Origin of the sequence: Streptococcus cristatus (assembly GCF_003943815.1) — a bacterium.
GTDB classification, from domain to species: domain Bacteria; phylum Bacillota; class Bacilli; order Lactobacillales; family Streptococcaceae; genus Streptococcus; species Streptococcus cristatus_F.
The window spans coordinates 1-55,888 of the sequence record NZ_RJNA01000010.1; the positions used below are offsets into that span (position 1 = coordinate 1).

Genomic DNA, 55,888 nt, shown 5'->3' on the forward strand with positions numbered 1-55,888 from the left:
ATATATTGTAGCGCCCTGCACATTGGTTCGTCTTGTTCAGTTTTCAAAGGTCTTTATCGCTCTCTCAAGCGACAACTATATCAGTATATCACCTATCCACTCCCTTGTCAACACTTTTTTTGAATTTTTTTATCTTTTTTACAAATTTATTTCCCACCACCATCAAAATCACTGATAAATCAATAACTAATAGGGAAAGGTAACATCTCCCTCTTACCTCTCCCTTATTCTCTATATCACCGTGCTGCTNAAGTCTATTAATGCTCTAGCTACAATTAAATTCATTCAAATATACTCAAACTAGTATAATACACAGTCCAATCAATCACATAAAGAAATTTACTTCAGCTTTCTATCTAGAGGTTAAAAAGAAATTACTTTATCTCTCATTCATAAGCGGTAACAAGTAGCACTCTTCCCCTTCTTTTCGTTTCTCCAGACCTTTAACAGCTAATTGAAGGAGATCAGCTGCAAATGATTGAATAGAGTCTTGCTCCGCTTGTGTTAACTCGATTTGCGAATACTTTCTGCGTAGCCTTTTATAGTTACGCCCCTCTAATTTGAAGAAATCACAATCTTTAAGATAAGCGGTCACTTCCTCAAGATTAGCCAACAATCCCAAATGAAAAGCTGCTGGTGCAAAGGTCCTATTGAGAGGCTGAGCACAAGTGCTCCTAAATTCGATCGTTCCCCGCGCTGTCAAATCTTGGTATTGATAGCTTCTGTGATTACAAAAATCATCTGCATGGGGGATTACTAGACTTTCCTTGCCACTTAAATTGTATCCCTTGATTTGCTCCTGCTTTAGATACTCTCCGGCTACGATAGGAGGAAAATAATAAGTGTCACCCTCTCGCTCAACATTGAAAATGGCTGTATGATTTAAATAATTGAAAAAATCTTCCTCATCTTTGAAATCATGGGGATTAACACCGACATTTTCTACTAACAGGCCATGCATCGATTCTTCCCAAAAACGATCTCTAGATATTTTAGTAAAGAAATCCTCTGTCATCAACTCTGAATTGGCAAAAAGATAAGCTTTGGCAGCCTCGATTTGATTAAAGGCGTTAATTACCTGTATGAAATTTGCCCGTGAAACATCTAACTGTACCTGGCTCCCACAGATATAGCTACCATAATCAGGATGGCGATGGAAGAAATCTCCTCCAATTTTCTCACTCAAAGCTAGATATTGCATTAACATTTGATAGCGGGGATATTTAACAGGACCATTATCATTCTCCTTCCAGAATGGATGTAAACCATGTCCCTGAAGCTCATGATGACTTTTGCGCAAAATCTTTTGAATGGTGTCTAGGTAATGATTAAAGCGTCTTTCGACTTCCTGAATCGTTTTCGCTTTTTCAAATGCAAATTCTAAAATATTGTAAGACACTTCAAAAAGTATCCGATCTTCGCTATCTGAAGCTTTTAACTGGATAGGATGGCCCTCTGAATCCCTTCTTTCTACGATAAAGCCATAGTCTGAATTTAGCCTTACTAACAGCTCCTTTGTTACACGAGTATCTGTCGCTCCTCCCTGAAGATTCACAATCGGAAATTCTAATTCAATCCCAATGTATAAGTCTGGATTCTCTTTTATATTTGCCAAATAACGTTCTTTCAAAATAGCAATCGAATCTTGCATTTCTTCTCCTTCCCTCACTAAATCCTTTTCTTTTTCCACTTAAAACTCAAAAACGCCTGCTTACGAAATTGTTTTTCACTAAAAGCAATTTCGTAAACAAGCGTCTACCCTTTCATCATGATGATGAGTGTTCCCGCTAGGAAAAATCCTAGCGGTAGACCAGAGCTAGACTAAGAGTATAAAAACTCCATCATCATAACACTCAACAAAATTGATAAAAATTATACTAATTCAATAATTGCCATTGGCGCAGCATCCCCACGGCGTGGTTCAGTCTTAAGAATACGAGTGTATCCACCATTGCGCTCAGCATAGCGAGGTGCCAATTCAGAGAATAATTTTTGAAGAGCTGTAGTTGTAGTGTACTTGTTAGTCTCTTCATTGTAGTTTTCTGATGCAATTTCGTTACGTACAAAAGCTGCTGCTTGACGACGAGCATGCAAGTCACCACGTTTACCAAGAGTAATCATTTTTTCAACTGTTTTACGGATTTCTTTAGCACGAGCTTCAGTTGTTACGATTGATTCATTGATAATCAAGTCAGTAGTCAAATCACGAAGCATTGCTTTACGTTGTGAGCTAGTGCGTCCTAGTTTACGGTAAGCCATGTATTCCTCCTTTATTTATCATTTCTTAACCCAAGACCAAGGTCAGCAAGTTTAACTTTAACTTCTTCAAGACTCTTGCGGCCCAAGTTACGAACTTTCATCATTTCAGGCTCAGATTTTTCTGTCAAATCAAAGACAGTATTAATTCCTGCACGTTTCAGACAGTTATATGAACGAACTGATAGATCCAATTCTTCAATTGTACGTTCCAAAATGCGATCATCTGAAGATTTCTCTGCTTCCTTCATCACATCAGTTGAAATAGCAACTTCTGTTAAATCTGTAAAGAGGTTCAGATGCTCTGTCAGGATACGAGCTGATAGTCCCAAAGCGTCTTCGGGAATAATTGTTCCATTCGTTAAAATTTCAAGGGTAAGTTTATCAAAACCATCGTTGCTACCAACACGAGCTGGCTCAACCTGGTAATTTACTTTTGTCACAGGCGTATAGATAGAATCTACCGCAAGTGTGCCTACTGGTGCATCATCTTTTTTATTTTCGTCAGCTGGTACATATCCACGACCGCTATTCACAGCCATTTTCGCTTTGAAGCGAGCACCTTCACTGATTGTAAAGAGATAATGATCAGGGTTTACAATTTCGATATCACTGTCTGTCAAAATGTCTCCAGCAGTTACTTCTGCAGGACCTTCAACATCCAATTCAATCATCTTTTCGTCTTGGACGTAAGATTTTACAGCAATCCCCTTGATGTTCAGAATGATCTGCATAACATCTTCACGGACCCCAGAAATCGTATCAAATTCGTGCAATACTCCTTCAATGTTGATAGAAGTCACTGCTGCACCTGGAAGTGAGGCGAGAAGTACACGACGAAGCGAATTTCCAAGTGTTGTACCGTAACCGCGTTCTAGCGGCTCAACTACAAACTTGCCATAATTTTTATTTTCATCAATTTTTGTTATATTTGGTTTTTCAAACTCAATCATTTAGTTAACTCCCTCTTAAACGAAAAGCAGTGTAATTGTTTATGATTATACACGGCGACGTTTTGGAGGACGAGCACCATTGTGTGGCACAGGAGTCACATCACGAATAGCAGTTACTTCCAGACCAGCTGCAGCAAGTGCACGAATAGCTGACTCACGACCAGAACCTGGACCTTTAACTGTAACTTCAACTGATTTAAGACCGTGTTCTTGTGCAGACTTAGCAGCTGCTTCGGATGCCATTTGGGCAGCAAATGGTGTAGATTTACGAGAACCTTTGAAACCAAGAGCACCAGCAGATGACCAAGCAATCGCATTACCATGCACATCAGTAATCATAACAATAGTGTTATTAAATGTAGCGTGAATATGTGCAATACCAGATTCGATATTTTTCTTCACACGACGTTTACGTGTTGGTTTAGCCAAGACTTTTACCTCCTATATTATTTTTTCTTACCTGCAATCGCAACGGCTTTACCTTTACGAGTACGAGCATTGTTTTTAGTGTTTTGTCCACGGACAGGAAGTCCACGACGGTGACGGATACCACGGTATGAACCGATTTCCATCAAACGTTTGATGTTAAGGTTTACTTCACGACGAAGGTCACCTTCAACCTTGATTGCATCCACTTCGCGACGGATAGCGTCTTCTTGATCTGATGTCAAATCTTTGACACGGATATCTTCTGAGATTCCAGCCGCAGCCAAAATTTTCTTAGAAGTTGGAAGTCCGATACCATACACGTAAGTAAGTGAAACGACTACACGTTTGTCATTTGGAATGTCAACTCCAGCAATACGAGCCATGTTTTCTCCTTTCTATCTTATCCTTGACGTTGTTTGTGTTTTGGATTTGCTGGGCAAATTACCATAACACGGCCATTACGACGAATAACTTTACAGTATTCGCAAATTGGTTTGACCGATGGTCTTACTTTCATTTCTTATCCCTCCAAGTTTTTCGATTATTTAAAGCGGTAAGTGATCCGTCCACGTGTCAAATCATAAGGACTCATCTCGACAGTAACACGATCTCCCGCTAAAATACGAATATAGTTTTTACGAATTTTACCAGAAACTGTTGCTAAAATCTGATGTCCATTTTCAAGTTCAACCGTAAACATTGCGTTCGGCATCGTATCAACTACTTTGCCTTCGACTTCAATCACATCGTCTTTTGCCACGCAAAAGCACCTCCCTAAATTTCGATAGATTCCTCTGAGCACAGAGGTAACAATTATAAGTCAGACTAACTCATTGTATCACTACTTGTCAAATATTGCAAGCGGGAAAAACGCTTTTATTTTAAATTTGACAAGACTTTTTCGATATCTGAGAAGACTGCCTCAATCTCTTGATTGCCCTGAATGTCGTGAACGAGTCCTTTAGCGCGGTAATGATCAATAATTGGTTGGCCTTGAGCGATATTAACATCCAAACGACGTTTTACTGTTTCAGGTTTGTCGTCTTCACGTTGATAGTAATCTTCTTCTTTGTAATCCACTGGTGGGTTGAAAACTTTGTGGAAGGTTTCCCCTGTTTCGCGGTGAATAATCCGTCCGCTCAAACGTTCTAACAAACTATCTGGATTAACTTCGATATTGATAACTGCATCAAGTTGGATGCCCAGATCCGCAAGGATTTGATCCAAAGCATGGGCTTGATCAATTGTCCGTGGATAACCATCCAACAAGAAACCAGTTTCTTTAATATCATCCTGTGCCAAGCGCTCTTTCACGATTCCGTTCGTCACTTCATCTGGCACCAACTCGCCTTTAGAAATGTAGGATTTCGCTAAAACACCCATTTCTGTTTCATTGGCCATAGCAGCACGGAACATATCCCCAGTTGAAATATGTGCCACGTGGAATTGTTCCACAATTTTGGCTGCTTGTGTTCCCTTGCCTGCACCTGGCAAGCCCATAATCAAAAGATTCATGTTTTGTCTCCTTTTTTGTTTTTAAAGCAATCTATTAAAACACTTAATAAACTTTTTTAAAAACAAAATAGAAGGTTGACTAAGTCAACCTATTTCTATTCTGTTGTAGTATCCATAAATCCGACATACTTACGCTTCAGAAGGTAGCCTTCCAACTGTTTCATCCCTTCAATACCAGTCGAAATGATGATAAGAAGACTAGTTCCTCCAAGAGCAACTGCATCGGTCAGACCGAAAAGATCTTTGGCTAGGATCGGAATGATTGTGATAATTCCTAGGAATAGTGAGCCAACTGTCGCCAAACGGCGAAGCAATTTAGACATATATTCTTCCGTTCCCTTACCTGGACGAACACCTGGGATATAGGCTCCACTCTTTTGTAAATTCTCTGCCGTCTTTTCAGGATTAATTTGTACAAATGTATAAAAGAAAGTAAAGAGAATAATCAAGAGAGCATAGGTAAACATACCACTGATGGTTGTAGTCGCCAGAAGCGCCTGCGCCGTCCGAACCCATGATGCGTTATAGCCCATAGCACTTACAAATTGGAAGATAGCTGCTGGAGCAGCTGTAATCGAACTTGCAAAGATAACTGGGATAACACCAGCAGGATTTACTTTTAACGGTAGGTAGGAACTTGAAGGGGCACCTTGAGCAATCTTCGTATATTGAATTGGAATTTTGTACTCAGCTTGTTGCACAAAGGTTGTGAAATAGATAATCACCAAAACTGCAACAATTAAAATCCCAACGAAAATCAAAGACGAATTGAGTCGATCGCTCGGGATATTAACAAAGTAATCTTCATAGATTCCTTTGATCATACCAGGAATACCAGATACAATCCCTGCAAAGATAATCATGGATACACCATTACCATAACCCTTATCTGTGATTTGCTCTCCTAACCAGGTCACAATAACTGAACCTGTCGTGAGGAGGGCACCAATCAAAAGATAGGTTTGCCAATTTGGATTCGCTACTAGTTTAGTTCTTGACAAAGTCGCAAATCCAGCTGTAATCCCGATGGATTGGACAAAGGCCAATACCAGGGAAATATAGCGAGTTGCTTGATTAAGCTTTCTCCGTCCTACTTCCCCTTGCTTGCCCCACTCTACAAATTTTGGAAGCAAATCCATTTGCAAGAGCTGAACCACGATTGAAGCCGTGATATAGGGACTAACTCCAAGGGCAAAAACAGAGAAGTTACGCATGGCATTCCCAGAAACCAAACTAAGCATGTTTAAGAAAGGTAAATCGCTTAAACTGTTCAATGCTTTCGCATTAATTCCTGGAACGGTTATAGTTGTACCAATACGGAAAACTAAGATGATGAACAGTGTGAACAAAATCTTAGACCGTACTTGTTTTATTTTAAGTGCGTCTTTTAATAGCTTGAAAAACATAGGTCACCTCTCTTAGATGACTTCGACTGAACCACCTTTAGCAGTGATAGCTTCTTCAGCTGATTTAGAGAATTTAGCTGCTTTAACAGTCAACTTCTTAGTCAATTCTCCGTTACCAAGAATCTTAACACCAGATTTTTCAGCTTTTACAATACCTGCTTCGATGAGAACAACTGGAGTTACTTCCGCACCATCTTCAAAGACATTTAATTGGTCAAGGTTAACAATCGCGTATTCTTTACGGTTTACATTCAAGAAACCACGTTTTGGTACACGACGGAACAATGGAGTTTGTCCACCTTCAAAACCAAGACGAACACCGCCACCGCTACGTGCTTTTTGACCTTTTTGACCGCGACCAGAAGTTTTTCCGTTACCTGATGAAGTACCGCGACCAACACGGTTGCGAACTTTACGTGAACCTGCAGCAGGTTGTAATTCATGAAGTTTCATTAATTTTTTCTCCTCTTTTGTAAAATGCTAGCGCTCGTACCAGAGAAAAGGTGTCTCTGATACAAACTCGCCTATACATATATTTAGTTTTAGGGGCTGAGAAAATTCTCAAATCCCCTAATGTATCTTAATAAAAGTTTTTCAGCTAAGGCTTACTTAACTTCTTCAACAGTTACCAAGTGAGATACAGCAGTGATCATACCGCGTACCGCTGGATTGTCTTCTTTGATAACTGAGCTGTTCAATTTGCCAAGTCCAAGTGCTACAACAGTTTTACGTTGTGACGGGATGCGTCCGATTGGAGACTTAGTCAAAGTAATTTTAATTTGAGCCATGAGTTCCCCTTTCTTAAGCCAAGTCAGAAACTGAAATACCACGAAGGGCAGCAACTTCTTCAGCGCGTTTCAATTGTTTCAAGCCTTCAACAGTTGCGCGAACGATGTTGATTGGAGTGTTTGAACCAAGTGATTTAGATGTAACATCTGCCACACCTGCCAATTCGATGACGGCACGAACAGCACCACCAGCAGCAACTCCAGAACCTTCAACAGCTGGCTTAAGCAATACTTTCGCTCCACCAAATTCTGAAAGAACTTCGTGAGGAATAGTTGTACCAACCATTGGAACTTCGATCAAGTTTTTCTTCGCATCTTCAACTGCTTTACGGATAGCTTCTGGTACTTCTTGAGCTTTACCAGTACCGAAACCAACACGACCATTGCGGTCACCAACTACTACAAGAGCTGCAAAACGAAGACGACGTCCACCTTTAACAACTTTAGTAACACGGTTGACTGCAACTAAGCGTTCTTCAAGTTCAACTGCATTGTCTTTAAATGCCATTTTCTAGTGTCCTCCCTATTAGAATTTCAATCCGTTTTCACGAGCTGCATCAGCCAAAGCTTTTACACGTCCGTGATAGAGATATCCACCGCGGTCAAACACCACTTCAGAAATACCTTTAGCAACTGCACGTTCTGCAACGAGTTTACCTACAACAACGGCTTGTTCAGTTTTAGTTCCTTTTGAAACTTCTTTGTCAAGAGTTGAAGCGCTTGCGAGCGTTACACCCGCTACGTCATCAATTACTTGAGCGTAGATGCCTGTATTAGAACGGAATACGTTCAAACGTGGGCGATCAGCAGTTCCAGAGAGTTTTCCGCGAACGCGACGGTGGCGTTTTTGGCGGATTTTATTTTTATCTGGTTTCGTAATCACAATTTTCACCTCTTATTTTTATTGACGTGCCTTAGCACAAAATCGGAAAATAAATTGGCTGGCTGAAAAGATCAGCCAATCAATATTATTTACCAGTTTTACCTTCTTTGCGGCGAACGAATTCACCAACGTAACGGATACCTTTACCTTTATATGGTTCTGGTGCACGAAGGCTACGTACATAAGCAGCTGTTTGTCCAACTGCTTCTTTTGAAATTCCGCTAACAACGATTGTTGTTGGGTTTGGAAGTTCAAAAGTAATTCCTTCTGGAGCTTCAACTTCGTCTGGGTGAGATTTACCAACAGCCAAGACAAGTTTTGAGCCTTGAAGTTGTGCACGGTAACCAACCCCACGCATTTCAAGTTCTTTCTTGAATCCTTCTGATACTCCAACAACCATGTTGTTCAAAAGGGCACGAGTAGTTCCGTGGATTGTTTTCATTTCTTTTGAATCGTTTGGACGGTGAAGAGTTACTTCAGTTCCTTCCACACGGATTTCAATATCTTTTGAGAACTCACGAGTCAGTTCTCCTTTAGGTCCTTTTACAGTTACAACGTTGTCATTGTTAGTGATTTCAACACCAGCAGGCAACACGATAACTTTATTACCAATACGTGACATGTTTATTTTCTCCTGTTAAATTGTCAGGCCGCAAGCGACCAGTTTTCACGGGGCTAAAGATACTTATTGTGTTCAATAGCTAAATTGAACACGCTCTAAGAACTGTGCAAAATAGATAAGTTGTCTGGTTTGTAAACAAACTGCTCCAACTTCCTAATTTTGCTTTGTTCTTTACGAGCTTTGTATCTTGATTTTACCAAACGTAAGCGATAACTTCTCCACCAACGTTCTTTTGGCGTGCTTCTTTATCAGTCAGCAAACCTTCAGATGTTGAAAGGATAGCAATTCCAAGTCCGTTCAAGACTTTTGGAAGATCTTCGCGTTTCTTGTAAACACGTAGACCTGGTTTTGAAACACGTTTCAAACCAGTGATAACTTTTTCACCATTTTGTCCGTATTTAAGGAAGACACGGATGATGCCTTGTTTGTCATCTTCGATGATTTCAACGTTTTTTACAAAACCTTCACGCTTCAGGATTTCAGCAATCCCTTTTTTGATGTTTGATGCAGGTACTTCAAGTACTTCGTGGTTCGCTTGATTAGCGTTACGGATACGAGTCAAAAAGTCTGCAATTGGGTCAGTCATAACCATTTTATATTTCTCCTCTTACTAGTAGTTTGCAAGCTGCACTTGCTAGTTAATGATTGAGCTAGGCTCAGAATAAGTTTCTAGGCTTCAAGTCCTTAGTGAGTCTAGGCATCGGCTTGTAGGCATAACTTAAGTTATGCAAAAGCCGATAACGAAGAATCGTGACGGAATTGGAAGCTAGAATTACCAAGATGCTTTGGTAACGCCAGGGATTTGTCCTTTGTATGCTAATTCACGGAAGCAAACACGGCAAAGTTTAAACTTGCGGTAAACTGAATGTGGACGGCCACATTTTTCACAACGAGTATAAGCTTGCGTAGAGAACTTCGCTGGGCGTTTGTTCTTAGCAATCATTGATTTTTTAGCCATTTGTTTTACCTCCTATATTATTTTGCAAAAGGCATTCCAAGGCCTGTAAGCAATGCACGTGACTCTTCGTCAGTGTTAGCAGTTGTTACGATAACGATATCAAGACCGCGAGTCTTATCAACGTCATCAAAGTTGATTTCTGGGAAGATCAATTGTTCTTTCACACCAAGTGTGTAGTTGCCGCGTCCATCAAATGATTTTGTTGGAACACCATGGAAGTCACGCACACGTGGAAGTGATACAGTAACCAATTTATCCAAGAACTCATACATACGTTCGCCACGAAGGGTTACTTTAGCACCGATCGCTACACCTTCACGAAGACGGAAGCCGGCGATTGATTTTTTAGCTTTAGTGATAAGTGGTTTTTGACCTGAGATAAGAGCCAATTCTTCAGCAGCTTTTTCAAGGTTTTTAGCGTTTGATACAGCGTCACCGACACCCATGTTCAAAACGATTTTATCCACTTTTGGCACAGCCATAACAGATGAGTAGTTGAACTTTTCAGTCAAAGCAGGTACCACTTCATTAAGATATTTTTCTTTTAAACGATTTGCCATTATACTTCTCCTTTCCTTCGTGATTAGTCAAGCACTTCGCCTGATTTTTTGTTATAACGAACTTTTTTGCCGTCTACAAACTTGTAACCAACGCGTCCTGCAACACCATTTTTGTCAAGAACTTGAACGTTTGACGCATGGATTGGTGCTTCTTTTTCTACGATAGCACCTTGAGGGTTTTCGCTATTTGGTTTTTGGTGCTTCTTAACAAGGTTAACACCTTCAACAACTACTTTGTTTACTTTTGGAAGAGCTGCAACAACAAGTGCTTCAACACCCTTGTCCTTACCAGCAATTACGCGAACTTTGTCGCCTTTTTTTACAAACATTATTAGGTTTCTCCTTTAATTTCTTACGCCCATGAGGGCACCCTGGAAAACTTCCAGGGGACTTGTTTGATTTTTAGATTAAAGTACTTCTGGAGCCAATGATACGATCTTCATGAAGCCACCGTCACGCAATTCGCGAGCAACTGGGCCGAAGATACGAGTTCCGCGAGGAGTTTTGTCTTCACGGATGATGACTGCAGCGTTTTCGTCGAATTTGATGTATGAACCATCTTTACGACGAGCACCTGATTTAGTACGAACGATAACCGCTTTTACAACGTCACCTTTTTTAACCGCACCACCAGGAGTAGCTTGTTTTACAGATGCAACGATGACATCACCGATGTTGGCGAACTTACGTCCTGAACCACCAAGAACTTTGATTGTCAGGATTTCGCGAGCACCGCTGTTGTCAGCAACTTTCAAACGAGTTTCTGTTTGAATCATTTAAGTTTTCTCCTTTCTGGTTTGATTAGATGATAACCGCTTCTTCAACAACTTCTACAAGACGGAAGCGTTTTGTAGCTGAAAGCGGACGAGTTTCCATGATACGAACGATATCGCCTTCTTTGGCAACATTGTTTTCATCATGTGCTTTGTACTTCTTAGAGTAGTTAATACGCTTACCATAGACTGGGTGGTTACGTTTTGTTTCAACTACAACTGTGATTGTCTTATCCATCTTGTCAGAAACGACGCGTCCGACGAGGGTTTTACGTTGATTACGTTCCATTTTAGAATTTCTCCTTTCCCAAGTCTATTATTTAACTTCTGATTGAACAGTTTTGATACGTGCGATTTGTTTTTTCACTTCTTTCAAACGCGCTGTCTGCTCCAATTGACCAGTAGCGGCTTGGAAACGAAGGTCAAACAATTCTTTCTTCAATTCATTTTCACGCTTCGCGAGTTCTTCTTGAGAAAGACCACGAAGTTCTTTAACAAAATCTTGAATTTCTTTAAGTTTCATGCTTTCTCCTTATTCTGCTTCACGCTTTACGAATTTACATTTAACTGGCAATTTGTGGCTTGCAAGACGAAGAGCTTCACGAGCGATTTCTTCTGATACGCCAGCGATTTCAAACATCACTTTACCACGTTTAACTGGTGCTACCCAACCTTCTGGAGCCCCTTTACCAGATCCCATCCGTACACCGATTGCTTTTGCAGTGTATGATTTGTGTGGGAAGATTTTGATCCAAACTTTACCACCACGTTTCATGTAACGAGTCATAGCGATACGGGCAGCTTCGATTTGACGGTTAGTGATCCAGTGGCTAGTAGTTGCTTGAAGACCATATTCTCCAAAAGTTACTTCTTTACCACCTTTAGCTTCACCACGCATTTTTCCGCGGAATTCGCGACGGTGTTTAACACGTTTAGGTACTAACATTGGTTATTTACCTCCTTTAGTGTTTTTACGAGCTGGAAGAACTTCACCACGGTAGATCCATACTTTAACACCAAGTTTACCGTAAGTAGTATCAGCTTCTTCCCAAGCGTAATCAATATCCGCACGAAGGGTGTGAAGTGGAACAGTTCCTTCAGAGTATCCTTCGCTACGAGCGATATCTGCACCGTTCAAACGACCTGATACTTGAGTTTTGATTCCTTTAGCTCCTGCACGCATTGCACGTTGGATTGCTTGTTTTTGAGCACGACGGAAAGCAACACGTTGCTCCAATTGACGAGCAATTCCTTCACCAACAAGGTGAGCATCCAAATCTGGAGATTTGATCTCGATGATGTTGATGTGTACTTGTTTTCCAGTTAATTTGTTGAGTTTTGCACGAAGTGCATCAACGTTAGCTCCACCTTTACCGATAACCATACCTGGTTTAGCAGTGTGAAGTGAAACGTTAACTTTGTTTACTGCGCGCTCGATTTCAATAGTTGAAACAGCTGCGTCAGCCAATTCTTTTTGAACGAATTTACGGATTGCAAGATCTTCATGAAGGTAATCCGCGTATTCTTTTTCAGCATACCATTTGGCATCCCAATCACGGATGATGCCGACACGCATACCAATTGGATGTACTTTTTGACCCACGATGTTACCTCCTTATTTTTCTGCAACAACCACAGTGATGTGGCTTGTGCGTTTGTTGATTGGTGAAGCTGAACCTTTAGCGCGTGGACGGAAACGTTTCATAGTTGGTCCTTCGTTTGCGAAAGCTTCAGATACTACCAAGTTAGCTTTTTCCAAACCAAAGTTGTTTTCAGCATTAGCGATTGCAGAGATCAATACTTTTTCGATGATGCCAGCAGCTTTGTTTGGAGTGAATTTCAAGATTGCGATTGCGTCAGCGACGTTTTTACCACGGATATTGTCAAGAACTAGACGAGTTTTACGAGGTGAAACACGCACTGTACGAGCCATTGCTTTAGCTGAAGTAATTTCTGCCATTTATGTTCTCCTTATTTTCTACGTGTTTTCTTGTCGTCTGCAGCGTGACCTTTGTAAGTACGAGTTGGTGCAAATTCACCAAGTTTGTGACCTACCATGTCTTCTTGGATGTAAACAGGTACGTGTTTACGTCCGTCATAGACTGCGATTGTGTAACCGATGAAACTTGGGAAAATCGTTGAACGACGTGACCAAGTTTTGATAACTTTTTTCTTTTCGTCGTTAGCTTGAGCTTCAACTTTTTTCATCAAATGCTCATCGACGAAAGGTCCTTTTTTAAGACTGCGTCCCATTTTTATGTTTTCTCCTTTAAAATAAGTTACCACAGCGGCCTGCGCTGCTAGGCAGCGCTACCGAGCTGGCGGATAGATTGTTTTAGATTATTTCTCGTTGCGACGACGAACGATAAGTTTGTCAGATTTCGCTTTCTTATTACGAGTTTTAAGACCAAGAGCAGGTTTGCCCCATGGAGTAGATGGCGCTTTACGACCAACTGGTGCTTTACCTTCACCACCACCGTGTGGGTGATCGTTAGGGTTCATTACAGAACCGCGAACTGTTGGGCGGATACCTTTCCAACGGCTACGTCCTGCTTTACCAAGGTTTACAAGTCCATGTTGTTCGTTTCCGACAACACCAACTGTAGCGCGGCAAGTACCAAGAATCATACGAACTTCGCCTGATTGAAGACGAACAAGAGTGTATTTACCTTCTTGACCCAATACTTGAGCAGAAGCTCCAGCAGCACGGACCAATTCACCACCACGACCTGGTTTCAACTCAATGTTGTGAACCAAAGTACCAACTGGGATGTTAGCAAGTGGAAGTGCGTTACCGACTTTGATATCTGCTTCAGGACCTGAAACGATACGTTGACCTACTTCAAGACCTTTAGGAGCGATGATGTATGCCTTCACACCGTCAGTATAGTGAACCAAAGCGATGTTTGCTGAACGGTTTGGATCGTACTCGATAGTTTTAACTACTGCTTCAACAGCATCTTTGTTACGTTTGAAGTCAATCAAACGGTAGTGACGTTTGTGACCGCCACCTTGGTGACGAACAGTGATGCGTCCGTTGTTGTTACGACCAGCTTTGCTCTTAAGAGAAACGAGCAAAGATTTTTCTGGAGTGCTAGTAGTGATTTCAGCGAAATCCAAAGAAGTCATATTACGGCGACCGTTTGTTGTTGGTTTATAAACACGAATTCCCACGATATTTCCTCCTTAGATTATTCTGCTTCAGCAGCTCCGAACAACTCGATTGCTTTAGAATCTGCTGTCAGAGTGATGATAGCTTTTTTAGTTTTGTTAGTAAAACCAGTGTAACGTCCAACGCGTTTTGCTTTAGGTTTTACGTTGATAGTGTTGACATTAGCAACTTTAACTCCTTCAAAAGCAGCTTCAACAGCTTGCTTGATCAAAAGTTTGTGAGCGCGAGTGTCTACTTCAAATACGTATTTGCCTGCTTCAAGCTGAGCCATTGAGCTTTCAGTGATGACAGGCTTTTTGATAACGTCATACAAATTCATTATGCAAGAACCTCCTCAATTTTAGAGATAGCTGCTTGAGTAACAAGAAGTTTGTCGCTGTTTGCGATGTCAAGAACACTTGCTGTTGTTGCTGTTGCAACTTTAACATTTGGAAGGTTACGTGCTGAAAGTGCAGCAAATTCATTTCCTTCTTCAAGAATAACAAGTACTTTTGTGTCAATGCTCAATGCTGCAAGCACTTTTGCAAACTCAGCAGTTTTTGGAGCTGTAAATGAAAGGCTGTCTACAGCTACGAATTTGTTTTCAGCAACTTTTTCAGAGTAAACTGATTTCAATGCCAATCTACGAACTTTTTGTGGAAGTTTGTAGGCATATGAACGAGGAGTTGGACCGAAGACGATACCACCACCACGCCATTGTGGAGAGCGGATAGAACCTTGACGAGCACGTCCAGTTCCTTTTTGACGCCATGGTTTACGTCCGCCGCCTGATACTGCAGAACGGTTTTTAACAGCGTGAGTTCCTTGACGGAGGCTAGCGCGTTGGCTGATGATCACGTCGAAGACAACTGATTCATTTGGTTCGATACCAAAGATTGCGTCGTTAAGAACCACTTCACCAGCTTCTTTACCAGTTTGGTCAAATAATTTTACGTTTGCCATTGTGACTGATTTCCCCTTTCTTTATTATTTACCAGCTTTAACTGCTGATTTGATAGTGATAAGAGATTTCTTAGCACCAGGTACGTTTCCTTTGATCAAGATAACGTTTTTCTCTGGAACAACTTGAACGATTTCAAGGTTTTGAATCGTTACACGGTTGCCACCCATACGTCCAGCCAAGTGTTTGTTTTTGAAAACACGGTTTGGCGCAACTGGTCCCATTGAACCAGGACGACGGTGGTAACGTGAACCGTGAGCCATTGGACCGCGAGATTGGCCGTGGCGTTTGATTACACCTTGGAAACCTTTACCTTTTGAAGTTCCTGTTACATCAACAACATCACCAGCTTCGAATGTATCAACTGTGATTTCCGCACCAACTTCCAAGTCTTCAATGTTTTTGAATTCACGAATGAAGCGCTTAGGAGCCGTGTTAGCTTTCGCTACATGTCCTTTAGCAGGTTTGTTGCTCAATACATCACGAAGGTCATCAAAACCAACTTGAACTGCGTTGTAACCGTCTGTTTCAACTGTTTTCACTTGAAGAACAACGTTTGGAGTTGCTTCAACAACAGTTACAGGGATTAATTCGCCAGCTTCAGTGAAGATTTGAGTCATTCCCACTTTTTTCCCTAAGATTCCTTTTGTCATGAGAAAATGTTTCCTTTTCTATAATTTTTTTCAAAAAGTTTTTAACGAGCGTTTTTCATGCTCAAGATACCAAGCTTTAAATTAAAGTTTGATTTCTACGTTCACACCACTTGGAAGGTCCAACTTCATCAAAGCGTCAACTGTTTTTTGAGTTGGGTTGATGATGTCGATCAAGCGTTTGTGAGTACGCATTTCAAATTGTTCGCGAGAATCTTTGTATTTGTGAGTCGCACGAATGATTGTGTAGAGGCTACGTTCAGTTGGAAGTGGGATTGGACCCGCAACTTCAGCACCTGTACGTGCAGCAGTTTCTACGATTTTTGCAGCCGCTGTGTCAAGTGTACGATGTTCGTAAGCTTTCAAACGGATGCGGATTTTTTTGTTTGCCATCTTTTTCTCCTTTTTTCGTCTATTTAAGATAATAGGCTAGCTCCACAAGAAAACCGACAGGTGATTGCGTGGCAATGCAACCGAGCGTGTCGCAACCTCTTGCATCAAAGCTACACGCTGTTTTTTACAGCACCATAGTATCTTAACACAAAGAACCAAGCATTGCAAGGGATTTGAGTAAGTTTTTTAGAGATTTTTAGGATAATTTTTTATGAAAGTGTTTTCTAAGTGACTTATAAATCTTGTAATCATCTATATAGAAGAAAATTTAGATTATTCTACCTATTCGTTTGAGTTTTTGCTCAAAAAATAAAAATGCTCACTGACGCATGTCAGTGAGATTAAAAATGAAAAATTTGCTTTTAGCTACTTTGTTTTATAACAAAGGGCTGTCCCTTTCAATACGAAAGTCGTTTCCTGACTGGCATATGACAAGGTCGGCAGCTGCTAGATAAGGCTGATAAAAGTGCTGATATTGCTCTCGCCGTGCTAAATGCGTCTGCTCTATCCACTCTGGCCTGCGTTCTCGTACAGCCACATCTCTTGCCAAGCGGCGTTCTAACTCGGTCTGATCGTCCGTGTAAAAGCAAATCGACAAATCAAACAAACTTTCAGGCAAAAAGGCAGCCGACATACCTTCTACTATTAAAATCGGCTTTCGGGCTGATAAGCGCAAGCTAGGCGACCAAGCTGTGCCAATGGTCAGAATATCCAGACCAGACTGCAAGGCGCAAATATCTCGCTCCAGGCTCCCAAGTTCATGAACGGCTGGGATACAAGCCGTTACTTTTTGATGAGGAAAATCCTTAGAACTGAGCAAATCTCGATACTCCCCAGTAATTACATAAGGATCTGTTTCCAGAAGATTGGTTGGTTCCTCACCCAAGGTTAGCTGAAGTTTTCGAGCAAAAGTTGACTTACCTGAAGCTCCGTGACCAAAAATCCTCAGAGTGTGCTTTTGACCATCCGAAAGATAGTCTACCAAGCTTTCCAACAATTTTCCTTCATCAGACATACTTCTTCCTTTCTAATGAGGACTCTTAGAAATTTCTCTTGGAGCGGTTGTAGCCGTAGCGCTCAACAAAGTCTTCTCGGAATTCCAACAGATTATCATCCATAATAGCTTGGCGGACCTTCTTCATGAGATTTACCAAGAAGTAGAGGTTGTGATAGCTGGTCAAGCGGAGACCAAAGGTTTCATCAGCCTTGAGCAGGTGGCGGATATAAGCCCGCGTGTAGTTTGTACAAGTGTAGCAATCACAGTCGTGATCCAGTGGCGTGAAATCTTCCTCAAACTGGGCATTTTTAACAACCAGACGTCCCTCGCTGGTCATGCAGGTGCCGTTTCGGGCAATCCGAGTCGGCAGGACGCAGTCAAACATATCGACCCCACGGATAACACCGTCAATCAAGCTATCTGGCGCCCCAACTCCCATAAGATAGCGGGGCTTATTTTCAGGCAGTAGAGGCGTTGTGAAGTCCAGCACCGCATTCATCTCCTCATGAGACTCACCAACAGCCAGTCCTCCGATAGAGTAGCCTGGGAAATCCATGCTGACCAAATCTTGAGCAGACTGGCGGCGCAAATCTTCAAATCCAGCACCCTGTACAATCCCAAAGAGACCTTGGTCGTGTGGCCGAGTGTGGGCCTTGAGTCCACGCTCCGCCCAACGGCTGGTCCGCTCAATGGACTTCTTGACATAGTCATAAGGCTGGTAGAACTGCGGGCACTCATCAAAGGACATCATGATGTCGCTACCTAAGTTGTTCTGGATAGAGATAGCCTTTTCTGGCGAAAGGAACATCTTGGAACCATTAAGGTGGTTCTTAAAAGTCACTCCTTCTTCTGTGATGTTGCGACTATCCGCTAGAGAATAAACCTGAAAGCCACCACTATCGGTCAGAATAGGCTGGTCCCAGTTCATGAACTTGTGTAGGCCACCTGCACGGGCAATCAGCTCATCACCCGGCCGCAACCAGAGGTGATACGTATTGGACAAGATGATACCAGAACCCATTTGCTTGAGCTCTTCTGGTGACTGGGTCTTGACCGTCGCCTGAGTGCCGACCGGCATAAACATAGGCGTTGGAAAGGTGCCATGCGGGGTGATGATTTCTCCTAGACGAGCACCTGTGTGCTTTTCTTTTTTGATCAAACGATACTGAATCGGTGAATCTGACATGTTTCCTCCTGCTGGGAAAGACAGTCCCAGCTATTTTCTTCTATAAAACAAGCGCCAAGCGCTCATAAGATACCGTATGATTTTACCAAAAAAAGTCTTGTCTGTCACGATATGTGGTATAATAAAAATCATGAAATGGAGGTCTGTATGAATTTAAGCGAAATCCGTGCACAAGCACGAACCATTCGAAATCAAACCAACGGCATTTTCTCGCTCTTTGCCATTCCAACTCTGGTAACCATTTTATCTACCTATCTGTCTCCCAACCGTCATCTGGAGGAGATTGTTCCCCAGTTGGAGATCAATCAGGCCTTTGTTTTGATTTTTGGCCGTCAAATTTTTCCACAAATCGTAGAATTTATCATCGCCCTGCTCTTTTTATCTGCTAGCTTCAGCATGATAGAAGTCGTTCGGAAAAAACGCGATACGGTTGGCTTTGCAGATATTGGCCGAATCTTTTCTGCCGAGCTTTTCTCACCGATTTTTATCACACAACTGACTAAAAGTATTCTCCTCTTGTTGTGGAATTCTATCAGCCTTGTCGGTTCATTTTTCCTTATTTTCAGCAGTTACAAGGTGCTAGCTATTTATGGAAAGATATCCGATTGGTCCCAATTGACAGCTGCTAGTCCGGAGGTGGAGCAAATCGTCAGCTATGCGCCCATGATGTTTCTCGGCACTCTCATTGTCTTGGCTGGTACGGCAGTCTTCCTGATGGCCAACTATGCTTACTCTCAGACCGACTTCATCCTTTATGATCAGCTGAGCACTGGCACCTACCAAGGTCCTTGGCAAGTTCTTGTGCAAAGTAGACGCATGATGAAAGGCTATAAATGGAAACGTTTCTTGCTGGATCTGAGCTTTATCGGCTGGTATATCCTGATTGGTATCACACTGGGAATCGCTGGAGTTGTGGCCTATCCTTACATCACAACAGCTCGGGTGCTCTTTTATGAAAATTTAAAATCACTAGGTAAGTAAAATGAGAGTAGGACAGAAATCTGAAATTCGTTAGAATTCGATTTCGTCGTCCCACCTCCGCACAGTTGAGTAGGGCTGTAAAAGCTGATGAAATCAGCGTAGTAGAGCCCACTCAACCACTGCGTCTTGCTTGACAATCCAAAGACAATTGAGAGGCTAGGACTTTTGTCCCAGCCTCATTTTTTCGTCTAGATTTAACGCAGTTGGACTTTCACTACCAAGGGTAAGTCGGCTGCTACACTCGGCATGAAGAGACGCAAACCTTGAGGTGTTTGCTCCCATTCAAGCGCTTCATCATAGCCTAGTAAGGACACCTCCTCTATGATGCCATGAAAGCGGGAAGCGGGATTTTCTCTTTCGTCAGCCAAGGCCTGAATCGTCAGCCACTGATTTACTGCAGGCTCCATCAGAAAGGCATACACTGCTCCACCCTTAGCCGTGAAACGGAAATCCTTACTCGTGTAAATCAAGGCGCTTCCATCTGAAAACGGCCCGCTAGCTGGCTGCGTTGGTCCTTCTCCAAATTGCCTCCACGCGCGTGAATCATAGATCGCTTGGCCATTCACTTGGAGCCAAGCCCCGATCTCTCTTAAGATTTCTTGATCTTTTTCCGGAATCGTCCCGTCTCCTTTTGGCCCAATATTCAGCAGCAAATTCCCATTTTTGGACACGACATCAATCAAGGTCTGGATGATTTCTTTAGCTGACTTATAGTCAAGGTTCTCTGTGTAGCCCCAAGAGTTTCGCGCGATAGCCGTATCCGTCTGCCAAGTGAAAGGCTGGATCTCTGCGAAACCACCGCGTTCCACTTCCACAATCCCCGAACCAAAAGCCAGCGCATCATGCTTGTAGCAAATGCTAGTCGGCTTCCCAGAAGCTGCTCCTAAATTATAATAATAGGCCACAAAAAGCTTTATATACTCTTTAAAAGCTGCATGCTGAATCCACCAGTCAAAATACAAAATCTCAGGCTGGTGATCTCGAACCAGCTCACAGGTACGTAGGAGCCAATCATCTAGAAACTCCTGACTCGGATAAGGCTGACCAAACAAGTCATGGTGGTCTGGCTCTGGCATAGCTGGCCAGTAGAGTTCCTCGCGACTGACTTCGCTGGCAATGTCACTAGCAAACTCCTTCCCATGTGAAAAGAAAAAATGATGCTCCGCCCGATGGGAGGAAGTACAAAAATGAACTTGCTCTCTTTGAGCTGCCTGACTTAATTCCCCCAAGATATCACGTTTTGGTCCCATTTCCGCACTATTAAAAGGAGAGAGCTGGCTGGCATAAAGTTGAAAGCCGTCGTGATGCTCTGCCACTGGAAAAATGTACTGGGCTCCTGCTTCTTTAAAGATGCGCAGCCATTCGTCCGCATGAAAATTCTCGGCAGTAAAGAGAGGAATAAAGTCCTTGTAGCCAAAATCTTTGTGGGGCCCGTAAGTTTTGATATGGTGATCAAACACTTCCGTGCCTTGGATATACATATTTCGAGAATACCACTCGCTCCCAAAGGCAGGAAGGCTGTAGAGCCCCCAGTGAATAAAAATCCCAAACTTAGCCCTTTTGAACCAGTTGGGGACTTGATAGGTCGCAAGAGAGTCCCAGTCTGGATAGAAAGGACCTTGGTTGGCAACTCTTTGAATTTCTTCTAAAGATATTTTCATCGTTACTACCTCATCATTCAATTAAAACGCTTTCTTTTATTGTACCAATTTTTGGAGAAGAAAGAGGCATTTTACAAAAAAATAATCCAAAACAGCCCTGCTAGCAAATCTTCCCGATAAAGCAAAGAAAAAGGAACAGCAATTAATTCTGTTCCTTGTTTTTATATTGTCAGCATGACGAGTACCTTGGAAAGCCACTCGCACCACGATGTTCATCATTCAATACATCAATTCGCTACGCGATAGTAGGGATGTTGGCTTGCATAGGTAAAATCTTGCCCCACTAAAATGCGTTCTTTCGGATTCTCACTTCCAGTATCATAAAGACGAGCTCCTTTAGGAATGGCTGTGAAGGAGGCAACTTGATTCCCCGATTTATGAGTTAAAAACGCTCCAAACTTACCTTCATATACTTGACTATTTGTCAAAGTGTAGTCGCTTGATTCATTTCCTCTGTAAGTATGGGACACCAAACCATTTGCATCAAAGACTAATTGATTGCCCAAATCGTCTTGCCAAATACCTGCAATGCTGGAGAAATCACCATTTGTTAGAGCATTGACATCTATACCGGAAGTTGTTGGAGTGTTTGAATCTGCTGAAGTCTTGTTGTCCACAGGCTTCTCAACTTGACTGGAAACACTCTGGTCGCTAGAAAGCTTAGTAGTAGAGGATGCTTTTGCTTCGTTGGAAGCAGAACTTTGCTTGGCTGATGGTTTGGTGGAGGACTCGCCTAAGCTACTAGTCTTAGATGTCTGAGAAGTGGAACTGCTGTTCACCTCCGTGGAAGGTTTAGAGCTACAGGCGGCGAGCAAGAAAGCAGAGCACAAGGCAGTGGCTGTCAATAAAATAAGTTTACTACGTTTCATAATGGAATCTCCTTGTCAGTTTATCATTAATTTGCTACATGATAGTAGGGATGTTGGCTTGCATAGGGGACATCTTACCCCACCAAAATATATTCTTTAAAGCTTTTACTTTGTAACAAAAGAAATATTTTGTAATCCAATTGTAATCTTATGAAATAATTTTGTCAACTTTTTGTGTGATGTTTTTCTCAAAATTTATTTAAAATTTCTGAAAATGCCTTTTTGATGCAAAAACGAGGCTGGGACAAAAGTCCTAACCTCTCAATTGTCTTTGTATTGTCGAGCAAGACGCAGTGGTTGAGTGGGCTCTACTACGCTGATTTCATCAGCTTTTACAGCCCTACTCAACTGTGCGGAGGTGGGACGACGAAATCGAATTCTAACGAATTACCGATTTCTGTCCCACTCTCGCTTCGTTTCAAATTTCCTCTAAATCCTGAACGATCCGCTCAAAGGCTGCCTCTAAAGAATCTTCATTCCTAAAGAGCGATTCTTCTTGCCAGCCTAAGAAATCTCGATCTTTCCACCAGCGTCTCATATCGGATGGAGTGAATTCCTCCTGCTTGGCTCTGGTCTGATGACGGCGAACGGTTTCTTCAAAAGTCAAATCATAGTAATAGGCTAGAGTCTGAGAAGCAAACAAAGTCCGCAACCGCTCCAGCATGTGGCCATAAATATCTGTCTCGTAGAAGCCTTCTACCAGAACCAGCAAGTCATGCTCGTAACCGAAGCGTGCTAGGCTTTCCGTCAAATCAATAGATAGGTTGCCCGGCTCTACTTTTTCCTTGAGCATGTCCCGTCTAACTGTATCCTGCGCAATCAAAAGAGTCCCTCGGCCATAGTGTGCCTGCAGTTTCTTAGCCAGACTCGATTTGCCAGAGCCGGAATTTCCACGAATGATAACTAACTTGGCCATCTTATTCGCCTAGAATCAAGCGAGTATGCTCGCGTTTGATACAGCGATCCATGACGATATCTTCGCGACCGGCTGCCCGCAAAATTTGCTCAGCTTCTTCATTTTCCAAGCCCAACTGAGCCCAAAAGATCTTGGCATCTGATTCCAGAAAATCACGCGCCACATCCGGCAAAAACTCACTGCGGCGGTAAACATCGACAATATCCACTGGGAACGGAATATCTTTGAGACTGGCATAAACTGTTTCACCAAAAATCTGACTGCCCGCCGCCCGCGGATTTACTGGAATAATGCGATAGCCCCGCTCCTGCATCTCCTTGGACACACGGTTACTGGTCGTTTCCTCACGGTCTGATAGACCGACAACAGCAATCACCTTGCTGGTTTCTAGATAGCGCTTAACAACGCCGTCACTGGGATTTTGAAAATGATAAGTCATAATGCTCCTCCTGTTTTATAAATAATTTTTAACTTTTCTAACAATGATATCTTAGCTGAATACGGTACAAAAAACGTGATTTCCCTCGCATTCCTTGAATGCTGTGTCAGCTTTCTATTTTCACTTTTTGTTTTACGCCCTTGATATCTTACTTCGCCTCGTACCAAGTTTGGCCAGCGTTTTCATCAGCCACTAGTGGAACGGCTAGTTCAATCGCGGCTTCCATGGTTTCTTTGACTAACTGGCGGACGGCTATTAGCTCGTCATTTGGCACTTCCAGTACGATTTCATCGTGCACCTGCAAGAGCATGCGAGACTTGAAATTCTTCTCTGTCAGAGCTCGGTCCAGATTAATCATAGCGACTTTGAGAATGTCTGCGGCGGAGCCTTGGATCGGGCTGTTAATAGCTGTGCGCTCCGCAAAATTTCGGATGTTAAAGTTGCGGGAATTGATGTCCGGCAAAGAGCGACGGCGATGGTAGATGGTCTCTACATAGCCCTTATCACGCGCTTCGCGGACGATGGTTTCCATATAATTCTTAATCCCTGGGAAACGCTCAAAATAAGTCTGAATATAATCTTTGGCAGCCTTGCGAGAAATTCCCAAATTATTGGCCAGTCCAAAGTCGGAAATGCCATAGACTACTCCGAAGTTGACAGCCTTGGCATTACGGCGGTCATTAGGTGTCACATCCTCTGCCTTTTCAATACCAAAGACCCGCATGGCGGTAGCCGTGTGAATGTCTTCTCCATGCTGAAAGGCCGCAATCAGATGCTCATCCTGAGAAATGTGAGCCAGCACCCGCAACTCAATCTGGGAATAATCCGAGCTGAGTAGTACGCTGTCTGCCCACTCTGGCACAAAAGCCTTGCGAATAAGACGCCCTTGCTCCAAACGAACGGGGATGTTCTGCAGGTTCGGGTCAACTGAGGACAGGCGGCCCGTCTGAGTCAAATCCTGAACATAGCGAGTGTGAATCTTACCGTCAGCCGCTATCGCCTCCTGCAGTCCGATGATATAAGTGGACTGGAGTTTGCTGATTTGACGGTATTCCAGAATCTTAGACACAATCGGTGCAATGGGAGCTAGGCGCTCCAGCACATCCACCGCTGTCGAGTAGCCCGTCTTGGTCTTTTTAGTGTACTCCAGCGGCAACCCCATATCCTCAAAGAGAATGGTTCCCAGCTGTTTCGGCGAGTTGATATTAAACTCCTGACCAGCCAGATCATAAATCTCTTGGGTCAGACTTTCCAGCGTCTTTTCATTTTCTGCCTGCATGCCCTGCAGGGTTTCCCGCTCAACCTTGATCCCCGCAATCTCCATCTTGGCTAGGACAAAGGCCAGCGGCTGCTCCATTTCAAGCAACAAATCCAGCTGATCGTGGGAACGGAGCTGTTCTTGCATTGGCTCTTCTGTTTCCAGCAGTACTTGGACCTTACGAGCTAGATGCTCAAAGAGCTGCTCTTGGTCGGGCAGAGCGCGCTTGGCTCCCTTGCCATAAACCTCATCATCAGTCGGCAGGATTGTTTGGCCGTAAAGGCGAGCAATGGTCGCCAGCTCATTGTCCTCGACCGTCGAAAGCAGATACTTGGCTAGGCGCGCATCAAAGGCTGCTGCTGGCAGTTCAATGCCGTAATGACTGAGCAGTACCTTAGTCCGCTTGAGATCGTAGGTTTTCAGAGCTGTTTTTGTCAAAAACTCCTGAAAGAGAGGTTGCTGTAGTAAATCGCTGGAGCCGACATAAATCTGACGGCTATCGCCCCAGGCAAGACCGACAATCTCTTCCTTGTGGTAGTTGTCACCCAAGATTTCAAAATAGAAGAATTGCTCTGGTGCCAGCATATCCGCTGTCACTTCAGTCACTTTGGTAAATTCAATTGGTTTGACTTCTACCGGCTCCTGAGCCGTTCCTAACTGAGCCTTGAGCTGCTTGAAGCCCATCTCGTCATAGAACTTGCTCAGAGCCTCTACCTGCGGACCCTTATAAACCAAATCATCCAGTCCGATTTCAATCGGAGCCTGAGTATTAATGGTGGCTAGGGTTTTTGATAAGAAAGCCTTGTCCTTGTCATTGATCAGATTTTCCTTCATCTTGGAAGCCTTGAGCTGATCGATGTTTTCATAGAGATTTTCCAAAGAGCCATACTCCAAGAGGAGCTTGAGACCAGTCTTCTCACCAATCTTGGTCACGCCGGGGATATTATCTGACTGATCGCCCATCAGCGCCTTGAGGTCAATGAACTGCTCTGGCGTGATGCCCATCTTTTCCATGAGGTAGGCTGGGGTAAATTCCTCAAACTCAGCTACGCCTTTCTTGGAAATCTCCACCACGGTATTTTCATCCGTCAGCTGAATCAAATCTTTATCGCCGCTGACAATGGTCACATCGTAAGGCACAGCTGTCTTTTCAGCCATCTTGTCCAAGGTCCCAATAATGTCATCCGCCTCGTACTGAGCCAGATCATAGTAGCGGATACCTAAGTAGTCCAGCATTTCACGGATAAAAGGCAACTGCTCACGAAATTCATCCGGTGTCTTGGCCCGACCAGCCTTATAGTCGGCATACATCTCGGTCCGGAAGGTCGTCTTGCCAGCATCAAAAGCTACTAGAATATGAGTTGGCTGCACGCGCTCCAAAAGATGATTGAGCATGAGGTGAAAGCCATAAATGGCATTGGTATGCAGGCCCGATGGACTCTTGAAACGGTCAATTTGATTATAAAGCGCAAAAAAAGCGCGAAAAGCAACGGACGAGCCGTCAATTAATAACAACTTATTCTTTTTTTCCATAGGTTTATTATAACACGAAAGGCGGACAAAGACAGAAAAGGCGGCGTGGAAAATAGGTAGAAAGTGAATTGAGATTTAAATTTTGCTATAATCATCTTATGAACAACACCTACTATTTTATCCGTCATGCTCATTCTAGCTATACACCTGATGAAATCAACCGACCATTATCAGATAAAGGGCAAGCCTCCTTGGCGCAGCTTGACTTTTTAGCAGACAAACCCATTACCGCCATTTATTCTAGCCCCTACCGAAGAGCCATCCAAACGGTTGAGCCTTTGGCTCAGAGTCTGAAACTCGCTATTCAAACCGACAATCGATTAATAGAGCGAAAGCTAAGTAGTCAAGCGATTGCCGACCCAGATTTTGAAGAAGCCCTCATGAAACTTTGGTCACGGCCAACATTTTCACTCGTTGGTGGCGAGTCTAATCAACAAGCTAAACAGCGAACCTTAGCCTTTCTTCATGAGCTAGAAATCAAACATCAAAACGAAGAAATTATCATCAGTTCCCACGGCAATCTGATTTGCATCTTGCTGAGCGCATTTGACTCCAGCATTGATTATGACTTCTGGCGCAGCCTAAGCATGCCAGATGTGCTGGTTTTAGATAAAAACGAAAAAATCACTCACCTCCTATAAAAGATGGCATCGCCTAGCAAGAGCCAGCTATATCTTATCACTCTTCTATGGTATAATAATAAAAACTAGGAGGTAAAGCATGTTCCCAATAACCATTCCAACTCTTGTGACTGAGGAAGTCTATCAACGATTTGCATGGTCTGTTTTCATACGCGGGAAAAGATTCTTGCTAAATATGTTCATTTTGATAGGAATCCTGGTTCTCTATCTAACCTTCCTACCTGACAACCTGAAGCGAGTTTCTTTCTTCATCGTGCTATTTACATCTTTGATTATATTCCCAGTAATGTACTTTGGCACGGACTTTCAGATAAAGAAAGCCTATCAAAAAACTCCTTTCTGGAAGGATATGGAGCAAACTCTTATATTTGAGAAAGATAAATTTTCTGTGAAAAGCAAACGAGGAGAGTTTCTTTATAGCTATGATGACATCGTCAAAGTTTTCCATACTAAAGATGATTTTTATATCATGTTGGGTCCAAATGTCGGCTTCCCTATTGAAAAAAAGAACTGTACTCCCGAGGCTCTTGAGTTCTTGCTGGAACTACAGATTGAGCATATGTAAAAGAAAAAGCAGGCTAGACTGACAGTAGATCAGTTCTGGTCTGCTTTTTATTTTGTAAATAATTGCTGTATATCCAGCAACTTTTCTATCTTCTGATTGATTTCTGGTCGGTAGTCACAGAAGTTAATGCTCTGGATACCACTGTTGACAGCGACATCCACATCCAGCGTCCGGTCGCCGATATAGTAAGTTTCCTGCTTGTCCAGACCGTATTTCCCTAGCAGATAGTCGACACCTTCTGGATGGGGCTTGCGCTCAAAGCCGTTGGCTGTTGTGATGATTTCTGTAAAATAATCATGAATACCCAAGTCTTGCAAGATTTGATGGGCATTGAGTCCCTTGTGGGTATAGACAAACTGGACAATGCCCTGCTCTTCAGCCCAGGCCAGAATCTCTGCTGCTCCTGCCATCAGATGGACCTGAGCATTCTTCTCCTTTAGGCTTGCTCCACGAAAGGCATTCATCTCAGCAGCGTCCAAACCTTTCTCAGATGCTACTTCCTCCAAAAGTTTCTGGACAGAGTGCTTTAGGATATAGCTGTGAATACTCGCCCTGTCAAAGTCCAGACCATAGTGAGCGTAGGTCTCCTCAATTCCTGCCAAAATAGCATCGTAGGAGTCCAGCAAGGTGCCGTCCAAATCCCAAATAAACGCTGTTATCATGTGATTTCCCTCATTTTTCTGTCAAATAAAACCTTTAAAAATAACCAGCGGAAGCCATTGTCCAAGAGAGTCCCAGCCCAGACTCCCGGCAGACCCAAGCCAAAGGTCACACCTAGTAAATATCCTGAGACGATGCGAATCAGCCACATACCAATAGTCGTGGCATAAAAGGGCAGTCTGGCATTGCCCAGACCCTGCCAAACCGCTGTGTAAATCACGGTCCCAGCTGCCATGGGAGTGCCCAGCAGAGAAAAGAGGATGACCGAAAGACTAGCTGTGATCGCTCCGCTATTGTCCGTATAGAGTAAGGTCAGCGGCCGACCAAGGGCGTAAATCCCTAAAGCCACGGGCAGCATGCAAGCAAAAGACAGCCAGAAGGCCCGCTGACGAATCAGACCAACCGCTTGCATATCGCCCTCCCCAACCGCATGGGCTACCAACATGACTGTTGCCGTCGCTACCCCAAAAGCCGGCATGTAGTTAAACTGAGTCAGGACTTCCCCAATGGCATTCCCCGCTACTGCATCCGTCCCAAAGACGACCACAATGGCGATGATCACTACATCACCCGCCCGCATCATGAGCCGTTCTCCAGCAGCCGGCAAAGACAGGCGTAAGAGCTCGCCATCTAAACCCCAGCGCCAGCGGATCGTGGACAAATCCAGCTCCCGCCAGAGAATGAGCACACCGACCAAACGAGCCAGCACCGTCCCCAGCGCTACGCCGACAATACCAAGCCGAAAGACGTAAATCCCCAGACCAGAAAAGAGGGCATTGAGGACATTGGTCAGAAGACTAACATACATGGGGAATCTAGGATTGCGCGTGACCCGCACCAGAGCTCCAAAGGAAGTCATCAAGCCTAGTAGGACAATTGTTCCACCAACCAGAGCCAGATACAGACCGCCTGCTTCAGCCACCGCTTTTTCCGTCCCCAGCAGATCCAGCATCTGCCTACCAAAAAGCAGAGAAAGGAGACCTAGCAGAAGACTCAGAAGGAGCGTCAGCTTGATAGCCTCAGCTGTGTGATAGGCCAAACGCTCCTTGTCTCCCTGAGCCAGAGTCTTGGAGATGAGACTGGAAACAGCAGCCCCCAGCGCGATAAAAATTGCCTGATAAATGGTAATGATATTGCCGGCCACCGATACACCAGAGATCGCAATCAGCCCAAGACTGGCCACCAGATAGCTGTCGACCATGCCCATGAGCATCTGCAAAAAGTTCTCTGCCATAGCTGGCAAGGCGATATTCATGATTTTTTTATAAGTCGTCATAGAGAAAATTCTCCCTCTTAAGCATAAGCTACTTCTCTTTCTTTCATTGGGCATCCTAAGAAAAAATCAGCCAGATATCCAGCTGATTTTAGGCTTTCTAAGCCATTTTTACAATTCCAAGTAATCCTCGACTGCTACCTGCATTTGGTCTGCAGCAACCGTCGTTTTGTGACGAACAGGGGCAATTTCTAAGCCGTCCACAGCTGGTGGAAGGGCTACGCCAGAAAGTTCGTGCAGTTGGTCCAAAGCCTCAAAGTCACTAAGTCCTGTTTGACCAGTCACAGCCTCAACAGCCACAACTGGGAATTTATAGGGACTAGCGGTAGACGCGATAACAGTCTTGCGCTGATCACCTGTTTCTGCCAAGTATTTTTGATAGACAGCAGACGCGACAGCCGTATGAGGGTCTTCGATGTAGTTAGAGACTTGATAGACTCGCTTGATTTCAGCAGCTGTTTCTTCTTCTGTCGCATAGTCAGCCGCAAAGAGCTCTAAAATCTCAGCATCAAAGTCCGTCAGTTCATACTGTCCATGATCATTCAGAGCCGCCATCAAGGCAGCTGTTTTCTCAGCGCTGTTACCAGACAGATGGAAAATCAAACGCTCCAAGTTAGAGGAAACCAGAATATCCATGGACGGACTAGACGTCACCTTGAAGCTCCGCTTCTTGTCATAAACCTGAGTCTTGAAGAAGTCTGTCAGGACATTGTTCTCATTCGAAGCGCAGATTAGCTTGCCAACCGGCAGACCGATTTGCTTGGCATAGTAGGCCGCTAGGATATTACCAAAGTTCCCAGTCGGAACGGTAAAGTTGACCTTGTCTCCTGCTGTGATTTCTCCCGTCTTCACCAGCTGAGCATAAGCATAGACATAGTAGACAATCTGAGGCACTAAACGGCCGATATTCATGGAATTAGCTGATGAAAACTGGAGTTTGTGCTCCAAGAGACGAGCTCGTAGATCTGTGTCATTGAACATGTGCTTGACATTAGTCTGGGCATCGTCAAAGTTGCCATCAATGGCAACGACATGCGTATTGGCACCTGTCTGGGTCGTCATTTGCAGCTCTTGGACCTTGCTGACACCATCTTTGGGATAAAAGACGATGATTTCAGTCCCCGGAACATCCGCAAAGCCTGCCATAGCCGCCTTGCCCGTGTCACCAGAAGTCGCCGTCAAAATGACAATTTTGTTTTCCAAGCCGTGCTTTTTGGCTGCGGTTGTCATCAGATGAGGCAGGATAGACAAAGCCATATCCTTGAAGGCAATGGTCGCTCCGTGGAAAAGTTCTAGATTGTACTGACCATCCAGCTTGACCAAGGGAGCAATCGCCGCATCATCAAACTTGCTGTCGTAAGCATTGGTAATACAATGATCCAGCTCTGCTTCAGAAAAATCATCCAAAAAAGCAGACAACACCAGCTTGGCTACTTCCTGATAAGAAGCGTCTTTAAGCTTGGCAAAGTCCAAATCGACCTGCGGATAGGTAATGGGCGTAAAGAGCCCGCCGTCTGTTGCCAAACCTTGCAGAATCGCCTGGCTGGCTGTTACTCTATTCTTTTCGTCACGCGTTGATTGATAAACTAAAGTCATTCTCTCTCATCCTTTATCTGTAGTTCGTTTTATTATATCAAAATTTATCAGAAAATTCTCCATTTCATCAAAATTAAAGAGCAAAAAGAGTCGAAATCCTATGATTTCAACTCAATCAAATATCAAAACTCAGACAAGGCTTTTATTTGCTGTCCCTTTTCATCAAAATTATCTGGGCTCAGCCATTTCTCCAGACGATTCTTAACGGCAGGCCAATCGCTGTCAATCATGGAGAGCCAATCGGTATCTCGGTTGCGCCCCTTATAGACAACCGCCTGACGGAACCTACCTTCGTAGGTAAAACCAAGCCGCTCTGCTGCCCGTCTTGACGGCTGATTGAGTGCATCGCATTTCCATTCGTAACGGCGGTACTCCAGCTCTTCAAAGACATAGCGTGCCAATAAGTACTGGGCTTCTGTAGCCAGTCTGGTGCGCTTCAGCTGCGGTGAATAGGTCACAGCGCCTACTTCAATCACACGATTGCCTCGGTCAATTCTCATTAATGCGAAAGTTCCCAGCGCCTTGTTGCTCTCCTTGTCCACAATGGCATAGTGGAAACGATCCTGAGCCGCCAGCATCCGATCTAGCAAACTATCCCACTCCTCCTGACTCTGAGCAGCATTTTGAAAGAGATAAGTCCACATATCAGCATGTGAATCCGGACCATACACTTCATACAAATCCGCCCCATGCTTATCCTTGGATAGCCGCTCAATGACAACATACTGTCCTTCTATTCGCTCTAGCTTGGGCAGATCCCCCGACTCAAAATCTGGCAGAGCCTCTCCAATAGGCTGGCCTAGTTCATTGATTCGCATAAAAAACCTCACAATCTAGCTTTACTGATTTCCACAATAAGAATTAGAAGCTGTAATTGACACTGACTCCTATCTCCCTTGCTTCAGATCCAAACTTGAAACATTACTTGTGTAAATTATATCACTTTTTCCCTTATCCGTCACAAGCTTTAGAAAACAGCTCTTCAGAAAAGGCAGTCATATTATCTAGAAATATTGAGATTACAGTCTGCTCATACTTTAATGGAAAGCCAGATCTGACAATTATCGGTTTTGTAAACGCTTTATTTCCGCTAAACTATGTTATAATGAAAATACGTTTTTATTATTTTGACCAAAGAAAGTGACCCATCATGAGACACCAGCAAAATATCTTGGCCATCATCGAAAGCTGTTACGACACTATGACCGATGTCGAAAAGCGGATTGCCGACTATTTTTTAAATCCGACCGATATAGAAGGGGATCTGTCCTCCCTCGAAGTAGCGCAAACCTTGCACATCTCACAGGCGGCCTTGACCCGTTTTGCTAAAAAATGTGGCTTTAAGGGCTATCGGGAGTTCAACTTCCAATATCTCCAACAGCTGAAAATCAGCAAAACGGAGCATACAAATCTGAAAAATGATTCGTCCCGCCAAGTGCTACGCAACTATATTCAAATTCGGCAACAAACCGAGGACTTGATTGACGAAAAAAGATTGGAGCGCGTAGCTCAGCTGATTGAAAAAGCGGATCGTGTCTATTTTTTTGGCACGGGAAGCTCGGGGCTCGTCGCTCGCGATATGAAACTGCGCTTCATGCGCTTAGGGGTTATTTGTGAAGCTCTGACAGATGCGGATGGCTTTGCTTGGACAACGAGCATTTTAGACAAAAACTGCCTAGTTATCGGCTTTTCTCTTTCAGGTCAAACCCCATCCATTATTGACAGCCTGATTGATGCCAAGGGCATGGGAGCCAAGACCGTATTAATCACTGGCCAGCCTGATTTGATTAAAGAAGACTTTTCAGAAATCATCCCAGTTGCAATGCAAAGTAAACCTCAGTTCATCCAACGAATCTCAGCTCAGTTCCCAATGCTGCTGATGATCGATATACTTTATGCCTTTTTCCTAGAGATTGACCGAGAGAGAAAGGAAAAAATCTTCAATAGTTACTGGGAAAATCACAAACTTAACGGCTATTACCGTAGGCATCAATAAAAGGCTAGGACAAAAATCCTGGCCTTATTTTTAACTCCTTGATGGTTTACTGATTGCTCAACCTCGAGGGGCTGGTACTTCTTAAAAGGCTTGGGCAACCTTTTAAATCTACTCCTAAAGACAAGTGAGCAAAGTTAAATTTTTGGACATTTAGCTCTATCCACCGAATTTTTCCTGTTATTTCAATTCCTTCTAAAATATCGTCTAGCCATCTACAGAAGCCGTTTTCTAAAAGCAAGAAACCCGAGGTCACTCCCCAGGTTTACTTGGATTACTGATGTTTATTTTTAAAGTGGTAGTAGGCTCCGAACATGCCTGCCGTATTTTGGTGATAGGCAAAGGCTAGTTTGGTCTTCTCAGCTATACTCGGCACCAGAGCATCCTTGAGAGCCGCTTGGATCCGCGGTCGGAGAATGGCCTCTTGCCCCATGATACCACCGCCCAAGACGACGATTTCCGGATTGACGACATAGCAGATATTGGCAATGCCCTGCCCCAGATAGCCTACCATGCGGTCAATTCCTTTGATACAGATGGCATTGCCCTCTGTCGCTTCTTTGAAAATCCTTCGACCATTCCAGAGAGAGGGATCTTCTCCGTGCAAGTCAGCGACATATTGAACCAAGGCTGTGGTCGAAGCCACATCCTGAAAAGCCCCGTCCGGCAGGTGCAGATAGCCTACTTCGCAAGCTGAGTTGCTAAAGCCGTGAAAAACTTGCCCATCCGCTACCAGACAGCCGCCAATCCCTGTCCCAATCGTTAGACAGACAGCAATTTTTGCTCCCTTACCATGGCCAGACATGACCTCAGCCAGACCGGCACAATTGACGTCGTTCTCAATCTCGCAAGGAATGGAAAATTCCTCCTCCAAGACCTTCTTAAATTTCGTCCCAGCATAATTAGGAATCTGAGGGCCAGCGTAAAAGATTTCTCCCTTGTCTGGGTCGACCATACCAGCTGAGGAGATACAAATCCCCTCAATTGAACCAGCCTGCGCATAGTCCGCAACTATCTTTTGAACCTTACGCATAATTTCTGGACCACCCTTATGGGCTTCCGTAGGTATTTCATGGGCTTCTACTAGCGTTTCTTGGTCGTCTATCAGGCCGTATTTGATATTGGTACCGCCAATGTCAATCGTAACATAATTTCCCATAAGCATCCTTCTTTCTTGTTAGAGGAAGCGCTCCTTGGTCTCACAGATCAAGGCCGCTGCTGCTTCTACGACCGGACGGTCTGCTTCTACGACTGGTGTCAAAGGAGCACGGACAGAGCCGATAGTCAATCCTTCGTTGAGCTTGAGAACCTCTTTGATAACAGCATACATATTGCCGTAAGCACTGGTTAGCTTGCCGATAATGTCGTTAATGGCAAACTGCAGCTCTTTGGCTCTTTCTAGTTCCTTGTCTGCAATCAGTTGATTAAGCTTGAGGAAAAGTTCTGGCATAGCCCCGTATGTACCACCAATTCCAGCAGCTGCTCCCATGAGACGACCGCCCAAGAACTGCTCATCTGGACCGTTAAAGACCAAATGGTCACTGCCACCAAGTGCTGCAAAAGTCTGGATATCCTGAACTGGCATAGAGGAATTTTTCACCCCAATCACGCGCTCATTTTTCAGCATTTCCTTATAAAGACTCGGAGTCAGCGCTGCACCAGCCAATTGCGGAATATTATAAATCACAAAATCAGTATGTGGGGCAGCCGCACTGATATCATTCCAGTACTGAGCGACAGAGTATTCTGGCAGACGGAAATAAATCGGCGGAATCGCCGCAATGGCATCAACTCCTAGAGCCTCCGCATGTTTTGCCAACTCGATACTGTCCTTAGTATTATTGCAGGCTACGTGAGCAATGATAGTCAGTTTGCCCTTAGCAACTTTCATTACTTCTTCCAAAATTACTTTTCTGTCGGCCACGCTCTGGTAGATACATTCGCCTGATGAGCCGTTGACATAGAGACCTTGCACGCCCTTGTCGATGAAATACTCCACCAAAGCGCGAGTCCGCTCCGGGCTGATTTCACCCTCCTCGTCATAACAAGCATAAAAAGCTGGGATGACACCGTGATATTTCTTTAAATCTTTCATTTTCAAATTTTCTCCAAATGTACTAATTCTAGATTATAGACTGCTGTATTTAGCGAAGATTTTTTCCAAAATAGGAAGCTGCAAAAAAGCCAGACCTGCAAAGCCGATAAAGGCAAAGAGGGAAAACCCTAACAGCAACACAAAGCCTGAGCTGTAGATGATGACAAGGAGCGCAGCTATAACCGCCATCATAACAAAGAACCAAGGAAAATTCAGACTTACAATCACTAGACTGGTCTGTAAAAGGTCTCTAAAAGACATGAGAAACTTACCAGCCAAGGGATAGATGCAAAGAGAAAGCAGGATTGTAAAAATAATCATTCCAAAACAAACCGCCTTTAAAACTTGGAAAGGCAGGGCTTCCTGCGTCCGAAAAAGCAGGAGGTCAAAGAGACTAATGCCGACTAAAGCCAATTCCAGCAAGCCCAGTTTGAGTCCTTGCTTCCAATTTTCTCGAAAGATTCGAGTGTAAGTTCTGATCACTTTTACTCGACGGTTTCCCTTGATTTCAAAAAGTGTTTGATAGAGGCTGACCTTGGCAATCCCAATGGTCACCAAGGGCAGGCAAGACAAGAGAAAGAGAAGATTGACCGTCATCAAATCTAGGATTTTCTCACAGATTTGCATGAAAAAATTATCCGTATCAAATATAGCTCTGATGAGTCCTGTTCCCTTATCTGACATAAGTCTCTCCTTTCTCTGCTAGCCTGGCACACTCAAAAATCTCGCTAACCTAGGGCTAGTCTATTAAAACTTTAAAAAGATACTTTCTGACATTTTCTTCCAGACCCGCATAGCCATTCGGCTGATGAGCTTCTCCTGGAAAGAAAATCGCAAAATTATGGTAACCCAACAAGAGGGGATAACGATTTTGACAATGAACAAAGCCGATATCCGCCTCTTCATCAAAGGCCACTGCCTCATCGACCACATGGCTACCATAGGCGGAATACTCATGTCCTGCTACTAGCAGATGAAAATCTGCATATTTTTTATGATACTCAAATTGATCATTGACCTCTTGATTGAGGGTATTTTCCTGAACCAAGAGAAAGACCTTGTCTCCATCCACTTCATAGCGTCCCAAGTCAAAGCTGTCTTTGCGGTGCTCATAGAGATAATCAATCGCTTTATCCAGGTTCGGATGAAGGCTCTTGTAACGAGTCACATTTTTTAAATCATCAAAAATCATAGTTTTATTTCCTCTATTGAGTGCCTTATCCTTTGACAGCTCCCATAGTAATCCCTTGGGTAAAGGATTTTTGGAAGATGAGGAAGACTGCTACGATTGGCACTGCCGCCAAAGCAGCACCAGCCATAATTAGACCGTAGTTGGTTGCCATCTCAGCCTGCATGGTCGCAACCCCTAACGAAATCGTCAGATTGTTCCGCGAGGTCAACATTACGAGCTGCATGAAGTAGTCATTCCAAGTATTGATAAAGGTGAAGATAGCCAGAGCAGCAAAGCCTGGTTTGACGATAGGAAAGGCTACACTCCAGAAGGTCCGGATTTCACCACAACCGTCAATCTTAGCTGATTCCAGAAGCTCTGTCGGGATATTTTCACTAAACTGCTTCATGAGGAAGACCCCGAAAGGCCAGCCAACTAAAGGTAAAATTACTGCCCAAAGAGTATCGTGGATTCCCATGAAATTGACAATCCGCACTAGAGGTACTAGGACAACTTGCTTAGGCAAGGCCATAGCCGCGATAAAGATAGCAAAGAGAATCCGTTGCCCATAAAAGCGTTTCTTAGCCAAAACGTAACCAGCTAAAGAAGACGTCGCACAAACCAAGAACATGGTCGCCAGCGAAATGAAGACACTGTTCCACATCCATTGTAAAGCTGGATTTTGAACGGCCAATTGCTGGAAGTTCTCTGTTGTCGGGTTTTGTGGCCACCATTGAGGCGGAATCATAATTGTATCCGGCTGAGATTTAAATGCTCCAGTCAGAATCCAGTAGAATGGAAAGATAAAGAGCACGGTCAAAAGTGCTAAAATCACAGATGAGAACACTTTGAATGAACTAATTTTTTGAGGTTTCATATTCCTGCTCCTTTCTTTAATATTCCACATCATTACCGAGGATCTTGAACTGGGCGAAACTGATAATCGCAATCATAATCGCTAGAAAGACTCCCATGGTGTTTGCATAGCCATATTCAGATAGCTTGAAGGCTTTTTCATATAGATAGTACATAAGCGTACTAGTTGAGTAGTTTGGTCCACCTGATGTCAACAGCTGAATCAAGGCGAAACATTGGAATGAGTTAATAGTTGTGATAATAGCGATATAAAGTGTCGTTGGCAAAAGGCTCGGCCATTTGATCTTCCAAAAGACTTGCATCTCTGTTGCCCCATCCACACGCGCAGCCTCCACTAGAGAATTATCGATATTTCCCATAGCTGCAATGTAGAGAATGATCGGCTGACCGACAGATGTTGTCAGCAAAATAACAATAATAGCAGCCAAGGCCCACTGTTTGTCTCCCAACCAAGAAATGTTTTGGTTGATGATATGGCCAGATTTCAAAACAAAGTTCAAAATACCAGACAAGGGATCGTAGATCCACTTCCACACGACTGTCACGGCAACACTACCTGTAACAACCGGTAGGAAGAAGACAAAACGGTAGAAAGAGCGAGAAACAGCATTCATCTCATAGGTTTGTGAAGCTACAAACAAAGAGAAGAGCACAACTACTGGCACAGAGCCGATTACAATAATAACTGTATTAATGAGTGACTTAACAAAAACTGGATCATTGAACATCCGAATGTAGTTATCAAACCCAACGAATGTAAATGAGGTCATTGTATAATTAAAGAAACTAGTGATAAATCCCATTATCATAGGCGCCAAAACAAATACTGTAAAGAATATAAGAATTGGAGCTAAAAACGCATATGATATTAGGGTTTCTTTCATTCTGATTTTATTGACTTTCACAATGAGGTACCCCTCTTTCAAGATTTTCTAACAAAATACCCCTTTTTCCATTTTTAGAGACTGACAACAGAAAAAGGGGCGGATTTTAAACTTGCTTATTTTTTAGTAATCGTTTCGTTTGCTTTTTCAGTAAATGTCTTCAAAGCAGGTTCAACTTTTTCATCTCCATTAGATACAGATTGCAACATTGGGAACCAGAGTGTTCTCATTTCTGCAAATCCATCAATGGTGTTGTAGTATGGTGAGTAGTATTTAGTCCAGCCACTGATTGTTTCCATACGCTTGTCATCATAGAGTTTACCAAATGATGTACGAACTGGGAAAGCACCTGTACGAACAACGTTCTTAGGTCCCCATTCTTTGTCATCAGCGATGAATTTCACAAATTTCTTGGCTGCTTCTACTTTCTTGTCGTCTTTGTTGTTAAAGACTGCAAAACCATTTACAAGGTATTCAAGGGCAGGTTTACCTGAGTCTGATGGGAATGGTACTTCAACCACTTCTACTTTACTTGCTTCCAACAATTTAGCTTGGATACCATTTTGTGCTGGTGCCCAAAGTACAGTGTAAGAAGTTTGACCGTTAGCGAAGTTTTGGATGTCTGCTCCACCATCGTATTGAGAACCGTTCATCATAAGGCCATTGTTGATCCAGCTCACTGCTTTTTCAAGACCTTTGACAAATTTCGGATCATCAGTTGTATATTTAGTTACTTTTTCGTCTGTAACAGATCCACCATAGAGGTTAGCGATGAAGGCACGAGTTCCTTGGTCACCACCTTGACCATTACTGAAGAGAGATCCAGGTGTATAACCCTTGTCTTTAAGCGCTTTCAAAACTTTTTCAAAGTCATCTGTTGTCCAGCCTTCTTTAACTAGGTTGAGGACACCAGCATCTTCCAACATTTTCTTATTCATTGCCATGTAGAATGGAGCAGAGCTGATTGGATACATATAAGCTTTGTCTCCAGCCTTGCTGGCTTGGATAATGTTATCGTTGTTAACATCTTTGACGAAATCATCTGTGAAGAGGTCGTTCAAGTCTGCCAACTTACCATTTTTACCGTATTGAATAATCCGTCCTGGTGCATCGAAGAGCACGTCTGGCGCTGTTCCAGCTTCGATAGCTGTCGTAATTTTTTCTGGACCTGACTTGAAGTCGATTGTTTCCAAGTTGACATGAATGTCTGGATTTGCTTTTTCAAATGCTTCAATGATGGATTTTTCATAAGTTCCCACACCGTCATTAGCATTTTTTTGAGTAAAGACTGGGAATGCCCACCAAGTAATCTCTGTCTTACCAGATTTATCACCAGAGCTAGCTGCTTTATCTGAGCTACCGCCGCCGCTACAAGCTGCTAACGTAAGAACTGCAGCTCCTGCTACCAATGAACAAAGCAATTTCTTCATTTTCATTTGTTTTTCTCCTTTAAAATTAAGATACCAAGCTGACCTAAACAGCTTTTACCTGCCTATTGGAGAGTGGGACAGACCTCTTTCATTAGGCGCCCCAGCCTCGTTTTTCCTGTGTTATTCTCTGGACAAGCGTCCACCTATATTTGATTAAAATCCTAAACTTTTAAAAGTACAATCACTCCTTCTCTGTGACCTTTCTTTTATCCTAAAATAAAGTCAGTCAGTTCATTTTAGGTTGTTTTACAAAGTAATTCGTTTTTGAGTCTCACTATCAAACAGATGACTCTTAGGTAGTTTGAAGGTAAAGCGAAGCTTCGAACCTGGCTCCAGATAATTGGAAGCATCTACCTTGGCTGAAAACTCTTGGCTGCCCACCTTACAGTAGAGCACTGAGTCACTACCCAGCAACTCTGACACGACAACTTCCGCATCGACCACATCACCAGGGAAAGTATCTTCTACAATCAAGTCGGCTGAGATATCCTCTGGTCGGATACCCAAGATAACTTTCTTACCTTGGTAGCCCTTTTCTGTCAAAAGCTTCTCTTGACCACCTGTCAGGGTAAGATTGAGTTGATCACCATCAGTCAGTTGATGACCAGATACCATCACTTCAAAGAAGTTCATAGCTGGACTGCCGATAAAGCCCGCAACAAACTTATTCGCTGGTTCATTGTAAAGCTCTTGCGGAGTTCCGACTTGCTCGATACGACCGATAGTTCCCGTGCCCGCTTCATTTTTCGTCGCTGACATGATAACAATGCGGTCGGCCAAGGTCATTGCCTCGGTTTGGTCGTGGGTAACGTAGATGGTTGTTGCTCCGATACGGCGGTGGATTTTGGCAATCTCAGCACGCATGGACACCCGCAGTTTCGCATCCAAGTTTGACAAAGGTTCATCCATCAGGAAAACCTTGGCATCTCGGACGATGGCCCGTCCCATAGCTACCCGTTGACGTTGACCACCAGACAAGTCCGCTGGTTTGCGGTCTAGAAACTCTTTCAAACCAAGGATTTCAGCTGCTTCTTGCACCCGTTTGTCGATATCTTCCTTGCTGTACTTGCGCAGTTTCAATCCGAACGCCATGTTGTCATAGACTGTCATGTGTGGATAGAGGGCATAGTTCTGGAAAACCATGGCAATATCACGATCCTTGGGAGCAATATCATTGACTAATGTCTCATCAATGTAGAGCTCGCCCTCAGTGATGTCCTCCAGTCCCGCAATCATACGCAGCGTTGTGGATTTCCCACATCCAGAAGGGCCAACAAAGACGATAAATTCTTTGTCTTTGATTTGCAAGTCGAAATTTTCTACAGAGTAGAAATCACTATTAGGATATTTTTTGTAGAGCTTATTTAACTTTAAGGTCGTCATTGCTTTACCTCACTTTATTTTACTGCTGCAACGAAACGCTCGGTGATTTCCTTTGGTCGAGTAATAGCTCCGCCTACTACAATACCGCGGACACCCAAATCATGGATTTGCTTAGCCTGATCTGGATAATGAATCTTGCCCTCAGCAATCACATCTACCCCCGCATCACAGAGCTTCTTGACCAGTTCAAAATCTGGTCCGTCTACCTTAGGACTGTAGGAAGTGTAGCCTGATAAGGTCGTACCGACAAAGTCAACGCCAGCTGCTACAGCTGCCACGCCTTCCTCAAAGGTACTGATGTCAGCCATCAGCAGTTGCTGCGGATATTTCTCCTTGACTTGTCGGATAAAGTCCTCAATCTTTAAACCATCATAGCGTTCCCGCTGGGTGCAGTCCAGAGCGATAACCTCGATATCAAGGGCAGCCAGCTCATCCACTTCCCGCATGGTCGCAGTGATAAAAGGCTCCTGTGGTGGATAGTCCCGTTTGATAATCCCAATAATCGGGAGCTCGGTTACTTCCTTAATCTCCTTGATGTCTCGCACGCTGTTGGCTCGAATACCAACTGCCCCGCCCTCTTCAGCCGCCTTGACCAAGAGAGGAATGACACCGCCAGCCTCCGTATAGAGGGGCTCATGAGGCAGAGCTTGACAGGAAACGATAATGCCATCTTTGATTTTTGCAATTAATTGATCTTTGCTAATCTGTGACATAAATAATCTCTCCTTTTTCTATGTTTTCTCCGTTCTTTTTATAATGTCATTATATACAAAAAATAAAGCGCTTTCAATAAGTTTTGAGATTTAGATTTTAGTTTCTAAAAACCGACTTCCTTTCTTAAAAGCTGAAACTACTTTCAGGATTAGAAGTGTTTCTACAAAAAAGTTGTAATAGATTTTGAATAATTTACCATAAAAAGCCTGAAATTATGCTAATCTCAGGCTTAGTTTCTTTCTTACTACCATCTATTTTTACCAGTCTTTAAAAGCTTCCAGCAAAGAAGGATGGTCAATCTTTGAGCCACAAAGCCAGTTGAAGACCCTATCATTGACATAGACATTCATGGCTTCATGCTCGTACTCTGGCATGAGATGGTGCTCCTTAGTACACTCCAGCCGGTTGTAAATCGCAAACTGGGTAATCGGATAACAAACATCGTCAGCAAGTCCTGTTATCATCCGCACGCTCCCTTGAATGCGGTGAGCCATATTTTTCACATCGATATAGGACAAGGTCTGAATAATCTCATCCTCCGTTTCGTGGAAAGGATCGTGGAATTTAAAATAACGAAAGAGCTCATCATAGGCCTCACTGGTATTGCCAATCTCCAACACCCTCCGAAAGTCTGACAAGAAAGGATAGATAGCCACTGCCTGCTTAATGCGCGGATTGAGAGCCGCTGCCACCAAAGCCAAGGCTCCGCCCTGAGAAGCACCATAACTGGATAGATGCTCCTCGTCCACAAGGTCCAAACTCGCCACAATCTCAACCAAGCTGTAAATATCCAGATAGACATCCTTATAAAAGAGACACTCTGGTCCATCTACTGCCCCACGGATAATCTGACCCTTGACCGTATTGCCCCTTACAGGCGCCCCTCCATCCAAGGAATAGCCTGACTGGCCGCGTACATCCATAGATACAACACCATAGCCAGCAACCGTATAAGCTAGCATATCGGACCAATCCCAGCCACGCCCCATATAACCGTGGAAATGAAAGATAATCGGAACTTTTTTACTCGATTTAGGAAGGACCATACGGGCATAGGTTCGCCCCTGATTCGTCCCCTCAAAAACTAGCTCATAGCAGGTTACCCCAGCGATTTGAAAGTCTTTTTCAATCAGCTGATAGTCCGGCAAGCCACTCAAACTGCTAATCTGACGATCCCAAAAAGCATCAAAATCTGCTGGAACTTCATCTCTACCTCTATAATCTTTTGCTTCTGCTAATAAATCTGGATTGCGCATCTTATCCTCCAACACTATTGTTTTTGTAAACCCTTACAGAAATAATAGCACAGTGCCTTCCCTTTTTCAATCCTTTGCAATATTAAGAATTTAATTTCTGTTTTTGCTGTGATTCTTTTTCTTTTTGAAACTAGTTTCAAAAGAGCTTTCTAGCCTATCTTTTCCCTAGTTTTTAGAAAGTCGTCTATTTCATACATTTTAAAGAAAGAAAAATCCCTCATTTAGTGAGGGATTGATTCTACATTATTTACGACGTCCTGGACGTTCTCCGTAGCCATAGTAAGCATCTGCCATGATTTCTTCCATGTCAGCTACCATTGGTAAGCGTGGGTTTGCAGGTGAACATTGGTCTTCATAAGCAAGCAATGCAATTTCATGCAAGCTGTCTTTCCAAACTTTTTCATCTATTCCGAAGCCTTTGAAGTTCATTGTGATTCCAACTGCTTCACCAAGATCGTAAACTGCTTTGGCATAAGCTTCAACTGCTTCTTCTGGAGTTGAGTGAGGCAAGCCAAGCATTTTCGCGATGTCTTGAAATTTCTCATCAGCTTTCCAGTAGTTGTACTTAGGCCATGTAGTAGTCTTAGACGGGCGAGTACCGTTGTAACGGATGACGTATGGAAGCAAGATTGCGTTTGTACGTCCGTGAACAGTATGGTGAACACCACCGATCTTGTGGGCCATTGAGTGGCTCATACCAAGGAAGGCATTGGCAAAGGCCATACCAGCCATTGTAGACGCATTATGCATTTTTTCACGTGCTTCTGGGTCAGCTGTCTTAACAGATTTTTCCAACCATTCAAAGACAAGCTTGATCGTTTGAAGCGCAATACCGTCTGTGTAGTCGTTAGCGAAGTTTGAAGTATAGGCTTCAGTCGCGTGAGTCAAGACGTCCATACCTGTATCAGCTGCGATAAAGTCTGGAACGGATTCAACCAAAGCAGGGTCAACAATGGCAATAGTTGGTGTCAATGAGTAGTCAGCCAATGGGTATTTGCGGTTGTTTTTCTTATCAGAGATAACAGCAAATGGTGTTACTTCTGAACCTGTACCTGAAGTCGTTGGGATACCGATGTACTTCGCTTTCTTACCAAGTGATGGGAAGCGGAAGGCACGTTTACGGATATCCATGAATTTTTGAACCAAGTCACGGAAGTCGATTTCTGGTTGCTCGTAGAAGAGCCACATTACTTTCGCCGCATCCATTGGAGAACCACCACCAAGAGCGATGATTGTATCTGGTTCAAATGCTTTCATCACTTCCGCACCACGTTCTACAGTTGTGATGTCTGGATCTGGTTCAACATCTGAGAAGACTTGGATCGTTACACGGTTGCTACGGGCGTTCAATTGATCGATCACACGTTGAACAAAGCCAAGTTTTTCGATAGATTTGTCAGTAACGATCATAACGCGTTCAATATCTTCACATGTTTGAAGGTATTGGATAGAGTTGCGCTCGAAGTAAATTTTTGAAGGAACTTTAAACCATTGCATATTATTTCTACGTTTCCCTACTTTCTTGATGTTTAGAAGGTTAATAGCGCTCACGTTATCACCAACTGAGTTACGTCCGTATGAACCACATCCAAGTGTCAAGGATGGAATGAAGGCATTATATACGTCCCCGATACCACCGAAAGTAGATGGAGAGTTCCAGATAATCCGCATCGCTTTGATTTCAGTACCAAAGCGTTTAGCCAATTCTTCGTCTTTTGTATGGATAGCTGCTGAGTGACCAAGTCCGTTAAATTCAACCATTTGACGAGCTTTTTTAAGACCGTCTTCTCTATCTTCAGCTTTCAAGACAGCGATAACTGGTGACAATTTTTCACGAGTCAATGGCTCATTTGGACCTACTTCCGCACATTCTGCAGCCAAGATGTTTGTACCTTCTGGTACTTTAAAGCCTGCTTGTTCTGCAATCCATGCAGCTGGTTTACCAACGATGTTTGCATTCAGTTTAGCACCAGCACAGTTCTTGCTGTTTGCTTTAGCACCAAAGCAGAATTCTTCAAGAAGAGCTTTTTCTTTTTTGTTTACAAAATAAGTGTGGTATGACTTGAATTCTTCTACAAATTCGTCATAAACTTCCTTGTCAATAATCACCGCTTGCTCAGATGCGCAGACCATACCATTGTCAAATGATTTAGACATCACGATGTCATGAGCAGCTTGGCGAAGGTCAGCAGATTTTTCGATGTAAGCTGGTACGTTTCCGGCACCAACCCCAAGAGCTGGTTTCCCACAAGAGTATGCAGCTTTAACCATGGCATTACCACCAGTTGCAAGGATGGTTGCAATACCATCGTGGTTCATCAAAGCTGCTGTTGCTTCCATAGATGGCTGAGTAATCCATTGCACACAGTTTTCAGGTGCGCCAGCTGCAATTGCTGCGTCACGAACGATTTGCGCTGCGTGAGCAGATGATTCCTGAGCAGATGGGTGGAAGGCAAAAACGATTGGATTACGTGTCTTCAAGGCAATCAATGCTTTAAAAATTGCTGTTGATGTTGGGTTCGTTGTTGGAGTGATACCACAAATAACTCCGACAGGCTCAGCAATCTTTGTCAGTCCAGTAACAGGATCATCTTCGATAACACCAACAGTCTTCACACCACGCATGTTGTTGACAACGTGTTCACAGGCAAAGAGATTTTTCGTTGCCTTGTCTTCAAATACACCACGACCAGTTTCTTCAACCGCGTGTTGAGCAAGGATCCCGTGTGCATCAAGAGCTGCAACTGAAGCTTTTGCTACGATGTAATCTACTTGCTCTTGATTTAGTTTTCTCATTTCTTCAAGAGCTAGGAGACCTTTTTGCACAAGCTCATCAACATGTTTTTCTGCCGCTAGCACTTTATCTTCTTGTTCAACAGTTTTCTTCTTATCAGCCATTATAATCCTCCAATGGTTTCTGCCAAAAGGTTAGATGAAGATTTTAACCTTTGTTAATTTTTTCACAATATAATTATACTCTATTCCTACAAATTTGTAAACACTTTCAACAAAAGTTCACAAACTTTTTATGGATTATTTTTTAAACACTGATATTTCAGGCTTTTTTACTAAATTCTATATCTATTCTCAAAAATTTCACATACTTTTCTCTAAAAAATGTGTTAGCGCTTTCTTTTTTGTTATAAAACTAGCTCGGCTAAATAACCGAGCTAGTTTTATGGCTTAACACTGCCATTTGAAGCGGCAGCCAAAGCTTCTTTTATCATGTTAGAGTAGAGTTTACCTCCCTCTGCCATAGACTCTGAATCTGCCCCATAATGGACATAGTCTGTTCCAATCCAAATCTGCGGATTGTTAATCGCTACCTGATACCAGTCTGCTACATATACAAAATCGTATTTCTTAGCAAGTTCAAGTTCGTATTGTCGCATCTTAACAGGAATACTACTTGGATCATTGGCTGTCCGGCCATCATATGGCGTGACTAAAATCAAGCGATGGCCTTTTGGCAAGAGCTCGATATACTGATCCAACAATTCTTCATAATTATCAACTGGATTGGTTCCCAATGCCAAGACGACGTTTTGAAGCAGTGTTTGGTTAGCAATATCGTTCTTGAAAAATTCCAGACCAGACACTAAATTACGACTAACAACTGCATCGACTTGAGCGTCAGGTATAGCCTCTTGGATCCATTCAGCGGAGCGCAAGGTGACCGAATCACCGATAACAGTCGTTCCCTCTGCCACGTTATAATTTGTCGCAGTTTTCTGGTCTGCGTGCTTACGGGTTGTCTGCATTTTCGTATCGGATTGGTTCAAAGAATTGACAATCAGGCTTTCCTCAAAGGCACCCACAGACGGAGCTGTGATGGTGATAATAAGCAAGATAAAAGTCAGCGGAATGAAACTGTAGAAAATCGGCTTGGTGATGGATGTTACATTCATATCCTTGTCAAAAATCCGAGGCTTCCGTCCAGCTAAAGTCGGCTCTAAGATATAGAAGGAAAGAGCCGCGAAACCAAAACTCAAGATTGTAGTCAAAAGCACAGCCCATCCATTGCTCATCAACTGAGTAAAAATAATATAGAAAGGCCAATGGAAGAGGTAAACACCGTAGCTAGTATCTGCAATAAAGTTGAGAGGACTAGGCTCCTTAATATTTGGCAATTTATCGTGCAAGATGCGGGTTGCTGCTATCATGACACAGGCCAGAAGTGTTGAAATCAAGAAACCAAATAAATAAGTCCACAAGCTGTCAAATTTCAAAATAAAGCTGAGCAAAATAAGAAGAACAAAACTGCCAGCTAAAGCGATCAAGACTTGCTTGATTTCGACCTTTTCTTCCAGTCTCTTCATCTGAACGCCCACATTTCCGACTCCAGAAAAAGTCGCTAGCACTGTCCCAGCAAAGAAAGGAAAGACATGGGTCAAACTTGAGAAATAAATATTGGAGTAATTCTTGCTGAAAAAGGCTCCGATAAACATAGCCAAGAAACTGAACAGAAACAGAGCAATTGAAGTCAGAGAAATCAGCCCCCGATACTGAGCAACTGACTTGCTAATCTTACTGATTCCCCAAGCAGCCAAGCCCCAGAGGATATAGTAATGCACTTCCAGTGCCAAACTCCAAGTGTGAATCAGCAAATGCGGCACAAACTGGCTTTCATAACTGCCGCCCGACATCATTTCATAAAAATTAGTCACAAAGCCAAGCGCAGCTGCAATCTGCGTCCCAATACCTGCTACAAAATCCCGACGGATCAATAAAGTAAAAGGCATGATGACCAAAATCATAAAAACGAGCGGAGGAACGATACGATAAAAGCGCCGTTTCAGAAAGCCCATAATATCAATCGTCCGACTTCTTGTAAACTCATCAATCAATAATGAAGTAATCAAAAATCCTGAAAAAGTGAAAAAGATGTCCACTCCAATAAAACCTCCAGGAAAAGCTCCCTGAAAGTAATGATAGAGTAACACCAAGACCAGTCCAGTAATCCGAACCAGTGAAAACCATCTAATGCGCATTTTGATAAATTCCTTGCTTGAACGTTCCTTCATAGACGACATTACTTTCTGTCGTCAGTTTTCCTTTACCATCGGCCTGACCGTTGGCAAATTCACCTTCATATTTCCAACCAGCCTTCGATGTAAAAGTACCCTTACCGTCAAAAGTCCCATTTTTGAAATGACCTTTGTAGCTATCCCCATTTTTAAAAGTCAGGGTACCTTCGCCGTTCATCTTCCCGTGAACCAGACTGCCTTCATATTTTATCTTACCTTGATCCAGCGTTAGCGCACCCTTACTAGGGATATTGGAGGTAAACACTAAAATTGCTGACAAGGCAATCACAGTCACTGCTAGGATTTCTAGATTCTGACGGGTCAGATAGATTTTATATTTATCGTAAAATTCTTTTATTTTATCCATTTTTCACCCATTTAAGCGTTCTAGCCACTTGTGGCAGCCAGCCAAAATCAGCTCATAAGTCTCATCGAAATCACCCGTGTACCAAGGATCCGGCACACCCAGATCAGCAAACTGGTAGATTTTATCCTGAAAATCCGCTGGTGCCATTTTCTTCAAATCTCGAATATTGGCTTCATCCATGCCGATGATATAATCAAATTCTGCAAAATCTTGCGCTGAAATCTGCTGAGAAGTCTTTCCTTTGTCATAAGAAATCGCATGTTTCTTAAAAATAGCCTGAGTCCCCTGATGTATAGGGTTTCCATGCTCCCAGCTAGACGTTGCACGACTCTCAATATGTAGGTCATCGGTCAGACTTTTCATAACAAACTCTGCCATCGGACTACGGCAGATATTTCCTAAACAAACAAATACAATTTTCTTCATAGATCTATTATACCAGAATAAAAAGAAAACTGCGGAGCTTTCTTGATTATTCTGTGACAGCGGAAGCGGACTCTGAAAAACCGCTAATTATACCGACTTACATAAAAGTGCAGATCATTGAGGCAGTAACCCACTCAATCTAGCTTGCACCAGATTAAACTTTACTTTTCTTCAGAAAGATATTCAAAACTTAATTGTGGCCATTTAGCCTGCCAGTTTTTCTTGCGGATTCTTTGCCTATAAAGCTTCTTTCGATCCGCATCCGCCAAAAAATGTGGTGTTGGTCGAACCTGAAATGCTCGAATATCTACCAAGCCATAGGGCGCAAAAAGCTCTAGCTTATCATTTTCCAGCAATCGAAGACCGATAGCTGTGCAGCACTCAGGATACTTGCTCATGGCATCTTTCGAGCTAGTATAGGGCTGGGTGTTGGGACTATGAATGTGCATATAAACTTGATTTTTCAGCTCCCAAGAATAAGCGGGAAAAGCTTTTCTCAGCTCCATCTCCAGCTGCAAAGTTTTCTCATAAGACACAGTTGGATCAAAGAATATGACATCCACATCCGTTTCAGCATCAAAGCCCGACTTGCCAGACAAGATATTCCAGATAAAATTTCTGATACTGCCTGCAGCCAGCCAAGAATCTTTCAATTCTAGACTGCGGATCATCTCCAAAATTGCTCGGATATCCTGATCCTGACTCAGCCTCTCTAAAATCTCTTGATCGGTCATCATTCCTTCATATACTCATATCCTAGATGCTCATAGGCTTTGCGAGTCGCCACGCGCCCAGTCCGAGTCCGCATGACAAAGCCTTTCTGAATCAGGTAAGGCTCATACATGTCCTCCACTGTTTCACGTTCCTCGGCAATATTGACCGAGAGGGTGCCCAGCCCCACTGGACCACCACCATAAACTTCTATCATGGTTCGTAGGATTTTCTGATCTACATAGTCCAGCCCTTCCTGGTCCACATCCAGCATGGAGAGAGCCTGGTCGGTTATCTTATCATCAATCAAGCCATTGCCCATAATCTGGGCGTAGTCCCGCACCCGCTTGAGCAGACGATTGGCAATCCGCGGTGTACCTCGGCTACGCAGAGCCAGCTCCCGAGCAGCCTCGTGAGTAATATCCATTTCAAAAATCTCAGCCGTCCGCTCGACGATTTCGGTCAGATCGCTGGCTTCATAATACTCCATGTGACCAGTAATCCCAAAGCGAGCCCGCAGAGGATTGGACAGCATGCCCGCCCGAGTGGTCGCCCCAATTAACGTGAAAGGTGGCAATTCCAGATGGACGCTGCGACTGGTTTCGCCAGTCCCAATCATAATGTCAATGTAAAAGTCCTCCATGGCGCTGTACAGCACTTCCTCTACCGCCATAGGCAAACGATGAATTTCATCGATAAAGAGGACATCGCCCGGTTCCAAATCATTGAGAATGGCTACCAAATCACCAGCCTTTTCAATGACCGGACCAGAAGTCTGCTTAATATTCACACCGAGTTCGTTGGCGATGACAAAGGCCATAGTCGTCTTTCCCAGACCTGGAGGACCAAAAAGCAAAGTATGGTCCAACGCCTCATCCCGCAATTTAGCTGCTTCGATAAAAATCTTCAGCTGGTCCTTGACCTTATCCTGACCAATATATTCTCGTAAATACTGAGGACGGAGGGTACGTTCTACCAGCTCCTCATCCCCCATTAATTCATTATCTAAAATTCTACTCATAGGACTATTATAGCAAAAAATAGGGCAGAGGAAGCAATCCGACCCGATTCTGAGCACAAAAAAAGCCACCGAATTTGGTGGCTCTTATGGGAGATTATTATGAAAAAGTTTTAGGATTTCTATCAAATAAAGTTAGGAGGTCTTCATTTGATGGTATTAGTATAACTTCCTTATCTTAAAATTTGCTTAAAGAAAAAATATTTTTTAAAAATAAAATACTTTTAGATATCTTAGTAAGATGATACAAACTAATATGAATTGTTCAGTCTGATTAAAATAGCCGCTATTTCATTGACTGTCTCAAAAACTCATGATACAATGAAAAAAATCGAAAAGGAGATTTTAGATATGAACAACCTTAAAAAGAAAACTTATCGGAATACACCAGCCTTTATGTTTATGGCTTGGGGCTCATTCGCCTTCTTTGTAACTCTTGTTCTCGTCGGCCTCTATACTTTGAAAGAACCTTTGATGGTTAAAGGATACTATCTCATGGGTTCTGTCGGACTGATTTCTTCTTCATTTACTCTTGCTAAAGTCATCCGTGATAACCAAGAAGACGAAGAACGTTACAATCAAATTTTCCAACCACAAGACTTAGATAACCAATAAAATAAATAGTAAAAACGGCAGAGGGGGATTCTGCCGTTTTCTTGTATCTGAGGCTAATATCGCCAGGTGAGATACACTTCAAATGAAGCAAGTTTGCTGTTTATTTCACTCCTGCAAAATAAACAGTGGTGCTGGTGAATAGGCTTCCTGCCTTGAGAATGACCTGATCTTTCAAGTCACTATGAATCGCATCAGGCAAGGCTTGTGCTTCCAGCGCTATACCATTATGCTGAATCATTGGCTGTCCATTGATGATAACTGACTCATCAACAAAATTAGCCGAATAAGTCACGACACAAGGAGCATCCGTACGGAAAGTCAGATAGCGTCCTGAGGCCGCATCATAAAGACATCCTGCCTCTTCCTGCTCTTTATCTAAGGCAAAAGGATGATCCAGCCCTGATACGATCTGAATTTGCTCGTCTTGGTCAGCAAAAATTTCTTTCAGCACCAGACCTTTTTGTAGGCCTTTGACAAAGCCGCGATTCGCATCCACTTCTTTTGCTGGCACGCCGTCAGGAGCAATCGGATACACCCCTTTGGTATGCAGCTGGAGGACATGCTGATCAATCGGCTGACTAAAATTACCTGACAGATTGAAATAGCTGTGGTTGGTCGGATTAACCAGACTATCCTGATCTGTCTGGACTTGATAGGAAATCTCAATCTCCCCTTTTTCCGATAAGGAATAGGAAATCCAGATTTTCAAATTTCCAGGAAAACCGCCCGTCCCGTCTGGACGCTCTGTGTAAAATGTGACGCCCTCGTTTGTGACTTCCTCTGTCTGGAAAATCACACTGTCCCAGCCAGTAGAGCCACTGTGGTTGCAATTCTGGCCATTATTGACTTCCAGCTGGTAGGACTGCCCATTCAGCTCAAAGCTAGCCTTCGCAATCCGCCCCGCAACTGGTCCCACGCTGGCACCATGCTTGGGATTATTGCCAACATAATCCTCAAAACGCTCAAAGCCTAGAATAATATTGGCAAAATCACCATTTTTATCCGGCGTCCGATATTCCAAAATCGTTGCGCCATAGTTCATGACCTTGAAGCGATAGCCTAGCTTATTTTCAAAGGTGTAGGCTAAGACATCCTGTCCTTTAAAAGTACCAAAAATAGATTCTTGATAAGATTTCATATAATCTCCCTCTGTCTCGAGTCTAGGACAAAAGTCCTAGCCTCTCAATTGTCTTTGGATTGTCGAGCAAGACGCAGTGGTTAAGTGGGCTCTACTACGCTGATTTCATCAGCTTTTACAGCCCTACTCAACTGTGCGGAGGTGGGACGATGAAATCGAATTCTAACGAATTACCGATTTCTGTCCCACTCTCTTTCTTGACTTAGTCAGGGGACAAGGATGGAACACATCCTTTTCATCTGAAAGTCTTTTTAATAACTAGCTTTCCCATGACTAATGTTTGACTTTTCCATATTCAGCTTTCTACTGCTGGAAAGGGTGGATGATAACTCCCTGAACGACCCGATTGACCGTACCTGTCGGAGACGGTGTATCTGGTCGATTTTTCACTTTCAAAGAAGTCAAGAGAGAGAAGAGCTGAGCATAGACGATGTAAGGGAAGGCTCGATAGCTATCTTCCAAGATATCACTTTCAAGAACCACTTGCTCAACATTTTCCAAGTCTTCTCTGCGCTCTGTAAAGAAGACCACCTTGCGAGCAATCTGATCTCCTGCCACTTCACGCACCAAATCTAAGTCGTAACGTTTGGTGTACTCATCTCTTGAGCCAAATATCAGCACAAGCGTCTCTTCGTTAATCAGAGATTTTGGCCCATGGCGGAAGCCGACTGGGCTTTCATACATGGTCGCAACCTTCCCAGCGGTCAACTCCAAAATTTTCAGCTGTGCTTCGTGCGCCAGACCAAAGAATGGCCCTGCTCCTAGGTAAATGACACGGTTAAAGTCTAATTCTGTCAAAGCTTGAACGTCAGCTACATCTGCCAAAACCTTTTGACTCAAGGCAATCAACTCGGCTACTCTTGCTTCTTTTTGAACCAAATCTGCTGGGTCAAAAACTAAGAGAGCTGTCAACATCATAGAGGTGAAGCTGGAAGTCATAGCAAAGCCAGCATCATTTGATGGAGCTGGTTGCAATAAGAGGAGATTCCGCTCATCGCCATGCGCCTGCTGAGCTAGTTTCCCTTCTGCAGCACAGGTAATGGTCACTTGATAAAGCTCATCAACCAACTGCTTAGCTAAGTCCACTGTCGCAACACTTTCTGGCGAATTGCCACTGCGGGCAAAAGATACGAGAACCGTTGGAATATCCTTGTGCAGATGCACCTCAGGACCAGCCACAATATCAGTTGTCGCAACTGAATTAAAATTCCATTTGCGCTCATCATAAAGCTTTCTGAAATATGGCAATAGCGTATCGCCTACATAAGCCGAAGTTCCCGCACCTGTAAAGATGACTTTTATATAATCATGCTTTTCTTCGATACCTTTTAGAAAAGCAGCAACCTGGTCAGCTTGAGCCTTGTAATGATTAAAAGCTGTCTGCCAAACATCTGGCTGTTGGTAGATTTCACGCGTGGTGATTTCCGCGCCTAATTCAACCAGTTTCTCTTTTGAATAATCTAGCATGGTAGTCCTTTCAAAAATAAACATCGATATATTAGTTATTTGCTTTTAAAAGAGGGAATGGGAAAATTCCCCACTCCCCTTCATTTCTTTTTTCCTTACAAAACAGTCCTACTCATCCTCATCATCTGATAAGCCTGCTAAAATATCATTGACTTTAACGATATTTTCGACTGCATTTTTCGGATAGTCAACATCAGCTCCTGTCAGAGAAGCATTGAGAAACTCAATCACCATCGGCAGATTCATGCCGGCGTACAAGTCAATATCCTTACCTTCTAAAATAAGGCGGCTGACTACATTACATGGTGTGCCTCCCAAAAGATCTGCAAAGACAATATAGTCCTCAAAATCCTTGACTGTATCTAAAAACTTAGCTGTGAAATCATCTGGTCCCTCCTCCGGCAACAAGGCAACGGCATGAATATCCGCTTGAGGTCCCATAATCATCTCAGTGGTTGTTTTTAACTCTTCACAAAAGCGACCATGACTAATCAAAATTAATTGTTTGCTCATAATTTACACCATTATGCCATTCCAAAGAAGAAGTGACCAAACGCTGAGAACGCAATCGCTGCAAGAATGATGAGCAAGATAGCTTTTGTAGAGTTCATACCCTTACGTCCAAGCAACCAGAAGATTACACCTGTGATGATAGCTGGTACCAAACGTGGGAAGATGAGGTTAAGCATATCTTGAATTTCAATTGCTTTGTCCCCGATGTGTGGAGCCCAAGAAACTTCAACACCAATCATGCTGGCAATCAAGGCACCAACCATGAAGACACCAAGTACAGATGCAGCATCAATCAAAGCTGTCAAAGTACTTTGCATGTTGTTGATGAGGTTAACCCCTTCTTTATAGGCAAATTCCAATTGTTTCCAACGGAAAATGTCATAAGCAACTGCAACAGCGATCCATAGGAAGATACCAGCTGGGTTTCCTGCAACAGCCAAAGTTGCAGCAATTGACCCCATAATAGCTGGCACCAATGATCCAAAGATTGAGTCTCCAAGAGGAGCGAATGGCCCCATGAGACCTGTCTTGATACCATTGACCGCATCTTTTGATTTCACACCATCTTTTTCTTCCAAAGCAAGGTCAAAACCAGTGATAATAGTGTGGAAGAATGGTGAAGTATTGAAGAATTGCGTATGCAATTTCATCATTTCTTTCAGTTCAGGTGTACCGTCTCCATACATTTTGCGCAATTGTGGCAAAATCATGTAAAGGTAACCAGAAGCCTGCATACGCTCATAGTTCCAACCCAATTGGAAGGTAAACAAGCTACGTTTGTTAATCTGTTTAAAATCTTCTTTTGTTAGTTTGTAATTAGAATTCGTCATCTTCAATTTCCCCGCTTTCTGATTCAGTTACTGGAGCAGCTACGACTGTACGTTGGCTGTTTTTGAAGTGTTGTACTGCAAGGAAGACACCAATGATGGCGATACCAATCATAGATACACTCTTGAAGTTGTTAACAAAAGTAATAGCTTGTTCTTTTGGAAGTTTAGAGAACACTTCAGAACCAACAATGCTAGACACTGCAGCACCCAGGCTTTGAACATTACTGTAAAGCACTGTCAACATAGCTGTCAAGCCAAATCCAAGTGCCAAGTAGTGAAGGTTGCGTTTCACTGGAAGATAACGAAGCAAGATTGCAAATCCAAGACCTGGAAGCATTTGACCTGCAAGTTTCAAACCGTTTGCCAACCATTGTACATTACCGAGACCTGTAACAACAGTTTCTACAAAAGCTCCACCAAAGGCAAGGGCAAAGAAAACTGGGAGGGCACGAGAAAGAGCCCAAGGAATCGCACCAAGAAGATAGTTGCGTTCGATGCCTTTGTAGTCAAAGCGTTCAATCGCAGCATCCACACGGTGAGCGAAGTAAGTTGTCGTCATACGACCAAGAATGTCGAAGTATGTCAACAAAGTTGCTACTGGCACAGCGATTGTAGCAATAGCAAGCTCTGGATCAAGACCTTGAGCTACTGAGAAGGCAGTTGCAAGAACGGCACCAGAAGTAGCATCAATACGAGAAGCACCACCGAAGGTACCAACACCGAGTACCACCAATTGAAGGTTGGCACCAATCAATAAACCTGTAGGTAAATCTCCCATGATAAGACCTGTGATAAATCCAGCAAATACAGGTGAACCTGCTGAAGAAACGATCGTCAACTCATCACAGATTTGATAAGCTGAGTACAGAGTGAGTAGTAAAATTTGCCACCATTGTATCATGACAATGACCTCCTAAAAATTTTTCCTTATTTTAACAAATTCATAAAATCCGCAACCGGATCATTTGGAACCATCTGAGCTGTCAGCTTCACTCCTTTTTCATGCAGCTTGTGAAAAGCTTCCACATCCGCATCAACCACATTGATAGAGCGAGTGATGGGGCGAGTTTCGTCTGACTGAGACATATTTCCGACATTCAG

General features: G+C 43.3%; 68 protein-coding genes (1 of these 68 cut by a window edge). 5 read left to right on the forward strand and 63 right to left on the reverse strand.

Annotation, left to right across the window (positions count from 1 at the left end; genetic code table 11):
- Positions 1-379 precede the first annotated feature (379 nt).
- The 32 genes from D8872_RS07310 to tgt form a co-directional block, all read right to left on the reverse strand.
- The gene (locus tag D8872_RS07310; protein ID WP_125390480.1) at positions 380-1,651 is read right to left on the reverse strand and encodes a glutamate-cysteine ligase family protein; all 1,272 of its coding nucleotides are present in this window, start codon (positions 1,649-1,651) and stop codon (positions 380-382) included.
- Positions 1,652-1,872: 221 nt separating this feature from the next.
- A complete protein-coding gene (gene rplQ, locus D8872_RS07315; RefSeq protein ID WP_005591286.1) occupies positions 1,873-2,259 on the reverse strand; it encodes a 50S ribosomal protein L17 in 387 nt (128 codons plus the stop codon).
- Positions 2,260-2,270: 11 nt separating this feature from the next.
- Entirely contained in the window at positions 2,271-3,209 is a 939-nt protein-coding gene (locus tag D8872_RS07320; protein ID WP_005591287.1) for a DNA-directed RNA polymerase subunit alpha, read from the reverse strand.
- A gap of 45 nt (positions 3,210-3,254) precedes the next feature.
- Positions 3,255-3,638 carry a 30S ribosomal protein S11 gene (gene rpsK, locus D8872_RS07325; RefSeq protein WP_001118385.1) on the reverse strand — a complete coding sequence of 128 codons (384 nt, stop codon included), beginning with the start codon at positions 3,636-3,638 and terminating at the stop codon, positions 3,255-3,257.
- A 17-nt stretch (positions 3,639-3,655) separates the two neighbouring features.
- Positions 3,656-4,021 carry a 30S ribosomal protein S13 gene (rpsM, locus tag D8872_RS07330; protein WP_005591288.1) on the reverse strand — a complete coding sequence of 122 codons (366 nt, stop codon included), beginning with the start codon at positions 4,019-4,021 and terminating at the stop codon, positions 3,656-3,658.
- Between the two features lie 17 nt (positions 4,022-4,038).
- On the reverse strand, positions 4,039-4,155 hold the full coding sequence (rpmJ, locus tag D8872_RS07335) for a 50S ribosomal protein L36 (RefSeq protein WP_001808836.1): 117 nt from the start codon (positions 4,153-4,155) through the stop codon (positions 4,039-4,041).
- A gap of 24 nt (positions 4,156-4,179) precedes the next feature.
- Positions 4,180-4,398: a translation initiation factor IF-1 gene (gene infA, locus D8872_RS07340; protein WP_001029883.1), complete on the reverse strand. Its 219-nt coding sequence runs from the start codon at positions 4,396-4,398 to the stop codon at positions 4,180-4,182.
- A 116-nt stretch (positions 4,399-4,514) separates the two neighbouring features.
- Positions 4,515-5,153, reverse strand: coding sequence for an adenylate kinase (locus tag D8872_RS07345; protein ID WP_125390481.1), 639 nt, complete (start codon positions 5,151-5,153; stop codon positions 4,515-4,517).
- 95 nt (positions 5,154-5,248) lie between these two features.
- Positions 5,249-6,559, reverse strand: a complete 1,311-nt coding sequence (gene secY, locus D8872_RS07350) for a preprotein translocase subunit SecY (protein ID WP_005591290.1) — start codon at positions 6,557-6,559, stop codon at positions 5,249-5,251.
- A gap of 12 nt (positions 6,560-6,571) precedes the next feature.
- Positions 6,572-7,012, reverse strand: coding sequence for a 50S ribosomal protein L15 (gene rplO, locus D8872_RS07355; RefSeq protein WP_045498220.1), 441 nt, complete (start codon positions 7,010-7,012; stop codon positions 6,572-6,574).
- A 152-nt stretch (positions 7,013-7,164) separates the two neighbouring features.
- Positions 7,165-7,347 carry a 50S ribosomal protein L30 gene (gene rpmD / locus D8872_RS07360; RefSeq protein WP_002894509.1) on the reverse strand — a complete coding sequence of 61 codons (183 nt, stop codon included), beginning with the start codon at positions 7,345-7,347 and terminating at the stop codon, positions 7,165-7,167.
- Between the two features lie 13 nt (positions 7,348-7,360).
- The gene (rpsE, locus tag D8872_RS07365) at positions 7,361-7,855 is read right to left on the reverse strand and encodes a 30S ribosomal protein S5 (protein ID WP_005591292.1); all 495 of its coding nucleotides are present in this window, start codon (positions 7,853-7,855) and stop codon (positions 7,361-7,363) included.
- 18 nt (positions 7,856-7,873) lie between these two features.
- Positions 7,874-8,230 carry a 50S ribosomal protein L18 gene (rplR, locus tag D8872_RS07370; RefSeq protein ID WP_009659213.1) on the reverse strand — a complete coding sequence of 119 codons (357 nt, stop codon included), beginning with the start codon at positions 8,228-8,230 and terminating at the stop codon, positions 7,874-7,876.
- Positions 8,231-8,315: 85 nt separating this feature from the next.
- Positions 8,316-8,852 (reverse strand): 50S ribosomal protein L6, encoded by a 537-nt coding sequence (gene rplF / locus D8872_RS07375; RefSeq protein WP_005591293.1) that lies wholly within the window; start codon positions 8,850-8,852, stop codon positions 8,316-8,318.
- Positions 8,853-9,045: 193 nt separating this feature from the next.
- Positions 9,046-9,444, reverse strand: a complete 399-nt coding sequence (gene rpsH / locus D8872_RS07380; RefSeq protein WP_002899666.1) for a 30S ribosomal protein S8 — start codon at positions 9,442-9,444, stop codon at positions 9,046-9,048.
- A gap of 180 nt (positions 9,445-9,624) precedes the next feature.
- Positions 9,625-9,810, reverse strand: coding sequence for a type Z 30S ribosomal protein S14 (locus tag D8872_RS07385; protein WP_001085697.1), 186 nt, complete (start codon positions 9,808-9,810; stop codon positions 9,625-9,627).
- 17 nt (positions 9,811-9,827) lie between these two features.
- Positions 9,828-10,370 carry a 50S ribosomal protein L5 gene (rplE, locus tag D8872_RS07390; protein ID WP_005591294.1) on the reverse strand — a complete coding sequence of 181 codons (543 nt, stop codon included), beginning with the start codon at positions 10,368-10,370 and terminating at the stop codon, positions 9,828-9,830.
- A gap of 23 nt (positions 10,371-10,393) precedes the next feature.
- Positions 10,394-10,699 (reverse strand): 50S ribosomal protein L24, encoded by a 306-nt coding sequence (rplX, locus tag D8872_RS07395; RefSeq protein ID WP_005591295.1) that lies wholly within the window; start codon positions 10,697-10,699, stop codon positions 10,394-10,396.
- Positions 10,700-10,777: 78 nt separating this feature from the next.
- Positions 10,778-11,146, reverse strand: a complete 369-nt coding sequence (rplN, locus tag D8872_RS07400; protein WP_002894494.1) for a 50S ribosomal protein L14 — start codon at positions 11,144-11,146, stop codon at positions 10,778-10,780.
- Positions 11,147-11,171: 25 nt separating this feature from the next.
- On the reverse strand, positions 11,172-11,432 hold the full coding sequence (rpsQ, locus tag D8872_RS07405; RefSeq protein WP_002885836.1) for a 30S ribosomal protein S17: 261 nt from the start codon (positions 11,430-11,432) through the stop codon (positions 11,172-11,174).
- A 27-nt stretch (positions 11,433-11,459) separates the two neighbouring features.
- Positions 11,460-11,666, reverse strand: coding sequence for a 50S ribosomal protein L29 (gene rpmC, locus D8872_RS07410; RefSeq protein WP_005591297.1), 207 nt, complete (start codon positions 11,664-11,666; stop codon positions 11,460-11,462).
- Between the two features lie 9 nt (positions 11,667-11,675).
- Positions 11,676-12,089: a 50S ribosomal protein L16 gene (gene rplP, locus D8872_RS07415; RefSeq protein ID WP_005591298.1), complete on the reverse strand. Its 414-nt coding sequence runs from the start codon at positions 12,087-12,089 to the stop codon at positions 11,676-11,678.
- Between the two features lie 3 nt (positions 12,090-12,092).
- On the reverse strand, positions 12,093-12,746 hold the full coding sequence (gene rpsC / locus D8872_RS07420; RefSeq protein WP_005591299.1) for a 30S ribosomal protein S3: 654 nt from the start codon (positions 12,744-12,746) through the stop codon (positions 12,093-12,095).
- A 12-nt stretch (positions 12,747-12,758) separates the two neighbouring features.
- Positions 12,759-13,103 (reverse strand): 50S ribosomal protein L22, encoded by a 345-nt coding sequence (rplV, locus tag D8872_RS07425; protein WP_005591300.1) that lies wholly within the window; start codon positions 13,101-13,103, stop codon positions 12,759-12,761.
- Positions 13,104-13,114: 11 nt separating this feature from the next.
- Positions 13,115-13,396: a 30S ribosomal protein S19 gene (gene rpsS / locus D8872_RS07430; RefSeq protein WP_000533766.1), complete on the reverse strand. Its 282-nt coding sequence runs from the start codon at positions 13,394-13,396 to the stop codon at positions 13,115-13,117.
- An 87-nt stretch (positions 13,397-13,483) separates the two neighbouring features.
- A complete protein-coding gene (rplB, locus tag D8872_RS07435) occupies positions 13,484-14,317 on the reverse strand; it encodes a 50S ribosomal protein L2 (RefSeq protein WP_002894482.1) in 834 nt (277 codons plus the stop codon).
- 17 nt (positions 14,318-14,334) lie between these two features.
- Complete coding sequence (locus D8872_RS07440; RefSeq protein ID WP_005591301.1) at positions 14,335-14,634, reverse strand: 50S ribosomal protein L23; 300 nt, start codon at positions 14,632-14,634, stop codon at positions 14,335-14,337.
- A complete protein-coding gene (rplD, locus tag D8872_RS07445; protein WP_005591302.1) occupies positions 14,634-15,257 on the reverse strand; it encodes a 50S ribosomal protein L4 in 624 nt (207 codons plus the stop codon). Before rplD ends, D8872_RS07440 begins: the two co-directional genes overlap by 1 nt.
- Before the next feature lie 24 nt (positions 15,258-15,281).
- Entirely contained in the window at positions 15,282-15,908 is a 627-nt protein-coding gene (gene rplC / locus D8872_RS07450) for a 50S ribosomal protein L3 (RefSeq protein WP_125390482.1), read from the reverse strand.
- An 81-nt stretch (positions 15,909-15,989) separates the two neighbouring features.
- Positions 15,990-16,298 carry a 30S ribosomal protein S10 gene (gene rpsJ / locus D8872_RS07455; protein WP_005591304.1) on the reverse strand — a complete coding sequence of 103 codons (309 nt, stop codon included), beginning with the start codon at positions 16,296-16,298 and terminating at the stop codon, positions 15,990-15,992.
- Positions 16,299-16,674: 376 nt separating this feature from the next.
- On the reverse strand, positions 16,675-17,313 hold the full coding sequence (locus D8872_RS07460; protein ID WP_125390483.1) for a uridine kinase family protein: 639 nt from the start codon (positions 17,311-17,313) through the stop codon (positions 16,675-16,677).
- A 25-nt stretch (positions 17,314-17,338) separates the two neighbouring features.
- Positions 17,339-18,481, reverse strand: a complete 1,143-nt coding sequence (gene tgt / locus D8872_RS07465; protein WP_125390484.1) for a tRNA guanosine(34) transglycosylase Tgt — start codon at positions 18,479-18,481, stop codon at positions 17,339-17,341.
- 147 nt (positions 18,482-18,628) lie between these two features.
- Between tgt and D8872_RS07470 the strand changes: the two genes are divergently transcribed.
- On the forward strand, positions 18,629-19,462 hold the full coding sequence (locus D8872_RS07470; RefSeq protein WP_125390485.1) for a DUF975 family protein: 834 nt from the start codon (positions 18,629-18,631) through the stop codon (positions 19,460-19,462).
- A gap of 194 nt (positions 19,463-19,656) precedes the next feature.
- On the opposite strand, the gene D8872_RS07475 is transcribed toward D8872_RS07470, so the two are convergent.
- The 5 genes from D8872_RS07475 to polA all read right to left on the reverse strand — a co-directional run bounded on the left by D8872_RS07475 (position 19,657) and on the right by polA (position 26,138).
- A complete protein-coding gene (locus tag D8872_RS07475; RefSeq protein ID WP_125390486.1) occupies positions 19,657-21,123 on the reverse strand; it encodes an alpha-L-fucosidase in 1,467 nt (488 codons plus the stop codon).
- Positions 21,124-21,350: 227 nt separating this feature from the next.
- Entirely contained in the window at positions 21,351-21,992 is a 642-nt protein-coding gene (locus D8872_RS07485; RefSeq protein ID WP_125390488.1) for a DUF6287 domain-containing protein, read from the reverse strand.
- 418 nt (positions 21,993-22,410) lie between these two features.
- Positions 22,411-22,908 (reverse strand): kinase, encoded by a 498-nt coding sequence (locus tag D8872_RS07495; RefSeq protein ID WP_125390489.1) that lies wholly within the window; start codon positions 22,906-22,908, stop codon positions 22,411-22,413.
- 1 nt (position 22,909) lies between these two features.
- A complete protein-coding gene (locus D8872_RS07500; protein WP_125390490.1) occupies positions 22,910-23,347 on the reverse strand; it encodes a CoA-binding protein in 438 nt (145 codons plus the stop codon).
- Between the two features lie 148 nt (positions 23,348-23,495).
- On the reverse strand, positions 23,496-26,138 hold the full coding sequence (gene polA, locus D8872_RS07505) for a DNA polymerase I (RefSeq protein ID WP_125390491.1): 2,643 nt from the start codon (positions 26,136-26,138) through the stop codon (positions 23,496-23,498).
- Between the two features lie 98 nt (positions 26,139-26,236).
- On the opposite strand from polA, the gene D8872_RS07510 reads away from it, so the two are divergent.
- The gene (locus D8872_RS07510; protein WP_125390492.1) at positions 26,237-26,779 is read left to right on the forward strand and encodes a histidine phosphatase family protein; all 543 of its coding nucleotides are present in this window, start codon (positions 26,237-26,239) and stop codon (positions 26,777-26,779) included.
- A gap of 79 nt (positions 26,780-26,858) precedes the next feature.
- Positions 26,859-27,344, forward strand: a complete 486-nt coding sequence (locus tag D8872_RS07515; protein ID WP_125390493.1) for a YcxB family protein — start codon at positions 26,859-26,861, stop codon at positions 27,342-27,344.
- 47 nt (positions 27,345-27,391) lie between these two features.
- On the opposite strand, the gene D8872_RS07520 is transcribed toward D8872_RS07515, so the two are convergent.
- The 4 genes from D8872_RS07520 to D8872_RS07535 all read right to left on the reverse strand — a co-directional run bounded on the left by D8872_RS07520 (position 27,392) and on the right by D8872_RS07535 (position 31,691).
- Positions 27,392-28,006 (reverse strand): HAD-IA family hydrolase, encoded by a 615-nt coding sequence (locus D8872_RS07520; RefSeq protein ID WP_125390494.1) that lies wholly within the window; start codon positions 28,004-28,006, stop codon positions 27,392-27,394.
- Positions 28,003-29,280, reverse strand: coding sequence for an MATE family efflux transporter (locus D8872_RS07525; protein ID WP_125390495.1), 1,278 nt, complete (start codon positions 29,278-29,280; stop codon positions 28,003-28,005). Before D8872_RS07525 ends, D8872_RS07520 begins: the two co-directional genes overlap by 4 nt.
- A 108-nt stretch (positions 29,281-29,388) precedes the next feature.
- The gene (thrC, locus tag D8872_RS07530; protein ID WP_125371645.1) at positions 29,389-30,873 is read right to left on the reverse strand and encodes a threonine synthase; all 1,485 of its coding nucleotides are present in this window, start codon (positions 30,871-30,873) and stop codon (positions 29,389-29,391) included.
- Between the two features lie 122 nt (positions 30,874-30,995).
- Complete coding sequence (locus tag D8872_RS07535) at positions 30,996-31,691, reverse strand: GNAT family N-acetyltransferase (RefSeq protein WP_125390496.1); 696 nt, start codon at positions 31,689-31,691, stop codon at positions 30,996-30,998.
- 332 nt (positions 31,692-32,023) lie between these two features.
- On the opposite strand from D8872_RS07535, the gene D8872_RS07545 reads away from it, so the two are divergent.
- Positions 32,024-32,869: a MurR/RpiR family transcriptional regulator gene (locus tag D8872_RS07545; protein ID WP_045498277.1), complete on the forward strand. Its 846-nt coding sequence runs from the start codon at positions 32,024-32,026 to the stop codon at positions 32,867-32,869.
- 271 nt (positions 32,870-33,140) lie between these two features.
- On the opposite strand, the gene D8872_RS07550 is transcribed toward D8872_RS07545, so the two are convergent.
- The 16 genes from D8872_RS07550 to ruvB all read right to left on the reverse strand — a co-directional run bounded on the left by D8872_RS07550 (position 33,141) and on the right by ruvB (position 50,227).
- Complete coding sequence (locus D8872_RS07550) at positions 33,141-34,025, reverse strand: ROK family protein (RefSeq protein ID WP_125390498.1); 885 nt, start codon at positions 34,023-34,025, stop codon at positions 33,141-33,143.
- An 18-nt stretch (positions 34,026-34,043) separates the two neighbouring features.
- The gene (locus tag D8872_RS07555; RefSeq protein ID WP_125390499.1) at positions 34,044-34,961 is read right to left on the reverse strand and encodes a dihydrodipicolinate synthase family protein; all 918 of its coding nucleotides are present in this window, start codon (positions 34,959-34,961) and stop codon (positions 34,044-34,046) included.
- Positions 34,962-34,994: 33 nt separating this feature from the next.
- Positions 34,995-35,645 (reverse strand): DUF624 domain-containing protein, encoded by a 651-nt coding sequence (locus D8872_RS07560; protein WP_125390500.1) that lies wholly within the window; start codon positions 35,643-35,645, stop codon positions 34,995-34,997.
- Positions 35,646-35,700: 55 nt separating this feature from the next.
- The gene (locus D8872_RS07565; RefSeq protein WP_125390501.1) at positions 35,701-36,153 is read right to left on the reverse strand and encodes a NanQ anomerase/TabA/YiaL family protein; all 453 of its coding nucleotides are present in this window, start codon (positions 36,151-36,153) and stop codon (positions 35,701-35,703) included.
- 25 nt (positions 36,154-36,178) lie between these two features.
- Positions 36,179-37,009, reverse strand: coding sequence for a carbohydrate ABC transporter permease (locus D8872_RS07570; RefSeq protein WP_015604214.1), 831 nt, complete (start codon positions 37,007-37,009; stop codon positions 36,179-36,181).
- 16 nt (positions 37,010-37,025) lie between these two features.
- Entirely contained in the window at positions 37,026-37,913 is an 888-nt protein-coding gene (locus tag D8872_RS07575; protein ID WP_045498290.1) for a carbohydrate ABC transporter permease, read from the reverse strand.
- 95 nt (positions 37,914-38,008) lie between these two features.
- Positions 38,009-39,328 carry an ABC transporter substrate-binding protein gene (locus tag D8872_RS07580; RefSeq protein WP_125390502.1) on the reverse strand — a complete coding sequence of 440 codons (1,320 nt, stop codon included), beginning with the start codon at positions 39,326-39,328 and terminating at the stop codon, positions 38,009-38,011.
- A gap of 240 nt (positions 39,329-39,568) precedes the next feature.
- Positions 39,569-40,705, reverse strand: a complete 1,137-nt coding sequence (locus D8872_RS07585) for an ABC transporter ATP-binding protein (protein ID WP_015604211.1) — start codon at positions 40,703-40,705, stop codon at positions 39,569-39,571.
- Between the two features lie 14 nt (positions 40,706-40,719).
- Positions 40,720-41,418: an N-acetylmannosamine-6-phosphate 2-epimerase gene (locus D8872_RS07590; protein WP_015604210.1), complete on the reverse strand. Its 699-nt coding sequence runs from the start codon at positions 41,416-41,418 to the stop codon at positions 40,720-40,722.
- 258 nt (positions 41,419-41,676) lie between these two features.
- Positions 41,677-42,675, reverse strand: a complete 999-nt coding sequence (locus D8872_RS07595; protein WP_125390503.1) for an acetylxylan esterase — start codon at positions 42,673-42,675, stop codon at positions 41,677-41,679.
- Between the two features lie 243 nt (positions 42,676-42,918).
- Positions 42,919-45,573, reverse strand: coding sequence for a bifunctional acetaldehyde-CoA/alcohol dehydrogenase (gene adhE, locus D8872_RS07600; RefSeq protein WP_125390504.1), 2,655 nt, complete (start codon positions 45,571-45,573; stop codon positions 42,919-42,921).
- A gap of 278 nt (positions 45,574-45,851) precedes the next feature.
- Positions 45,852-47,666, reverse strand: coding sequence for an acyltransferase family protein (locus D8872_RS07605; protein ID WP_125390525.1), 1,815 nt, complete (start codon positions 47,664-47,666; stop codon positions 45,852-45,854).
- On the reverse strand, positions 47,656-48,069 hold the full coding sequence (locus tag D8872_RS07610) for an MORN repeat-containing protein (protein ID WP_125390505.1): 414 nt from the start codon (positions 48,067-48,069) through the stop codon (positions 47,656-47,658). The genes D8872_RS07605 and D8872_RS07610 overlap by 11 nt, the downstream gene beginning before the upstream one ends.
- A gap of 3 nt (positions 48,070-48,072) precedes the next feature.
- Entirely contained in the window at positions 48,073-48,495 is a 423-nt protein-coding gene (locus D8872_RS07615) for a low molecular weight protein-tyrosine-phosphatase (protein ID WP_125390506.1), read from the reverse strand.
- A 161-nt stretch (positions 48,496-48,656) separates the two neighbouring features.
- A complete protein-coding gene (locus D8872_RS07620) occupies positions 48,657-49,232 on the reverse strand; it encodes a nucleotidyltransferase family protein (RefSeq protein ID WP_048791781.1) in 576 nt (191 codons plus the stop codon).
- On the reverse strand, positions 49,229-50,227 hold the full coding sequence (gene ruvB, locus D8872_RS07625; RefSeq protein ID WP_045498319.1) for a Holliday junction branch migration DNA helicase RuvB: 999 nt from the start codon (positions 50,225-50,227) through the stop codon (positions 49,229-49,231). The genes D8872_RS07620 and ruvB overlap by 4 nt, the downstream gene beginning before the upstream one ends.
- Before the next feature lie 348 nt (positions 50,228-50,575).
- On the opposite strand from ruvB, the gene D8872_RS07630 reads away from it, so the two are divergent.
- Positions 50,576-50,839, forward strand: a complete 264-nt coding sequence (locus D8872_RS07630) for a YiaA/YiaB family inner membrane protein (protein WP_181951260.1) — start codon at positions 50,576-50,578, stop codon at positions 50,837-50,839.
- 100 nt (positions 50,840-50,939) lie between these two features.
- On the opposite strand, the gene D8872_RS07635 is transcribed toward D8872_RS07630, so the two are convergent.
- The 6 genes from D8872_RS07635 to D8872_RS07665 form a co-directional block, all read right to left on the reverse strand.
- A complete protein-coding gene (locus D8872_RS07635; RefSeq protein ID WP_125390507.1) occupies positions 50,940-51,977 on the reverse strand; it encodes an aldose epimerase family protein in 1,038 nt (345 codons plus the stop codon).
- A 303-nt stretch (positions 51,978-52,280) separates the two neighbouring features.
- Entirely contained in the window at positions 52,281-53,444 is a 1,164-nt protein-coding gene (locus D8872_RS07645; RefSeq protein WP_125390526.1) for an SIS domain-containing protein, read from the reverse strand.
- A 108-nt stretch (positions 53,445-53,552) separates the two neighbouring features.
- Positions 53,553-53,957: a PTS sugar transporter subunit IIA gene (locus D8872_RS07650; protein WP_048763128.1), complete on the reverse strand. Its 405-nt coding sequence runs from the start codon at positions 53,955-53,957 to the stop codon at positions 53,553-53,555.
- 11 nt (positions 53,958-53,968) lie between these two features.
- Complete coding sequence (locus D8872_RS07655; protein ID WP_005591340.1) at positions 53,969-54,787, reverse strand: PTS system mannose/fructose/sorbose family transporter subunit IID; 819 nt, start codon at positions 54,785-54,787, stop codon at positions 53,969-53,971.
- Positions 54,774-55,688 (reverse strand): PTS mannose/fructose/sorbose/N-acetylgalactosamine transporter subunit IIC, encoded by a 915-nt coding sequence (locus D8872_RS07660; protein ID WP_045498332.1) that lies wholly within the window; start codon positions 55,686-55,688, stop codon positions 54,774-54,776. Before D8872_RS07660 ends, D8872_RS07655 begins: the two co-directional genes overlap by 14 nt.
- Before the next feature lie 26 nt (positions 55,689-55,714).
- Positions 55,715-55,888: the 3' portion of a PTS sugar transporter subunit IIB gene (locus D8872_RS07665; protein ID WP_045498334.1), read on the reverse strand. The gene runs 303 nt beyond the window's last position; the window shows 174 of its 477 coding nt (coding positions 304-477); its start codon lies beyond the right edge, outside the window; its stop codon occupies positions 55,715-55,717.

Coding starts and splice junctions, on each gene's coding strand:
- D8872_RS07310 (WP_125390480.1), bottom strand. CDS start 1,651: ATGCAAGATTCGATTGCTATTTTGAAAGAACGTTATTTGGCAAATATA.
- rplQ (WP_005591286.1), bottom strand. CDS start 2,259: ATGGCTTACCGTAAACTAGGACGCACTAGCTCACAACGTAAAGCAATG.
- D8872_RS07320 (WP_005591287.1), bottom strand. CDS start 3,209: ATGATTGAGTTTGAAAAACCAAATATAACAAAAATTGATGAAAATAAA.
- rpsM (WP_005591288.1), bottom strand. CDS start 4,021: ATGGCTCGTATTGCTGGAGTTGACATTCCAAATGACAAACGTGTAGTC.
- rpmJ (WP_001808836.1), bottom strand. CDS start 4,155: ATGAAAGTAAGACCATCGGTCAAACCAATTTGCGAATACTGTAAAGTT.
- D8872_RS07345 (WP_125390481.1), bottom strand. CDS start 5,153: ATGAATCTTTTGATTATGGGCTTGCCAGGTGCAGGCAAGGGAACACAA.
- secY (WP_005591290.1), bottom strand. CDS start 6,559: ATGTTTTTCAAGCTATTAAAAGACGCACTTAAAATAAAACAAGTACGG.
- rplO (WP_045498220.1), bottom strand. CDS start 7,012: ATGAAACTTCATGAATTACAACCTGCTGCAGGTTCACGTAAAGTTCGC.
- rpmD (WP_002894509.1), bottom strand. CDS start 7,347: ATGGCTCAAATTAAAATTACTTTGACTAAGTCTCCAATCGGACGCATC.
- rpsE (WP_005591292.1), bottom strand. CDS start 7,855: ATGGCATTTAAAGACAATGCAGTTGAACTTGAAGAACGCTTAGTTGCA.
- rplF (WP_005591293.1), bottom strand. CDS start 8,852: ATGTCACGTATTGGTAATAAAGTTATCGTGTTGCCTGCTGGTGTTGAA.
- rpsH (WP_002899666.1), bottom strand. CDS start 9,444: ATGGTTATGACTGACCCAATTGCAGACTTTTTGACTCGTATCCGTAAC.
- D8872_RS07385 (WP_001085697.1), bottom strand. CDS start 9,810: ATGGCTAAAAAATCAATGATTGCTAAGAACAAACGCCCAGCGAAGTTC.
- rplE (WP_005591294.1), bottom strand. CDS start 10,370: ATGGCAAATCGTTTAAAAGAAAAATATCTTAATGAAGTGGTACCTGCT.
- rplX (WP_005591295.1), bottom strand. CDS start 10,699: ATGTTTGTAAAAAAAGGCGACAAAGTTCGCGTAATTGCTGGTAAGGAC.
- rplN (WP_002894494.1), bottom strand. CDS start 11,146: ATGATTCAAACAGAAACTCGTTTGAAAGTTGCTGACAACAGCGGTGCT.
- rpsQ (WP_002885836.1), bottom strand. CDS start 11,432: ATGGAACGTAATCAACGTAAAACCCTCGTCGGACGCGTCGTTTCTGAC.
- rpmC (WP_005591297.1), bottom strand. CDS start 11,666: ATGAAACTTAAAGAAATTCAAGATTTTGTTAAAGAACTTCGTGGTCTT.
- rplP (WP_005591298.1), bottom strand. CDS start 12,089: ATGTTAGTACCTAAACGTGTTAAACACCGTCGCGAATTCCGCGGAAAA.
- rplV (WP_005591300.1), bottom strand. CDS start 13,103: ATGGCAGAAATTACTTCAGCTAAAGCAATGGCTCGTACAGTGCGTGTT.
- rpsS (WP_000533766.1), bottom strand. CDS start 13,396: ATGGGACGCAGTCTTAAAAAAGGACCTTTCGTCGATGAGCATTTGATG.
- D8872_RS07440 (WP_005591301.1), bottom strand. CDS start 14,634: ATGAATTTGTATGACGTTATCAAAAAGCCTGTCATCACTGAAAGCTCA.
- rplD (WP_005591302.1), bottom strand. CDS start 15,257: ATGGCAAACGTAAAATTATTTGACCAAACTGGTAAAGAAGCTGGTGAA.
- rplC (WP_125390482.1), bottom strand. CDS start 15,908: ATGACAAAAGGAATCTTAGGGAAAAAAGTGGGAATGACTCAAATCTTC.
- rpsJ (WP_005591304.1), bottom strand. CDS start 16,298: ATGGCAAACAAAAAAATCCGCATCCGTTTGAAAGCTTACGAACATCGT.
- D8872_RS07460 (WP_125390483.1), bottom strand. CDS start 17,313: ATGTCTGATGAAGGAAAATTGTTGGAAAGCTTGGTAGACTATCTTTCG.
- tgt (WP_125390484.1), bottom strand. CDS start 18,481: ATGTCAGATTCACCGATTCAGTATCGTTTGATCAAAAAAGAAAAGCAC.
- D8872_RS07470 (WP_125390485.1), top strand. CDS start 18,629: ATGAATTTAAGCGAAATCCGTGCACAAGCACGAACCATTCGAAATCAA.
- D8872_RS07475 (WP_125390486.1), bottom strand. CDS start 21,123: ATGAAAATATCTTTAGAAGAAATTCAAAGAGTTGCCAACCAAGGTCCT.
- D8872_RS07485 (WP_125390488.1), bottom strand. CDS start 21,992: ATGAAACGTAGTAAACTTATTTTATTGACAGCCACTGCCTTGTGCTCT.
- D8872_RS07495 (WP_125390489.1), bottom strand. CDS start 22,908: ATGGCCAAGTTAGTTATCATTCGTGGAAATTCCGGCTCTGGCAAATCG.
- D8872_RS07500 (WP_125390490.1), bottom strand. CDS start 23,347: ATGACTTATCATTTTCAAAATCCCAGTGACGGCGTTGTTAAGCGCTAT.
- polA (WP_125390491.1), bottom strand. CDS start 26,138: ATGGAAAAAAAGAATAAGTTGTTATTAATTGACGGCTCGTCCGTTGCT.
- D8872_RS07510 (WP_125390492.1), top strand. CDS start 26,237: ATGAACAACACCTACTATTTTATCCGTCATGCTCATTCTAGCTATACA.
- D8872_RS07515 (WP_125390493.1), top strand. CDS start 26,859: ATGTTCCCAATAACCATTCCAACTCTTGTGACTGAGGAAGTCTATCAA.
- D8872_RS07520 (WP_125390494.1), bottom strand. CDS start 28,006: ATGATAACAGCGTTTATTTGGGATTTGGACGGCACCTTGCTGGACTCC.
- D8872_RS07525 (WP_125390495.1), bottom strand. CDS start 29,280: ATGACGACTTATAAAAAAATCATGAATATCGCCTTGCCAGCTATGGCA.
- thrC (WP_125371645.1), bottom strand. CDS start 30,873: ATGACTTTAGTTTATCAATCAACGCGTGACGAAAAGAATAGAGTAACA.
- D8872_RS07535 (WP_125390496.1), bottom strand. CDS start 31,691: ATGCGAATCAATGAACTAGGCCAGCCTATTGGAGAGGCTCTGCCAGAT.
- D8872_RS07545 (WP_045498277.1), top strand. CDS start 32,024: ATGAGACACCAGCAAAATATCTTGGCCATCATCGAAAGCTGTTACGAC.
- D8872_RS07550 (WP_125390498.1), bottom strand. CDS start 34,025: ATGGGAAATTATGTTACGATTGACATTGGCGGTACCAATATCAAATAC.
- D8872_RS07555 (WP_125390499.1), bottom strand. CDS start 34,961: ATGAAAGATTTAAAGAAATATCACGGTGTCATCCCAGCTTTTTATGCT.
- D8872_RS07560 (WP_125390500.1), bottom strand. CDS start 35,645: ATGTCAGATAAGGGAACAGGACTCATCAGAGCTATATTTGATACGGAT.
- D8872_RS07565 (WP_125390501.1), bottom strand. CDS start 36,153: ATGATTTTTGATGATTTAAAAAATGTGACTCGTTACAAGAGCCTTCAT.
- D8872_RS07570 (WP_015604214.1), bottom strand. CDS start 37,009: ATGAAACCTCAAAAAATTAGTTCATTCAAAGTGTTCTCATCTGTGATT.
- D8872_RS07580 (WP_125390502.1), bottom strand. CDS start 39,328: ATGAAAATGAAGAAATTGCTTTGTTCATTGGTAGCAGGAGCTGCAGTT.
- D8872_RS07585 (WP_015604211.1), bottom strand. CDS start 40,705: ATGACGACCTTAAAGTTAAATAAGCTCTACAAAAAATATCCTAATAGT.
- D8872_RS07590 (WP_015604210.1), bottom strand. CDS start 41,418: ATGTCACAGATTAGCAAAGATCAATTAATTGCAAAAATCAAAGATGGC.
- D8872_RS07595 (WP_125390503.1), bottom strand. CDS start 42,675: ATGCGCAATCCAGATTTATTAGCAGAAGCAAAAGATTATAGAGGTAGA.
- adhE (WP_125390504.1), bottom strand. CDS start 45,573: ATGGCTGATAAGAAGAAAACTGTTGAACAAGAAGATAAAGTGCTAGCG.
- D8872_RS07605 (WP_125390525.1), bottom strand. CDS start 47,666: ATGCGCATTAGATGGTTTTCACTGGTTCGGATTACTGGACTGGTCTTG.
- D8872_RS07610 (WP_125390505.1), bottom strand. CDS start 48,069: ATGGATAAAATAAAAGAATTTTACGATAAATATAAAATCTATCTGACC.
- D8872_RS07615 (WP_125390506.1), bottom strand. CDS start 48,495: ATGAAGAAAATTGTATTTGTTTGTTTAGGAAATATCTGCCGTAGTCCG.
- D8872_RS07620 (WP_048791781.1), bottom strand. CDS start 49,232: ATGATGACCGATCAAGAGATTTTAGAGAGGCTGAGTCAGGATCAGGAT.
- ruvB (WP_045498319.1), bottom strand. CDS start 50,227: ATGAGTAGAATTTTAGATAATGAATTAATGGGGGATGAGGAGCTGGTA.
- D8872_RS07630 (WP_181951260.1), top strand. CDS start 50,576: ATGAACAACCTTAAAAAGAAAACTTATCGGAATACACCAGCCTTTATG.
- D8872_RS07635 (WP_125390507.1), bottom strand. CDS start 51,977: ATGAAATCTTATCAAGAATCTATTTTTGGTACTTTTAAAGGACAGGAT.
- D8872_RS07645 (WP_125390526.1), bottom strand. CDS start 53,444: ATGCTAGATTATTCAAAAGAGAAACTGGTTGAATTAGGCGCGGAAATC.
- D8872_RS07650 (WP_048763128.1), bottom strand. CDS start 53,957: ATGAGCAAACAATTAATTTTGATTAGTCATGGTCGCTTTTGTGAAGAG.
- D8872_RS07655 (WP_005591340.1), bottom strand. CDS start 54,787: ATGACGAATTCTAATTACAAACTAACAAAAGAAGATTTTAAACAGATT.
- D8872_RS07660 (WP_045498332.1), bottom strand. CDS start 55,688: ATGATACAATGGTGGCAAATTTTACTACTCACTCTGTACTCAGCTTAT.